The following is a 57,671-nucleotide window of genomic DNA, read 5'->3' on the forward strand; positions in this document are numbered from 1 at the left end:
CCGTGCCGGCCTACTTCAACGACAGCCAGCGTCAGGCTACCAAAGACGCCGGCCGTATTGCTGGTCTGGATGTAAAGCGCATCATCAACGAGCCTACTGCGGCTGCTCTGGCTTACGGTATGGACAAGGCCAAGGGCGATCACACCGTGATCGTTTATGACCTGGGTGGCGGTACCTTCGACGTATCCGTGATCGAAATTGCTGAAGTTGACGGCGAGCACCAGTTCGAAGTGTTGGCCACCAACGGTGACACCTTCCTCGGTGGTGAAGACTTCGACATTCGTCTGATCGACTACCTCGTTGACGAATTCAAGAAAGAAAGCGGCATGAACCTCAAGGGTGACCCGCTGGCCATGCAGCGCCTGAAAGAAGCCGCTGAGAAAGCCAAGATCGAACTGTCCTCGAGCCAGTCGACCGACGTGAACCTGCCGTACATTACTGCAGACGCCACCGGTCCTAAGCACCTGAACGTGAAGATCTCCCGCGCCAAGCTGGAATCGCTGGTGGAAGACCTGGTACAGCGCACCATCGAGCCGTGCCGTATTGCGCTGAAAGACGCTGGTATCGACATCGGTGCGATCAACGACGTGATTCTGGTCGGCGGTCAGACCCGTATGCCGCTGGTGCAGAAGCTGGTTACTGATTTCTTTGGTAAAGAAGCGCGTAAAGACGTTAACCCGGACGAAGCCGTGGCCATGGGTGCTGCTATCCAGGGCGCGGTACTGTCGGGCGACGTGAAAGACGTGCTGCTGCTCGACGTCAGCCCGCTGACTCTGGGTATCGAAACCATGGGCGGCGTGATGACTGCGCTGATCGAGAAAAACACCACGATTCCGACCAAGAAATCGCAAGTGTTCTCGACTGCTGACGACAACCAAGGCGCCGTGACCATTCACGTGCTGCAGGGCGAGCGCAAGCAAGCCAGCGGTAACAAGTCGCTGGGCAAATTTGACCTGGCCGAGATTCCACCGGCTCCGCGTGGCGTACCGCAGATCGAAGTAACCTTCGATATCGATGCCAACGGCATCCTGCACGTCGGCGCGAAAGACAAGGCCACCGGCAAGACTCAGTCGATCGTGATCAAGGCCAACTCCGGTCTGTCTGAAGAAGAAATTCAGCAGATGGTCCGTGATGCCGAAGTCAACGCCGAGGAAGATCGCAAGTTCGAAGAGCTGGCGACCGCGCGTAACCAAGGCGATCAGCTGGTGCACGCCACCCGCAAGATGATCACCGAGGCCGGCGACAAGGCTACTGCCGACGAGAAGACTGCTATCGAAACCGCATTGAGCGCGCTGGAAGTGGCGATCAAGGGTGACGACAAAACTGAAATCGACGCCAAGATGACCGCGCTGTCCGAAGTGACCGCACCGCTTGCGCAGAAGATGTACGCCGAGCAGCCGCAGCCAGGTGCACAAGCCCCGGGTGCTGAGCAAGCCAAGGACGCAGGCGACGACGTGGTCGACGCTGAGTTCGAAGAGGTCAAAGACAACAAATAAATAGGCGCAAGCTTATGCCGCTCTGGCCGGGCGTGACGCGAGTCGCGTTCGGCATGATCCGCCGCGCGGGAGCTTGCTCCCGCGTTGGCGTGTCTGGAGTAGACGATTTAAAGGTGTTGAAGACTTATGGCTAAACGCGATTTTTATGAGGTGCTCGGTGTCGAGCGCGGCGCCAGCGAAGCGGAGCTGAAAAAAGCCTACCGCCGTCTGGCCATGAAGTATCACCCCGACCGTAACCCGGACGATAAAGCCGCCGAAGAGAAGTTCAAGGAAGCCAACGAGGCTTACGAAGTGCTTTCCGATGCGGCCAAACGTTCGGCTTACGATCAGTACGGCCACGCCGGTGTCGACCCGCAAATGGGTGGCGGCGGTGGCGGCCCAGGCGGGGCGAACTTCTCCGATATCTTCGGTGATGTATTCAGCGATTTCTTCGGTGGCGGTGGTCGTGGCGGTCAACGTGGCGGCGCACAGCGCGGCAGTGACCTGCGCTACACCCTGGAGCTGGACCTGGAAGAAGCGGTGCGCGGCACTACGGTGACCATTCGCGTGCCGACGCTGGTCAATTGCAAACCTTGCGATGGCTCGGGCGCGAAAAAGGGCACTACGCCGGTGACCTGTACCACCTGTGGTGGTATCGGTCAGGTGCGTATGCAGCAAGGCTTCTTCTCGGTGCAGCAGACCTGTCCGCGTTGTCACGGCAGCGGCAAGATGATCACCGATCCTTGCGGCTCCTGCCACGGTCACGGCCGGGTCGAAGAGCACAAGACTTTGTCGGTTAAGGTGCCGGCTGGCGTCGATACCGGCGACCGCATTCGTCTGTCTGGCGAAGGCGAGGCGGGTGCCATGGGTGGCCCGGCGGGCGACCTGTATGTGGTGGTGAATGTGCGCGAGCACGCGATCTTCCAGCGCGACGGCAAGCACCTGTACTGCGAAGTGCCGATCAGCTTTGCCGATGCGGCCCTGGGCGGCGAGTTGGAAGTGCCGACTCTGGATGGTCGGGTCAAGCTGAAAATCCCGGAAGGTACGCAGACCGGCAAGATGTTCCGTTTGCGTGGCAAGGGCGTTGCCCCAGTGCGTGGCGGTGGTGCCGGCGACTTGATGTGCAAGGTGGCGGTGGAAACCCCGGTCAATCTGGATAAGCGTCAGCGCGAACTGCTTGATGAGTTCCGCAAAACCCTGGAAGGCGACAGCTCGCATTCGCCGAAGGCCAATGGCTGGTTCGAGGGCGTTAAGCGCTTCTTTGGCGACCTGTAAATCCCGCTGACAGGCTGCGCGGTCGTTAAGCGGCTGCTGCAGTCTGGGGCGACAGCTTGGAGCTGATAGCTATGCAACGTATTGCTGTGATGGGCGCCGCCGGGCGCATGGGCAAGACCCTGATCGAAGCCGTGCAGCTGGTCGATGGCGCAAGCCTGAGCGCGGCGATTGATCGTGCAGACAGCAGCCTGGTTGGTGCGGATGTCGGTGAGCTGGTGGCGCAGGGCAAGATTGGCGTCAATCTGTCCGGCGATCTGAATGCGGTGCTTGATCAGTTCGATGTGCTGATCGACTTCACTCATCCATCGGTCACCCTGAAGAACCTGGAAATCTGCCGTCAGGCCGGTAAATCCATGGTGATCGGCACCACCGGTTTTTCCCCGGAAGAAAAGCAGCAGCTGGCTGAGGCCGGCAAGCAGATTTCCATCGTGTTTGCCGCCAACTTCAGTGTTGGAGTCAATCTGTGCCTGAAATTGCTCGATACTGCGGCGCGGGTGCTTGGCGATGACGTGGATATCGAAATCATCGAAGCCCATCACCGCCACAAGGTCGATGCACCGTCCGGCACCGCTTTGCGCATGGGTGAAGTAGTGGCCAATGCCCTAGGGCGTGATCTGCAGAAAGTCGCGGTGTATGGCCGCGAAGGTCAGACCGGTGCGCGCGAACGCGAAACCATCGGTTTTGCCACGGTGCGCGCCGGTGATGTGGTCGGTGATCACACCGTCTTGTTCGCTGCTGATGGTGAGCGCGTGGAAATCACCCACAAGGCATCGAGCCGCATGACCTTTGCCAAAGGTGCTGTTCGTGCGGCGCTATGGCTGCAAAAACGTCAGCCTGGTCTGTATGACATGCAGGACGTTCTGGGGCTTAACTGAGGCATTCTGTCGCAGGAATGTGTTTTACCTGGGTCTGAGTCGCAACTGGCGGTGGACCCAAAAGGCAGTTTCCTGTAAGCTTTCTGCTTTAGTGTGTCCACTAAAGTTGCGCAGAATGAATCAGATAAAAAAGCGGGGTGACGGTCGATACGTCATCCCGCTTTTTTACAATCTGCGTTTGCTTCACGTTTTGATTTTCGGAGGTTTTCTTGAGTAAGCCAGCCCTTAAACCTGCCATTTTGGCTCTTGCTGATGGCAGTATTTTTCGCGGCGAGGCCATCGGTGCCGATGGCCAAACTATTGGAGAGGTGGTTTTTAACACCGCCATGACCGGCTATCAGGAAATCCTTACCGATCCTTCCTATGCCCAGCAGATCGTCACTCTGACCTATCCGCACATCGGCAACACCGGCACCACGCCGGAAGACGCCGAATCCAACCGCGTATGGGCAGCTGGCCTGATTATCCGTGACCTGCCGCTGACCTCCAGTAACTGGCGCAACAAGCAGCCGCTGGATGAATACCTCAAGGAAAACGGCACCGTCGCCATTGCTGGTATCGACACCCGTCGCCTGACCCGCATCCTGCGTGAGAAAGGCTCGCAGAACGGCTGCATTTTGGTTGGCGATGACGCCACTGAAGAAAAAGCCCTGGAATTGGCACGTAGCTTCCCCGGCCTGAAAGGCATGGACCTGGCCAAAGTGGTGAGCTGCACTGAGCGCTATGAGTGGCGCTCCAGCGTGTGGAACCTGAAAGACGACAGTCACCCCGAAATTCCAGCCAGTGAGCTGAAATACCACGTGGTGGCTTACGACTACGGGGTTAAGTGGAACATCCTGCGCATGCTGGTTGAGCGCGGCTGCCGCCTGACGGTAGTGCCGGCGCAAACACCGGCCGCTGACGTGCTGGCGCTGAATCCTGATGGCGTGTTCTTGTCTAACGGCCCTGGCGACCCCGAGCCTTGTGACTACGCGATCCAGGCAATCAAGGATGTACTGGAAACCGATATTCCGGTGTTCGGTATTTGCCTCGGTCATCAGCTGCTGGCTCTGGCCTCAGGCGCCAAAACCCTGAAGATGGGTCACGGTCACCATGGCGCTAACCACCCTGTGCAAGACCTCGACACTGGTGTGGTGATGATCACCAGCCAGAACCACGGTTTTGCTGTGGATGAGGCCACGCTGCCGAGCAATCTGCGCGCTATCCACAAGTCGCTGTTTGACGGTTCTCTGCAAGGTATTGAGCGTACTGACAAAGATGCCTTTAGCTTCCAGGGTCACCCTGAAGCGAGCCCCGGTCCAGCCGATGTGGCCCCGCTGTTCGACCGCTTTATCGAAACCATGGCCAAGCGCCGCTAAACCTCGCCGACTGACCCAAGGATTCGAGTAACCGCTATGCCAAAACGTACAGACATTAAAAGCATCCTGATCCTCGGCGCTGGCCCGATCGTTATCGGCCAGGCCTGCGAGTTCGACTATTCCGGTGCCCAGGCGTGTAAAGCGCTGAAAGAAGAGGGTTACCGCGTCATTCTGGTGAACTCCAACCCGGCCACCATCATGACCGACCCGGCCATGGCGGACGCCACCTATATCGAGCCGATCAAGTGGTCCACCGTGGCCAAGATCATCGAGAAGGAGCGCCCAGACGCGCTGTTGCCAACCATGGGTGGCCAGACCGCGCTGAACTGCGCGCTGGACCTGGAGAAGCACGGTGTACTGGAAAAGTTCGGCGTCGAGATGATAGGTGCCAACGCCGACACCATCGACAAGGCTGAAGACCGTTCACGCTTCGACAAGGCGATGAAAGACATCGGCCTGGCCTGCCCGGTTTCCGGCATCGCGCACAACATGGAAGAAGCTTACGGCGTGCTGGAGAAGGTGGGCTTCCCGTGCATCATCCGTCCGTCCTTCACCATGGGCGGCACGGGCGGCGGTATTGCTTACAACCGTGAAGAGTTCGAAGAAATCTGCGCCCGCGGTATCGACCTGTCGCCAACCAGCGAACTGCTGATCGACGAGTCGTTGATCGGCTGGAAAGAGTATGAGATGGAAGTGGTCCGCGATAAAAAGGACAACTGCATCATCGTCTGCGCCATTGAAAACTTCGACCCGATGGGCGTGCACACCGGTGACTCGATCACCGTGGCTCCAGCGCAAACCCTGACTGACAAGGAATACCAGATCCTGCGTAACGCCTCTTTGGCGGTACTGCGTGAGATCGGCGTGGAAACCGGCGGCTCCAACGTGCAGTTCGGCATCTGCCCGAACACCGGCCGTATGGTGGTGATCGAGATGAACCCGCGCGTGTCGCGTTCCTCGGCGCTGGCCTCCAAGGCCACCGGCTTCCCGATCGCCAAGATCGCCGCCAAGCTGGCCGTGGGTTACACCCTTGATGAGCTGTCCAACGACATCACTGGCGGTCGCACCCCGGCCTCGTTCGAGCCAGCCATTGACTATGTCGTGACCAAGATCCCGCGTTTTGCCTTCGAGAAATTCCCGAAAGCCGACGCCCGCCTGACCACCCAGATGAAGTCCGTCGGTGAGGTCATGGCCATCGGCCGTACCTTCCAGGAATCCCTGCAGAAAGCCCTGCGCGGTCTGGAAGTAGGCGTTTCAGGCCTCGATCCGATGCTCGATCTGGCCGATCCTGAAGCTGAAAGCACCCTGCGTCGCGAACTGACCGTGCCAAGCGCTGATCGTATCTGGTATATCGGCGATGCCTTCCGTGCCGGCAAGACCGTGGCCGAAGTCTTCGAGCTGACCAACATTGATGAATGGTTCCTGGTGCAGATTGAAGATCTGATCAAGGACGAAGAGCGCATCAAGACCCTGGCGTTGTCGAGCATTGATCGTGACTCGATGTACAAACTCAAGCGTAAAGGCTTCTCCGATATTCGCCTGGCCAAGCTGCTGGGTGTGACTGAGAAGACCCTGCGCAGCCAGCGCCACAAGTTGAAAGTGCTGCCGGTGTACAAGCGCGTCGACACTTGCGCCGCCGAGTTCGCCACCGACACCGCTTACATGTATTCGACCTACGAGGAAGAGTGCGAAGCCAATCCGTCGACCCGCGACAAGATCATGATCCTTGGTGGCGGGCCGAACCGTATCGGCCAGGGCATCGAGTTCGACTACTGCTGCGTACACGCGGCACTGGCGCTGCGTGAAGACGGTTACGAGACCATCATGGTCAACTGCAACCCGGAGACCGTCTCCACCGACTACGACACCTCCGACCGTCTGTACTTCGAGCCGGTAACCCTGGAAGACGTGCTGGAAATCGTCCGCGTAGAGCAGCCGAAAGGTGTGATCGTGCAGTACGGCGGCCAAACTCCGCTGAAAATCTGCCGCGCCCTTGAAGAAGCCGGCGTACCGATCATCGGTACCTCGCCTGATGCCATCGACCGCGCCGAAGACCGCGAGCGCTTCCAGCAGATGGTTCAGCGTCTCGGTCTGCGTCAGCCGGCTAACGCCACCGCGCGCAGCGAAGACGAGGCCTTGGCCCACTCTAAGACCATCGGTTATCCGCTGGTGGTGCGTCCTTCCTATGTACTAGGCGGCCGTGCGATGGAAATTGTCTACCAGGAAGACGAGCTCAAGCGTTATATGCGCGAAGCGGTAAAAGTCTCCAACGACAGCCCGGTGCTGCTCGATCACTTCCTCAACTGCGCCATCGAAGTGGACGTGGATGCGGTGTGCGACGGCGAAACTGTGGTGATCGGCGCGATCATGCAGCACATTGAACAGGCTGGTGTGCACTCGGGCGACTCCGCCTGTTCGCTGCCGCCGTACTCACTGCCAATGCACATCCAGGACGAGATCCGTGAGCAGGTCAAGAAAATGGCCTTGGAGCTCGACGTGGTTGGCCTGATGAACGTGCAGATGGCCGTGCAGGGTGAGGACATCTTCGTCATTGAAGTGAACCCGCGCGCCTCGCGTACCGTACCGTTTGTCTCCAAGTGCGTCGGCGTTTCGCTGGCCAAGGTGGCTGCGCGCGTGATGGCCGGCAAGACTCTGGCTGAAGCAGGCTACACCGCCGAGATCATTCCGCCGTACTTCAGCGTCAAGGAAGCGGTGTTCCCGTTCGCCAAGTTCCCAGGTGTCGACCCGATACTCGGCCCAGAAATGAAGTCCACCGGTGAAGTGATGGGCGTCGGCGATACCTTCGGTGAAGCCTTCGCCAAGGCACAGTCGGGGGCCAGTGAGATTCTGCCAAATGCCGGCGTGGCCTTTATCAGCGTGCGCGACGATGACAAGCCGCTGGTGGCTGGCGTGGCGCGTGACCTGATTGAACTGGGCTTTGAAGTGGTGGCCACTGCCGGTACCGCCAAGCTGATCGAGGCAGCGGGTTTGCCCGTGCGTCGCGTCAACAAGGTAACCGAGGGTCGCCCGCACGTGGTCGACATGATCAAGAATGATGAAGTCACTCTGATTATCAACACCACCGAAGGTCGTCAGTCGATTGCTGACTCCTACTCCATTCGTCGTAACGCTCTGCAGCACAAGATCTACTGCACCACCACCATTGCGGCGGGGCAGGCTATCTGTGAGGCGCTGAAGTTCGGTCCCGAGAAGACTGTGCGCCGTCTGCAGGATCTGCATGCAGGAATCAACGCATGATCAAATACCCAATGACTGTCCAGGGCGCGCGCGCCCTGGAAGAGGAGCACGCTCACCTGACCAAGGTGGTGCGTCCCAAGCTGAGCCAGGATATCGGCACTGCGCGCGAGCTCGGTGACCTCAAAGAGAACGCTGAATACCATGCCGCGCGCGAGCAGCAGGGCATGGTCGAGGCGCGTATCCGTGATATCGAGGGCCGCCTGCAGAATGCGGTGATCATCGACGTCACCACGATTGAGCACACGGGTAAGGTGATTTTCGGCACCACCGTGGAAATCGCCAATTGCGAAACCGATGAAAGCGTCACTTACCAGATCGTGGGTGAGGACGAAGCTGACATCAAGCAGCGCAAGATTTCTGTAGGCTCACCTATCGCCCGCGCCTTGATCGGCAAGAGTGAGGGGGATGTGGTCGTGGTGCAGACGCCGAGCGGTGCGCTGGAGTATGAGATTGTCGAGGTTCGCCATCTCTAAGCCGCTGGTGCGTGACGCTGGCGCAATCAGCTGGCTGCTGGCTCAGGCGCTCTGGGTTGGCGGCCTCTGGTTGCTGCATTTTTTGCTGCTGCCTGCAATTGCCAAGATCGGCCTGGCCTCATTGCTGGTGGAAGAAATCGGCAATACCTTGCGGCCATTGCTGGTTGGCCTGGCGGCGGTTTGCGCCGGACTCCAGGTGCTGGTACTGATTCGTGCCGAACGCCTGGCAAGCCTGTGGCGTGATACCCGCGGGCAATTGCTATTGGTTGTAGTAGCGATGGCGGGCAGTTACTTTGCTGTGCGCCAACTGCTGCCAGAGGCTGAACTGTGGTTGATGTTCAGTTACTTGGTCATGGCCTTTTGTGGCCTGTTGCTGGTGTTGCAGCTGCTGCCGCAAAGCTCAGGCACAAGCTCTAAGCAGTAAGATTGGGTAGGCTAGGTGGGTTGCAAAGGCGCTGAGCGCGCCTTGCAACGGCTGATAGATCAGCCGTGATGACGGTGAACGTTGGACAGGTTTTTGTTCACTTTCGGATTCTTGCGGTAGATCAACGCCATTTTGCCAATCACCTGCACCAGCTCGGCTTTGCCGGCTTTGCACAGTTCATTGATGGCCGTAAGGCGATCTTCGCGCTCAGTGATGCGTAATTGCACTTTAATCAGTTCATGATCGCTCAGTGCGCGTTCCAGTTCAGTCAGCACACCTTCGGTCAGACCGTTGTCAGCCACGATCAATACAGGCTTCAAATGGTGACCGATAGATTTGAATTGTTTCTTCTGCTCTTGAGTGAGCGGCATAATCTGATTCCTGCATTTAATCTGGTAAAAAACGGCGGTTAGTTTACCCGAGCGCCTTCGGAGCCGCCCAGATATTCATGCGTTGCACATTCGAGGTATTGCGTGGCCCGTTCCAAGACCAGTCAAGGTTGGCTGAAAGAGCATTTCAACGACCCCTACGTCAAAATGGCGCAGAAGGATGGCTATCGTTCGCGCGCCAGCTACAAGCTGCTGGAGATTCAGGAGAAGGATCGTATCCTGCGGCCTGGCATCACTGTAGTCGATCTGGGCGCAGCGCCGGGCGGCTGGTCGCAGGTCACCAGTCGGGTGATCGGTGACAAGGGGCGTTTGATCGCGTCAGATATCTTGGAGATGGACAGCATCCCGGATGTCACCTTTATCAAGGGTGACTTTACCGACGATGAGGTGTTCGCGCAGATTCTCGAAGCCATCGGTGATCATCCGGTAGACCTTGTGATTTCCGATATGGCCCCCAATATGAGTGGGGTAAGGGAATCGGATCAGCCGCGCGCGATGTACTTGTGCGAGCTGGCGCTGGATTTGTCGACTCGTGTATTGCGTCCGGGTGGTGATTTCCTGATCAAGATCTTCCAGGGTGAAGGTTTTGATCTTTATCACAAGCAGGTGCGTCAGCTGTTCGACAAGGTGCAGATGCGTAAGCCGTTGTCCTCACGTGACCGCTCCCGCGAGCAATATCTGCTGGCGCGAGGCTTTCGCGGTCTCTGATGCAGCAAGGTGTTCGGCGAATTGTGCTGAGCTCTTGTGGTCTCACAACAAATAAAGGGTTACAGACGGAGCCTGCCAGGGGTGGGCGTTGTGTAGTAAGTTAGATCGGTACATAACTGGTCGTCATGCGAAGTGCGCTTCGACACGGGGCCTGCTTCAGAGGGTAGCTAATTGAACGACATGGCAAAGAATCTGGTCCTGTGGCTGATCATCGCCGCCGTCTTGGTGACGGTGATGAACAATTTTTCCAGCCCAACTGAGTCGAACAAACTCAATTATTCGCAGTTTATCCAGCAGGTTCAGGATGGCGGCGTTAAGCGAGTGACAGTTGATGGCTTCATCATTAGCGGTACCCGTACCGATGGTTCCTCGTTCGAGACCGTGCGTCCGGCGATTCAGGACAATGGCCTGATTAAGGACCTGATGGACAACAACGTCGAGATCGTCGGCAAGCAGCCTGAGCAGCAGAGCATCTGGACTCAGCTGCTGGTCGCCAGCTTCCCGATTCTGGTGATCATCGCCGTGTTCATGTTCTTTATGCGCCAGATGCAAGGGGGCGCGGGCGGTAAAGGCGGGCCGATGAGTTTCGGTAAGAGCAAGGCGCGCCTGCTCTCGGAAGATCAGGTCAAAACCACCTTCGCTGACGTCGCCGGTTGCGACGAGGCCAAGGAGGAAGTCAGCGAGCTGGTTGAATTCCTGCGTGATCCGGGCAAGTTCCAGCGCCTCGGTGGGCGTATCCCGCGCGGCGTGCTGATGGTTGGCTCGCCTGGTACCGGTAAGACCTTGCTGGCCAAGGCGGTTGCTGGCGAAGCCAAAGTGCCGTTCTTCACCATTTCTGGTTCGGACTTCGTGGAAATGTTCGTTGGTGTCGGCGCATCCCGTGTCCGTGACATGTTCGAGCAAGCCAAGAAGCACGCGCCATGCATCATCTTTATCGATGAGATCGACGCTGTGGGTCGCCATCGTGGCGCTGGTATGGGTGGTGGTCACGACGAGCGTGAGCAGACTCTCAACCAGTTGCTGGTAGAGATGGATGGCTTCGAAATGAACGACGGCATCATCGTCATTGCTGCCACCAACCGCCCTGACGTGCTCGACCCTGCGCTGCTGCGCCCGGGCCGTTTCGACCGTCAGGTTGTGGTGGGTCTGCCGGACATACGTGGCCGCGAGCAGATTCTCAAAGTGCATATGCGCAAAGTGCCAATGGGCGAAGACGTTGCTCCAGCAGTGATTGCGCGTGGTACGCCGGGCTTCTCCGGTGCCGACCTGGCCAACCTGGTCAACGAGGCATCGCTGTTCGCTGCCCGTGCCGGTAAGCGTGTGGTCGAGATGAAAGAGTTCGAGCTGGCCAAAGACAAGATCATGATGGGCGCCGAGCGCAAGACCATGGTCATGTCGGACAAGGAAAAGCTCAACACCGCATTCCACGAAGCCGGCCACGCGATTGTCGGGCGCCTTGTGCCTGAGCATGACCCGGTTTACAAGGTGTCGATCATTCCGCGCGGTCGTGCGTTGGGCGTGACCATGTTCCTGCCTGAGGAAGATCGTTACAGCCTGAGCAAGCGTGCACTGACCAGTCAGATCTGCTCGCTGTTCGGTGGCCGTATCGCCGAAGAAATGACCCTGGGCTTTGATGGCGTCACCACTGGTGCGTCTAACGACATCATGCGTGCTACCCAGTTGGCCAAGAACATGGTCACCAAATGGGGCTTGTCGGAAAAACTAGGCCCGCTGATGTATGCCGAAGAAGAGGGTGAGGTTTTCCTTGGTCGTAGCATGGGCAGTAATCAGAGCAACGTCTCTGCCGACACCGCCAAATTGATCGATCAGGAAGTACGCAGCATCATTGATGAGTGCTACGGCACCGCCAAGCGCCTGTTACAGGAAAACCGCGACAAGCTCGATGCGATGGCTGAAGCGCTGATGAAGTACGAAACCATTGATGCTGAGCAGATTGAAGACATCATGAATGGCCTCGCGCCGCGTGAGCCGAAAGGCTGGCAGGGCGGTGACGACAACAACGGCACGCCGACTGCGCCAGTTGAAGTCGCTGAGTCCACAGAGAAGCCAATTGGTGGTCCAGCCGCCGAGCTATAAGGTTTTCCATGTCTGTTGCGCCAACCTTCGACCGGCTGCCCTGTGGCAGCCGGTTTCTTGATTTAAGCCGTCCGCAAGTGATGGGCATCCTAAACGTCACTCCTGACTCCTTCTCCGATGGTGGGCGCTACGGCCAGCGTGATGCTGCTTTGCGTCATGCCGAGGCTATGCTTAAGGCGGGGGCGACACTGATTGATGTGGGTGGTGAGTCGACGCGCCCTGGTGCTCGTGCGGTTTCTCCCGTTGAGGAGCTGGAGCGGGTTGCGCCCGTCGTTGAGGCCATTGCCCGCGAGCTGGATGTGATCATTTCGGTGGACACTTCAACGCCAGCAGTCATTCGCGAAACTGCGCGGCTGGGTGCTGGGTTGATCAATGACGTGCGTTCGCTGCAGCGTGATGGTGCGCTGGACGCTGCGGCTGACAGTGGTCTGCCGGTATGCCTGATGCATATGCGCGGTGAGCCCACCACCATGCAGCAGAATCCAAAATACCCAGACGTCGTCGCAGAAGTGCGCGAGTTTCTGCTTGAGCGGCTGGCTGCCTGTTCGGCGGCTGGGATTGGCGCTGAGCGAGTCATTCTTGATCCTGGTTTTGGTTTTGCGAAAACCTTGGAGCACAACCTGTCGCTGTTCAAGCATTTGCAGGCGCTGCATGCGCTAGGGCGGCCGCTGCTGGTCGGGGTGTCGCGCAAGAGTATGATCGGCAAGGTGCTAGGGCATGAGGTGGGCGAGCGCCTATATGGCAGTCTGGCCTTGGCTGCGTTGGCGCTGAGCAAGGGTGCACACATCCTGCGAGTGCACGATGTGGCGCAAACAGTTGATGTGGTAAGGATGATCGCCGCGGTTGAAGCGGCCGAATAAGTTAGAAGGAATTGTGGGATGGGTAGAAAATATTTTGGTACTGACGGTATTCGTGGGCGTGTCGGTGACTTCCCTATAACCCCGGAATTCATGCTCAAGCTCGGCTGGGCAGCCGGGATGGCATTTCGCAAGCAGGGCAAGTGCCGCATTTTGATCGGCAAGGACACGCGCATCTCCGGTTATATGTTCGAGTCTGCCTTGGAGGCTGGTTTGTCCGCGGCCGGCGCGGATGTGATGCTGCTCGGCCCGATGCCGACGCCAGCAATTGCCTACCTGACCCGTACCTTCCATGCCGAGGCCGGAATCGTTATCAGTGCCTCGCACAATCCCCATCATGACAACGGCATCAAGTTCTTCTCCGGGCAGGGCACCAAGCTGCCGGACGAAATTGAGCTGATGATCGAAGAGTTGCTTGATCAACCGATGACGGTGGTCGAGTCCGAGCAGCTGGGCAAGGTCTCGCGAATTAACGATGCCGCCGGGCGCTATATCGAATTCTGTAAGAGCAGTGTGCCGAGCAGCACCGACTTTGCTGGCTTGAAGATCGTCGTCGATTGCGCTCATGGCGCGGCGTACAAGGTTGCACCTAGCGTATTCCGTGAGTTGGGCGCGCAGGTAACTGTGCTTTCAGCCCAGCCCAATGGTTTGAATATCAATGATAACTGCGGCTCGACCCACGTCGAGGCCTTGCAGGCCGAAGTGCTGGCACAGCAGGCTGATCTGGGTATCGCCTTTGATGGTGATGCGGATCGGGTGTTGATGGTCGATCATTCAGGCGCTGTAGTTGATGGGGATGAGCTGCTGTTTATCATCGCTCGCGATCTGCTGGAGCGCGGCAAGCTGCAGGGCGGGGTCGTCGGTACGCTGATGAGTAACCTTGGGTTGGAGCTGGCTCTGGCTGATCTGGGCATACCGTTTGTGCGGGCCAAGGTTGGCGACCGTTACGTTATTGCCGAGTTGCTGTCGCGCAACTGGCAGTTGGGTGGTGAGAATTCTGGGCATTTGGTGTGTTTCCAGCACACCACTACCGGTGATGCAATTATCGCCGCGCTGCAGGTGCTGATGGCGCTCAAGCGTCGTGAGCAGACCCTGGGTGAGGCTCGTCTGGGGATGCAGAAGTGTCCGCAGGTGCTGGTGAACGTAAGCTTTGCCGGTGGTGTTGATCCGTTGGAGCACCCGGCAGTGCAGCAGGCCAGCGCGCGGGTAACCGAGCAAATGGCCGGTCGTGGGCGGGTGCTGCTGCGCAAATCCGGCACCGAGCCGTTGGTGCGGGTTATGGTTGAAGGTGATGACGAAGGCCAGGTGCGCGGCTATGCCGATGAATTGGCTAAAGTTGTTGCGGATGTATGTGCTTGATTCGGCTTGCCAGTCGGGTAGCTGTTGGGTAACATCTGCGCCCTCTTTGACCGACGAGGTAAAGCATGCGTCGCCCAATGGTTGCTGGTAACTGGAAAATGCACGGTACCCGCGCCAGCGTCGTAGAGCTGATCAACGGTCTCAATCAGCAGGCGTTGCCTGCTGGTGTAGATGTAGCGGTTTTTCCGTCTTGTTTGCATCTTGACCAAGTTGTTGATGGTTTGGCAGGCAAGGCTGTTGCGGTAGGCGCGCAAGATTGCGCAACCGAAGCGCAGGAAGGTGCTTTGACTGGTGAAGTGGCGGCAAGTCAGTTGCATGACGCGCGCTGTTCGCTGGTGCTGGTCGGTCACTCCGAGCGTAGGTTGCTGCTGGGTGAGAGTGATGAAGTTGTGACGCGCAAATTTGCTGCTGCGCAGTCTTCGGGTTTGCTCCCAGTGCTGTGTGTCGGTGAGACCCTTGCTCAGCGTGAGGCGGGGCAGACACTTGAAGTGGTTGCGGCGCAGTTGTCTGCCGTGACTGATGCTTTGGGTGTGGAGGTGTTTTCCGCTGCGGTCATCGCTTATGAGCCGGTTTGGGCTATTGGCACTGGTTTGACTGCATCGCCTGCGCAAGCGCAGGAAGTGCATGCGGCGATTCGTGCGCAGTTGGCGGCGAAAAGTCCTGAGTTGGCTGGCAAGGTAAGAATTCTTTATGGTGGCAGCGTCAAGGCCGCCAGTGCTGCCGAGTTGTTCGGTATGCCGGATATCGATGGGGGGCTTGTAGGTGGAGCCTCTCTGAATGCGGATGAGTTCGGTGCGATTTGTCGCGCCGCAGGAAGCTAAAGAAATGCTGGAAACAGTTATCGTTGTTCTTCATCTGCTGGGCGCCATCGGTGTTGTTGCGCTGGTTTTGTTGCAGCAGGGTAAAGGCGCAGATGCAGGTGCCTCGTTCGGTGCGGGTGCTTCTTCTACCGTATTCGGTAGCCAAGGAAGTACTACCTTTCTGAGTCGAGTTACTGCTATACTTGCCGCCGGTTTTTTCATGACTAGCTTGGGTTTAGCGTTCTTTGCTAAAGACAAAGCTGATGGTATGGCTCAGGTTGGTTTGCCTGATCCAGCAGTCCTGGAAGTGCAGCAGGCTAAGCCGGCTGCTGAAGATGTACCTGTTCTTGATGCAGCTAAGCCGGCAGTCGAAGCGGCGGACGTACCTCAGGCTCCAGAGCAGCAGTAATAGGTTGTATGCAGTAAACGATTTTGCCGAGGTGGTGGAATTGGTAGACACGCTACCTTGAGGTGGTAGTGGCCATAGGCTGTAGGGGTTCGAGTCCCCTTCTCGGTACCATTTTTCAGGAAGGCCCGCTTGATGCGGGCCTTTTTGTTGCTGGAGTGTCGATTGACCCTGTGCAGGGTTAGGTCGTATAATCCGGCCCCAGCTTTGATGTGGGAATGAGCAGCAAAGTCGCTCCTCGGATGTTAAGTCCGAAGCTGGCTGGGTTAAACCAGCCCCCGCATTGAGTTGCAGAGGAGCCCCTTTCAAGGGGCTTTTTGCTAGCTGGATGACAGCTTTGCCGGCCTTTAGAGGGCGGTTCGATGATGGGCGATTCGCCCATTTTTTATTTCTACAGCATGCGCGAGGGGTTCAGGTGTCGAGCAAGCTAGAACAGTTGCAGGCCTTGGTGGCCCCGGTAGTCGAGGCCCTTGGCTACCAATGTTGGGGTATCGAGTTCCTGTCACAAGGGCGGCATTCTCTGCTGCGAATTTATATTGATAAACAGCCTGACGGCGTGTTGATCGAGGACTGTGAAATTGTCAGTCGGCAGATCAGTGGCGTGCTCGATGTCGAGGACCCGATCAGCGCTGAGTACACCCTTGAGGTGTCCTCGCCAGGTATGGATCGGCCGCTGTTCACCCTTGAACAGTTCGCCAGCCATGCCGGTGAGCAAGTAAAGATCAAGCTGCGGTCACCTTTTGAAGGTCGACGCAATTTTCAGGGCCTTCTACGCGGTGTGGAAGAGCAGGACGTGGTAGTGCAGGTGGATGACCATGAATTCCTGTTGCCGATCGACATGATCGACAAGGCCAACATTATCCCCAGGTTTGATTGAGACGCGGATCCCGCGCAAGTGGCGCGGATAGCGCGGATCCAATGGATTGCGAAAGGCGAGGCGTACGATGAGCAAAGAAGTACTGCTGGTTGTTGAGTCGGTATCCAACGAAAAGGGTGTACCGGCGAGCGTAATTTTTGAAGCGCTGGAGCTGGCTTTAGCCACTGCTACTAAAAAGCGTTTTGAAGACGAAGTGGAGTTGCGTGTGGCGATCAATCGTCAGACTGGCAACTACGAAACATTCCGCTGCTGGACAGTGGTTGAAGAAAGTGACTTTGATGACCCTGCACACCAGGTCACCACGGACATGCCGCGTGCAGTCGAAGCCAATGCCAAAGTTGGTGACGTGCTGGAAGAGAAGATCGAATCCATTGAGTTCGGTCGTATTGCCGCGCAAACCGCTAAACAAGTGATTGTGCAGAAAGTCCGTGAAGCCGAGCGCGCTCAGGTGGTCGAGGCTTACCGCGAACGTCTGGGTGAAATCATCTCAGGCACCGTGAAGAAAGTGACCCGCGACAGCGTGATCGTTGATCTGGGTAACAACGCGGAAGCCATGTTAGCGCGCGAAGACATCATCTCCCGCGAGACTTTCCGTGTTGGTGTGCGCCTGCGTGCTCTGCTCAAGGAAATTCGCACCGAGAACCGCGGTCCGCAGTTGATCCTTTCGCGTACCGCCCCGGAAATGCTCATCGAGCTGTTCCGCATTGAAGTGCCGGAAATTGCCGAAGAGCTGATCGAAGTCATGGGCGCGTCCCGTGATCCGGGTTCGCGCGCCAAGTTGGCTGTGCGTTCCAAAGACAAGCGCATCGACCCGCAGGGTGCCTGTATCGGCATGCGCGGTTCGCGCGTGCAGGCGGTTTCCGGCGAGTTGGCTGGCGAGCGTGTAGACATCGTGCTGTGGGATGACAATCCCGCGCAGTTCGTGATCAACGCCATGTCGCCGGCCGAGGTTGCAGCCATCATCGTCGACGAAGATGCCCATGCCATGGACATCGCCGTTGGCGCAGACAACCTTGCTCAGGCCATTGGCCGTGGCGGTCAAAACGTGCGTTTGGCCAGTCAGTTGACTGGCTGGACCCTGAACGTGATGACCGAGGCGGACATTCAGGCCAAGCAGCAAGCAGAAACAGGCGACATCCTGCAGCGCTTTATCGATGAGCTGGAAGTCGACGAAGAACTGGCCCAGGTGTTGGTCGAAGAGGGCTTCACCAGCCTTGAAGAAATTGCCTATGTGCCGATGGAAGAGATGCTCAGCATCGATGGTTTTGACGAGGATATCGTCAATGAGCTCCGTGCTCGCGCCAAAGATCGCCTGCTGACCAAAGCCATCGCCAACGAGGAAAAGCTGGCAGATGCCCACCCAGCCGAAGACTTGCTCTCGCTTGAGGGGATGGATAAGGCGCTTGCGCATGAACTGGCAGTGCGCGGCGTTGTTAACCGCGAAGACCTGGCCGAGCAGTCTATTGATGACCTGCTCGACATCGACGGTATCGACGCTGAGCGAGCCGGCAAGTTGATCATGGCCGCCCGAGCCCATTGGTTCGAGTAAGCAGTTGCGGCCTGAGGAGAGAAATGCATGACGCAAGTCACGGTTAAAGAACTGGCCCAAGTGGTCAATACACCGGTTGAACGCCTGCTGCAGCAGATGAGTGAGGCCGGTTTGCCGCACAAAAGTGCTGATCAAGCAGTCACTGACAGTGAGAAGCAGGCCCTGTTGGCCCATCTCAAGAGCAGTCACGGCGACAGCAAAACAGAAGAGCCGCGCAAAATTACTTTGCAGCGCAAGACTACCAGCACCCTGCGGGTTGCTGGCAGTAAGACCATCAGTGTTGAAGTGCGCAAGAAGAAGACCTTCGTTAAGCGCAGCGCTGAAGAGATCGAAGCTGAGAAGCAGCGTGAGCTGGCTGAACAGCGTGCTGTCGCTGAAGCTGCCAAAGCAAAAGCTGACGAAGAAGCTAAGCGCCGCGCCGCAGAAGAAGCACAGCGTCCTGCACCTGTAGCGGGTGAGGCCGTGGTTGAAGCCGCTCCGGTTGTAGCAGTTGAGCTACCGGTATTGGCTGCTCCGGTGGCTGATGAGCGTAAGAAAGACGAGCCTCGTCGTCCCGATAAGGCGCGCAATGATGACGCCGACCGTCGTGGTGGCGAGCGCAAGACCACTCAGCATCGCCCGACCGTCAAGGAAAAGGCCCCGGCACCACGTGTTGCGCCGCGCACCATCGACGAAGAAAGCGACAGCTTCCGTCGCGGCGGTCGTGGCAAGGCCAAACTGAAGAAGCGTAATGCTCACGGCTTCCAGAGCCCGACAGGCCCGATCGTGCGTGAAGTGAAGATTGGCGAGACCATCACTGTGGGCGATCTGGCTCAGCAGATGTCGGTCAAAGCCGCTGAAATCATCAAGTTCATGTTCAAGCTGGGTACCCCTGCGACCATCAACCAGGTGCTGGATCAGGAAACTGCCCAGTTGGTTGCTGAAGAGCTGGGCCACAAAGTTACCCTGGTCAGCGACACCGCCCTGGAAGACTCCCTGGCTGAGTCGCTGAAGTTCGAAGGCGAGACCTTTGCTCGTGCGCCGGTTGTTACCGTAATGGGTCACGTTGACCACGGTAAAACCTCGCTGCTCGACTACATTCGTCGCGCCAAGGTGGCGGCTGGCGAAGCTGGCGGTATCACCCAGCACATCGGTGCCTACCACGTAGAAACCGAGCGCGGCATGGTCACATTCCTCGACACCCCGGGCCACGCCGCGTTTACCGCAATGCGTGCCCGTGGTGCCAAGGCGACCGACATCGTCATCCTCGTGGTGGCTGCGGACGACGGCGTGATGCCGCAAACCATTGAAGCCGTTCAGCATGCTCAGGCAGCTGGCGTTCCGCTGGTGGTTGCAGTGAACAAGATCGACAAGCCGGGCGCTGACCTTGATCGCATTCGTAGCGAGCTGTCGGTGCACGGTGTGACCTCGGAAGAGTGGGGCGGTGATACGCCGTTCGTTCCTGTGTCGGCGAAAGTCGGTACCGGTGTCGACGAACTGCTCGAAGCCGTACTGCTGCAAGCCGAGATTCTCGAGCTGAAAGCCACTCCGTCGGCCCCAGGCCGTGGTGTTGTGGTTGAATCGCGTCTGGATAAAGGCCGCGGTCCGGTTGCGACCGTACTGGTTCAGGACGGTACTCTGCGCCAAGGCGACATGGTGCTGATCGGTTCCAACTACGGCCGTATCCGCGCCATGCTCGACGAGAACGGCAAGCCGATCAAAGAAGCGGGCCCGTCGATTCCAGTCGAGATTCTCGGTTTGGACGGCACCCCGGATGCTGGCGACGACATGAGCGTGCTGGCTGACGAGAAGAAGGCACGCGAAGTCGCCCTGTTCCGTCAAGGCAAGTTCCGCGAAGTGAAACTGGCCCGTGCTCACGCCGGCAAGCTGGAAAACATCTTCGAGAATATGGGCCAGGAAGAGAAGAAGACGCTTAACATCGTCCTCAAATCTGACGTCCGTGGTTCGTTGGAAGCGCTGCAAGGCTCGCTCAGCGGCCTGGGCAACGATGAAGTGCAAGTGCGTGTGGTCGGTGGCGGCGTCGGTGGTATCACCGAGTCCGATGCTAACCTGGCGCTGGCCTCCAACGCTGTACTGTTCGGTTTCAACGTGCGTGCTGATGCCGGCGCGCGCAAGATCGTCGAGCAGGAAGGTCTGGATATGCGTTACTACAACGTGATCTACGACATCATCGAAGACGTTAAGAAGGCCCTGACCGGCATGCTCGGCAGCGATGTTCGCGAGAACATCCTGGGTATTGCCGAAGTGCGTGACGTGTTCCGTTCGCCGAAATTCGGTGCGATTGCCGGTTGTATGGTGGTTGAAGGTACGGTCTACCGTAACCGTCCAATCCGCGTACTGCGCGACGACGTGGTGATCTTCGAAGGCGAGTTGGAATCCCTGCGTCGCTTCAAAGACGATGCCTCCGAAGTGCGTAATGGCATGGAGTGCGGTATTGGCGTGAAGAGCTACAACGACGTTAAGGTCGGCGACAAGATCGAAGTGTTCGAGAAAGTCCAAGTGGCTCGTAGCCTGTAAGCACGAGTCGCAATACGCAGCGCCCGGCCCCGCATTTGCGCGGCCGGGCGTTTGCCGCTTTTAGGTCCGCTGCTTTCAGGCAGCGCGACGAGTGAAGGTAGTAAGAAATGGCCAAAGAATTTAGCCGGGCTCAGCGCATCGGCGACCAGATACAGCGCGAATTGGCGCAGTTGATCCGCCTGGAAGTCAAAGACCCGCGTCTTGGCGGCCTGGTGACCATCACTGCGGTGGAAGTTAGCCGCGACTCCAGCCACGCCAAGGTGTTTGTCACCATCATGGGCGTTGAGCCTGAAGAGGGTGTCGATCCCGTCGTGCAGAGCATCAAGGTGCTCAACGATGCCAGCGGCTTCCTACGCATGCAGCTGGGCAAGGCAATGAAGCTGCGCAGCGTGCCGAATCTGCGTTTCCATTACGACGAAAGCGTGATTCGCGGTGCGCAGTTGTCGGCATTGATCGAGCGCGCGGTCAGTGAAGACCGCCAGCACGAAGATGAACCCGAGGCCAAGGAGTAAGCGCGTGGCCCAGGTCAAACGTATTCGTCGCGCCGTCGATGGCATCATCCTGCTGGATAAGCCCAAAGGCTTTAGCTCCAACGCCGCCTTGCAGAAGGTGCGCTGGTTGCTGAATGCCGAAAAGGCTGGGCACACCGGCAGCCTTGATCCCCTGGCCACTGGCGTACTGCCGTTGTGCTTCGGTGAGGCGACCAAGTTCTCCCAGTACCTGTTGGATGCCGACAAAGGCTACGAAACCCTTATGCAGCTGGGGGTCACCACCACCACGGCTGATGCCGAAGGTGAAGTGCTGGAGCGTCGCCCAGTGACCGTTGGTCGCGCCGATATTGAAGCGGCGCTGCCCGGTTTTCGTGGTGAAATCAGCCAGATACCGCCGATGTACTCGGCACTCAAGCGTGACGGGCAGCCCCTTTATAAGTTGGCCCGTGCCGGTGAAGTAGTGGAGCGTGAGCCACGTTCTGTTACTATTGCGCGCCTGGAATTACTGGACTGCGAAGCGGAGCAAGCGCGCCTGGCGGTCGATTGCAGCAAAGGCACTTATATCCGCACGCTGGTCGAAGACATTGGCCACCTGCTGGGTTGCGGTGCACACGTTGCAGAGCTGCGCAGAACCAAAGCCGGCCCCTTCGATTTGAGCCGCACCGTAACGCTCGAAGAGCTGGAACGGGTGCATGGCGACGGTGGCAATGAGGCTGTTGACCAGTTCCTGCAACCGGTCGACAGCGGTTTGCAGCACTGGCCGCTGCTGCAGTTCTCCGAGCACAGTTCGTTCTACTGGCTGCAAGGGCAGCCGGTACGCGCCCCGGAAGCGCCGAAGTTCGGCATGGTTCGGGTGCAAGATCACAACGGTCGCTTTATCGGTATCGGTGAAGTGAGCGAAGACGGGCGCATTGCGCCGCGTCGTTTGATTCGGTCAGCATGACCGTAGCGCAGGCCTGGGGTTTCGGCTCTGGTGTGCGTGTATCGAGGGTGGCTGTTAATAGGCACGGTCATACCTCACTTTAAAACACGGGAAGCGATTCCCGGCCTATTGAAATGGTTGCTTTGCAGCCGTTTCTTAACTGAGAGGATTGCCCCATGGCACTCAGCGTTGAAGAAAAAGCCCAGATCGTAACTGACTACCAGCAAGCTGCTGGCGACACCGGTAGCCCGGAAGTGCAAGTAGCACTGCTGTCCGCCAACATCAACAAGCTGCAAGGCCACTTCAAGGCCAATGGTAAAGATCACCACAGCCGTCGTGGTCTGATCCGTATGGTTAACCAGCGTCGTAAGCTGCTGGACTACCTGAAGGGTAAGGACACCAGTCGTTACAGCGCCCTGATCGGTCGCCTGGGTCTGCGTCGCTAAGCAATGCTTACGCGTAGCTGACTGCCGAAGCTGGAAGTGGGGTTTACCCTGCTTCCAGCTTTTGCTTTTCTGCTTTGGCTGTTTTGGACGATAGCGGGTCCGATTCCCGTAACCGCCCACTCATTCTGTAAGACCCGTCTGTTCACATGCTGAACAACGGCTGCAAGAAACGCTTTCCCCAAGGGCAACAAAGAGAAGGAAAACACCGTGAACCCGGTAATCAAGAAGTTTCAGTTCGGTCAATCGACCGTTACCCTCGAGACAGGCCGTATCGCCCGTCAAGCCTCCGGCGCAGTGCTGGTCACCGTTGACGACGACGTCGCCGTACTGGTCGCCGTAACCGGCGCCAAGACTGCTGACCCAAGCAAAGGCTTTTTCCCGCTGTCCGTGCACTACCAGGAAAAAACCTACGCTGCCGGCAAGATCCCAGGCGGTTTCTTCAAGCGTGAAGCCCGTCCTTCCGAGAAGGAAACCCTGACTTCGCGCCTGATCGACCGTCCGATCCGTCCGCTGTTCCCAGAAGGTTTCCAGAACGAAGTGCAGGTTATCTGCACCGTGATCTCCACCAGCAAGAAGACCGATCCGGACATCGCTGCGATGATCGGTACCTCGGCTGCGCTGGCCATTTCCGGCATCCCGTTTAACGGCCCAATCGGTGCCGCGCGCGTAGCCTTCCACCCGGAAACCGGCTACCTGCTGAACCCGACTTACGAGCAACTCAAGGCCTCGAGCCTGGACATGGTTGTAGCCGGTACCAAAGACGCCGTGCTGATGGTTGAATCGGAAGCTAAAGAGCTGACCGAAGACCAGATGCTGGGCGCCGTACTGTTCGCCCATGACGAATTCCAGGTAGTGATCAACGCTGTAGCCGAGCTGGCTGCTGAAGCCGCCAAGCCGACGTGGGACTGGCAGCCAAAAGCTGAGAACACTGCACTGCTGAACGCTATCCGTAGCGAGTTCGGCGAGGCGATCTCCCAGGCTTACACCATCACCGTCAAGCACGAGCGTTATGCTCGTCTGGGTGAGCTGCGCAATGAAATCGTTGCCAAGTTCTCCGGTGAAGAAGGCCAGCCTTCTGCTGGTGAAGTCAAAGACGCTTTCGGCGAAATCGAATACCGCACCGTTCGCGAGAACATCGTTAACGGCAAGCCGCGTATCGATGGCCGTGACACCCGCACTGTACGCGGCCTGAACATCGAAGTAGGTGTTCTGGACAAGACCCACGGTTCGGCGCTGTTCACCCGTGGTGAGACTCAGGCTCTGGTGGTTGCCACCCTCGGTACCGCACGCGACGCACAGCTGCTCGACACCCTGGAAGGCGAGAAGAAAGACCCCTTCATGCTGCACTACAACTTCCCGCCTTACTCGGTGGGCGAGTGTGGTCGCATGGGCGCTACCGGTCGCCGCGAAATCGGTCACGGCCGTCTGGCGCGTCGTTCGGTTCAGGCCATGTTGCCTGCTGCTGACGTGTTCCCGTACACCATTCGTGTGGTTTCGGAAATCACCGAGTCCAACGGTTCCAGCTCCATGGCTTCGGTTTGCGGTGCATCCCTGGCGCTGATGGATGCCGGTGTGCCGATGAAGGCGCCGGTTGCTGGTATCGCCATGGGTCTGGTTAAAGAAGGCGAGAAATTCGCCGTTCTGACCGACATCCTCGGCGACGAAGATCATCTGGGCGACATGGACTTCAAAGTAGCCGGTACCGCCAATGGCGTTACCGCGCTGCAGATGGACATCAAGATCCAGGGCATCACCGAAGAGATCATGGAAATCGCCCTGAATCAGGCACTGGAAGCACGCCTGAACATTCTCGGTCAGATGAACAAGATCATCGCAACCTCGCGCACCGAGTTGTCGGCTAACGCCCCAACCATGATCGCGATGAAGATCGACCAGGACAAGATTCGCGACGTGATCGGCAAAGGTGGTGCAACCATCCGCGCGATCTGCGAAGAAACCAAGGCGTCGATCGATATCGAAGACGACGGTTCGATCAAGATCTTCGGCGAAACCAAGGAAGCGGCTGAGGCTGCGCGTCAGCGCGTACTGGGCATCACCGCAGAAGCCGAGATCGGCAAGATCTACGTCGGTAAGGTTGAGCGTATCGTCGACTTCGGTGCCTTCGTCAACATCCTGCCGGGCAAAGACGGCCTGGTACACATCTCCATGCTGAGCGATGCTCGCGTTGAGAAAGTGACTGACATTCTGAAAGAAGGTCAGGAAGTTGAAGTACTGGTACTGGACGTGGACAACCGCGGCCGTATCAAGCTGTCGATCAAAGATGTAGCTGCTGCCAAGGCTTCGGGCGTTTAATCGCCTCGTTGCTAAACAGCAGAAAAGAGGGCCCTTCGGGGCCCTCTTTTTTTGTCTGTAGATAAAGCGTTTACCCTCGTCGCCTATAGAGGCCGCAGCTGTCGTGCAATATGCCTTGCTCGTTTGGCCCTAACATGCAGATTGCACGAGGCAGGCTGATCTCATTTGTTTTTAAGTTATTGATATTTATAGATTATTTTATTTTAAGAGGGTTGGCATAGCGCTTGCGATAGTACTGAGGAGACTGCAGCTCGTAGTGGCTTGCAGATTGTTCAGTACACGCAGGAGGCATTATTTATGAAAAAGCCAATCAAGCATTTCGCAGTAACCGCCATGACCGCTACCGCGCTGGGTCTGTTGCTCGCCGGGCCGGTTATGGCTGCGGACACCCCGACCGTGCAACCAACCCTGCTGGCCGCCAGTGAGACGATGGATAAAGCAGAAGATGCGGTTTCCGACACCTGGATCACCAGTAAGGTGAAGTCGACCTTCCTGGCCGACAGCAGCTTGAGCGGTATCGACATCAAGGTCGAAACCAATAAGGGCGTTGTCACGCTTTCCGGTGTTGTTGCCAGCTCCGCCGAACGTGACCTGGCCATTGCCAAGGCAGGCGAGATCAAAGGTGTGAGCGCTGTATCCGCTGAAGCGCTGAAAACCGCTCAGTAACCAATGGAAGCGTGCCAGGCGCTGCGATGGGCCTGGCAGCCACTCAACGACGAGGACAAGCAGATGAATGCTGACGTAATCAAAGGCAAGTGGAAGCAAATCAATGGTCGCATCAAGGAGCGTTGGGGCAACCTGACCGATGATGACCTGAATGTCGCCGAAGGTCATAGCGAGTACCTGGCCGGCAAGCTGCAAGAGCGTTACGGTTGGACCAAGGAAAAGGCTCAGGATGAGCTGCGCGATTTCAGCAGCAAGCTGTAATCAGGCGTAAAAAAGCCCCGCAGGCATAACCTGCGTGGCTTTTTGTGCACGACTATGGGAGCTGTTGTTATCTACCTCGCTTGCTCTCGATCTTTATCAGGCGATTGCCTTCGAAACGCAGAAACTGATACATGCCGTTGCGCGGACCATAGGCCCATTCTTCCACGACCACTTCATGGCGAAAGCCGTATTCATCGAGCACTTCGCGGTAGCCAACAAACTCGCGGCTGATCGGTTCGCCGCATTTACTGCTGACGACGCTGGACGAGTCCTCCAGGCTGATAACCGCGCTACCACAGCGCAGGGTGGATGAGGCGTACGCGCCGAGAGGGAGCAGTATCAGTAGGCTGCAGATTAGTCGTTTCATCAAATTTTCCGGGGCAGATGCTAGCGGCTACGACGGCGTTCGATGGCACGCAGGCGCGTGCCTTCGAAGGTGAGAATACTGAGCATGCCGTTATCGGGGCCGTAGACCCATTCCTCGATCTGGTATTCGCGCCGTTCATTTGGCCCGAGTGAATAGCCGACCAGATCGCGGAAGGCTGGTTCGCCGCATTTCTGCAGCACCTCGAAGCGTCGGTCATCCAGGCTGACCAGTTGGCTGCCGCAGCGCAAGGTCTCAGCCTGAGCCATAGACGATGCGCCCATCAGGGCAAGGAGCAGCGTTGTAGCCAATGCACGCATATGACGGAGACCTTACTCGCTGCCGAGATGCAGGGTAGTGGCGACGCGGCCATTGGCGTCAGCCTGTGCCATGTTGACATCCAGCAGGTAAATACGTTCGTCGGCCAGGCCGCCGCGCTCGACCAGATAGCTCTTTATTTCTGCAGCTCGCGCCTGTGCCAGCTGACGCTGTAGCAGTTCACTTTGTGCCCAGGATTGCAGCACACCTTCGCGCATCTTCACGCTGCGCTCTTCGTCGGGCAGTTCGGCCCACTCGGCTGGCGGCTGCTGTTTGAGGCGGGTGCGGTAGATGCCTTCGAGCAGTACGGCTTTGTCGTCCTCATCCACCACCAGCTCACTGGCTTCGGCAGGTACATCCTCCCCACGGCGTTGCAGCATCTTGTACCAGGTGTTCTGGTATTCGCGCTCCAGGCGCGCAGCAGCCAGTGGTGGGCCGTCGCTGCTCTGCGCGCTCATGCCTTCGACTTCCAGGCGCAGTGTCGGACGCTCCTTCAGGGCGCTGGCCAGCGTATCCAGCGCTTTCTGCGCGTCGCCGTCGAGTTCGCTGTCACCGGCATTGAAACGCACGGTGCTGAGGTCAACATCACTGCCGCCGCTGACCAGGCCGCCGATAAATTTGAACGGTGCCTGCGCGGCGCGCAGCACCAGATTGCGCAGGGTTTGCCAGACGATGGGCATAACGCTGAACTGCGGGCTGTTGAGGTCGCCCTGCACGGGCAGCTGGATGCTGATATTGCCGTCGGTGTCTTTGAGCAGGGCAATGGCTAGGCGGATTGGCAGGTCCATGGCGTCTTTGCTGTCGACTTTCTCGCCCAGCTGCAGGTCTTCCAGCAGCAGTTTGTTCTCGGCGTTGAGCTGGCCTTTCTCGATCTGGTAATGCAGGTCGAGGTTGAGGCGGCCCTTGCGTATGCGGAAACCGGCGAACTTGCCGGAGTAGGGCGTGAGGGTGGTCAGTTCGACATTCTTGAAGCTGGTGGCGATATCCAGGCTGTTCATCGGGTCGAACGGCGTCAGCTTGCCTTTGATGCTGACGGGTGCGTACTTATCGACCTTGCCCTTAATATCGACGCTGGCGGTTTTCGGGCTCTGGTTGTCGAGTGTGCCGATCTGGCCGTTGAGTTGCTGAATAGCCGTGGCGAAGTTAGGCGTCAGACTGAAGTCGGCAAAGTTCGCCGAACCGTCCTTGATGCTGATACCGCCGATGCGCATCGGCAGCGGTTTACTTGCCGCTGCGGGCTTGGCGTTGGCCTCTGCCGGCTGTGGAATCATCAGATCGCTGATATTGGTGGTCAGGTCTTCATTGATGATAAAGCGCACATAAGGCTGCTGCAGTTTGACTTGGCCGATCACCAAGCCCTTGCCGTGTTGATAGTCGATTCCTTCCACCAGCACTTGCTGCCATTTGAGGAAGTCGCGGTCCTTTAGCGTGTCGAGAGTATGCAGCTGGTTGATCTCGGCTTGCCCGCCAATACTGAAGGCCAGCGGTTCCACGCTCTGCAGATCAACCGCCAGGTCGCTACCGAGCTTACCGCTGCGCAGTTCCAGACGCACGAAGGGGCTCAGGTAGGTCTGCGCCAGGCGCAGGTCGATATCGCGGGTGGCAACCTGCAGCTTGGCCGTGGTCGGGGTCAGTTGCACCTGGCCGTCGGCCTTGATCTGCCCGGTCTTGTTCACTCCTGTGTCGAGCTTGAGGCCGAAGGGCGACGTGCCCAGGCTGTCAAAGTCGCTTAGGTCGAGATTAAGCGGGGCCAGGTCTATTTTGACTTCCGCGCCGCCGGCGCGGTCGGCCAGATGCACCTGATAGTCGCGCAGTTGCACGTCACGCAGGATTACCTGCCAGGGTTTGCTGGGCTCTTCCGGCTGGTCGGCAGTGGCGGTTTCCAGGTCAGCGGATTGCTCTGCGGTGGTCGGTTTGCTTGGCTCTTTTGCCGGTTCGGCTTCCGTGGCTGCGGAGCCTGAGCCACCCTCATTTGGAGCTGGAGCTGGAGCTGGAATCGGAGCCGGTTTGGCGGGTTGGCTGGCGAGCAGCTTCTGCCAGTCGAGCTGGCCATCGGCCTCGCGCGCGGCCCAGGTTTCCAGCTTCTGGCTACGAATCTTGCCGACGACGACCTGCTGCTTGGCCAGATCCACGCTGGTTTCGCTGATATCCAGGCTTTCCAGGCGCAGCAACGCTTTATCCGCCGGGCTCTTGATGGCAAAGCTGCTGACGCTGAGTTGGGTATTGCTCAGTAGCAGTTCGGTGCCTTTGGCCAGGTTCAGGCTGTAGTCGCTGCTCAGATTGACGGTGCCGTCCTCCAGGACCAGCGGCACCGCATCGCGCACATAGGGCCAGATGGCTTTAAGTTTGCCGTCAGTGACTTTCAGACTGCCGCTGGAGCTGATTGGCACCAGGCTGATGCGCCCGGTCCAGTCGATGCGCCCGCCGGTGGGGCCTGTGGCGATCAGGCTCATGTCGGCATTGTCGTCAGGCAGGGTGCTGAGGTTGAACAACTCGAAATTGAGGTCGTCGTAAATAAACTCGATCGGCTCGCTGGGGCGCAGGTCCTGAAAATGCACGTTGCCGCCACTCAGCTTGATCCGCGAAATACGCAGCGGGAACGGCTCGCCGGCCGGCTCTTCAACCGCAGGCTCGGTGCTAGGCGGGACGTTAAACAGTTGCGTTAGATTGAGTCTGCCATCCTTGCCGAACAGCACTTCGCTGTGCGGCTTGTCCAACTCGATATCAGCCAGGTGCAATACGCCGCTCCACAGGCTATCGAGTTGCAGATTGGCATACAGGCGTTCGAAGGCGATCTGCTGCTGGTCGGCTTCGCCAATCTGCAGGCCCCAGAGGCTGAGTTCCAGGCTGAACGGGTTGAGTTGCAGGCGTTGCAGCGTGGCGGGTACTTCGGCGTATTGCGCCAGCTGCTGGTTGGCGATTCGCAAACCGATACCGGGCAGAATCAGAAAGCCCAGCAGGCTGTAGAGGGCAACGGCGATGGCAATGGCGCTGGCAGCGCGCTTTATTCCTTTAAGCATAAAAACGTCATCTATCCCGACGAGAAGTGCCTTGGAGTATGGCACGCGTGTGCAGTTCCGCAGAGGCTCTGCGCGGGGATTTTCTGCGAACTTGCGCGTGGATCAGAACTGCAGGATTAGGGTTTTCAGCGGTGGCTGGCCATCTTGTGAGGGGAAGTCGCTGGCCGGCGCCAGCACCTGCCAATCGCGCACCGGGCGGCCGAGCTTTTCTGCGCAGCGCAGCACCTGCTCGCGCCAATCGGCCATGGCGACTTTTGCCAAGTTGTTGCAGCAGATCAGCACACCATCATCGGCGGTGGCGAGGATCGCCGGCTTGAGCAGGCTCTGGTAATCACGCAGCAGGTCGACGGTGCCGAAAGCGCTCTTGGCCCAGGCGGGTGGGTCGAGCAGTACCAGATCAAACTGACGTTGCTCAAGGCGCGGATAGTGCGGCAGCTTCTGCCCGCGACGGGCGTTGATCGGCAACCCGGCCAGCTGGCGAATCGCCGGAAAGTAGTCTGATTGCACAAACTGCATGGCTTGCAGCTGCGGATTGAGTTGACCATTCTCGCGACCAACCGCCAGGTTGCCCTCGGCAAAATCCAGATTGAGCACCTCGCTGGCCCCGCCTGCAGCTGCACTCAGGCCGACGCCACAGGTGTAGGCGAACAGGTTAAGCACCGATTTACCGGCGCTGTGCGTTTTGACCCAACCACGGGCATTGCGCAGGTCAAGAAACAGCAGCGGGTCCTGCCCAGCATGGCGGCCACGTACGCGGTAGTTGAGGCCCCATTCATGGCCGATCAGGTCTTCCAGTGCGGCCGGTTCGGCTTGGTAGACCGCATCAGTGCGGTCGATCCGCGAGTTGCCCTGGGAGCGGTCGTTGTAGACCAGTAGCAGTTGTGTGCCGAGGCTGGTCTGGCACTGCTCGGCCAGTTGCAGCAGTTCGTCGCGACTCAGGCTCTGGTGGAAGCTCTGTACCAGTAATTGCGGGCCGTAACGGTCGACGGTCAGGCCGCCGGCGCCTTCCTGGCTGCCATGAAACAGGCGATAGCAGTCGGTGCCTTGCTGATGCAACTCGGCCAGCAGGTCTTGACGGTTATGCAGTGCGGCGCGCAGCGCCTGATCGAGAGAGGGCATGCGCGGCGACTCGAAAAAGGAGGGCGCGCAGTTTATCAAGATTCACCTGCCGGGACGCAGGCTCGGCAAAAACAGCAAGGGCACCCGAAGGTGCCCTTTAATTTGCGAGTGTTATTTGATCAGGCGATACGGTTGCCGCCGGTGCGGTCAGCGCCATCAGCAGCGATGCGGTTACCGCCAGTACGGTCTGCACCATCAGCAGCGATGCGGTTACCGCCGGTACGGTCTGCACCATCAGCAGCGACACGGTTGCCACCAGTACGATCTGCACCATCTTCGGCGATACGGTTGATGCTGGTACGGTCAAAGCCGTCGGCTGCGATACGGTTAGCGCCAGTACGGTCAGCGCCGTCAGCAGCTACGCGGTTGCCGCCAGTTCGATCGGCACCATCTTCGGCGATGCGGTTGATGCTGGTACGGTCAAAACCATCAGCGGCGATACGGTTGCTCAAGGTGCGTTCTGCGCCGTCTGCGGCGAAAACATTGCTGGTCAGGCTTGCGGCAAGCAGGGAGGCGATCAGGTACTTGTTCATCGGGGTGTCCTCGGAAGAGTGGGGTAAGTGGCTACAGGGCTAATGTTGCGCCGCAGCCTGACTCTTGAGAAACGCAGGCGGTCAATAGCAATCATCATTGCTGTCGATGGTAAATAAAAAAGCCGGCCCTCTGATTGATGGGAGCCGGCTGTTCTGTCGCTATAACTGAGCGGTGTTATCAGGCCCGTTCGATCGCAAGTGCCACGCCCTGGCCGCCGCCGATGCACAAGGTGGCGAGGCCTTTCTTGGCGTCGCGCTTGATCATCTCGTGCAGCAGGGTGACCAGCACGCGGCAGCCGGAGCCGCCAATCGGGTGGCCGAGGGCGATGGCGCCGCCGTTGACGTTTACCTTACTGGCATCCCAGCCCAGCTCCTTGCCGACTGCCAGGGCCTGCGCGGCAAAGGCTTCGTTGGCTTCAATCAAATCCAAGTCACTCAGCTGCCAGCCGGCCTTGGCCAGGCAGCGCTGGGTGGCGCCGACCGGGCCGATACCCATGATCGCCGGATCGACACCGGCATTGGCGTAGCTGGCGATCTTCGCCAGTACCGGCAGGCCGAGGGACTGGGCTTTGGCGGCGCTCATCAGCAGCACGGCGGAGGCACCGTCATTCAGGCTGGAGGCGTTGCCGGCGGTGACACTGCCGTCCTTCTTGAATGCGGGCTTAAGTTTGCCCAGGGATTCAGCAGTGGTGCCGGCGCGCGGCTGCTCGTCAGTGGCGAAGGCTACTGGGTCGCCTTTGCGCTGGGGAATCATGATCGGGGTGATTTCATCGACGAAGCGACCGGCCTCAATGGCAGCAACGGCTTTTTGCTGCGAGGCGGCGGCGAAGGCATCCTGGGCTTCGCGGCTGATGTCGTATTTCTCCACCAAATTCTCGGCGGTGATGCCCATGTGGTAGTCGTTGAAGGCATCCCACAGGCCGTCGGTGATCATGCTGTCGATCAGTTTGGCATGACCCATGCGCAGGCCGGTGCGCGCACCAGGCATGACGTAGGGGGCCAGGCTCATGTTTTCCATGCCGCCGGCGATGATCACTTCGGCGTCGCCGCAGCGGATCGCTTGCGCGCCCAGGTGCAGGGCTTTAAGGCCCGAACCGCAAACCTTGTTCAGGGTCAGCGCTGGCACGGCGTGGGGCAGGCCGGCGAGGATCACCGCCTGACGCGCGGGGTTCTGCCCGCTGCCTGCGGTCAGCACTTGGCCAAGGATTACTTCGTCGACCTGCGCGCCGTCCAGGCCGGTTTGTTCCAGCAGGCGGCGGATTACCGCTGCGCCCAGTTCCGGTGCCGGGATATTCGCCAGCGCACCCTGAAAGCTGCCGATGGCGGTGCGGGTGGCGGCAACGATGACGACGTCTTGCATAACGCGATCCTCACAAGTGACAGGCGCGGCGGGCCGCGAAAGGTCGCTATGGTGGCACAACGGCTTTGTTTACGGCCAGCGTGCGAACCGATCGGTCAGCCGCGTGGCGGCAGGTTCAGACGCCGACGTGCACGGTGAATGGCGCCGCCGCGTACCGCCCAGCGCAGCACGGGGGCCAGGCTGTGTACACCGGCGTGGATCATCCGGCTGCGCGCCGGGCTGATCTGCTGGCCGAGCATCTCCTGCGCCCAAGCCGGCAGCAGGTCGATACCGGCCTGCATCAGCAGCTTGGCCGCCGGGGCGGCGAGGGCGCTGGGTGCCGGGGCGTTGAGCAGGATGCGCAAGATTTCCAGCGAGCGTTCATCACAGAGCAGCTCGGGACGCACAGCTGCCAGGTAGGCGGCGACCTCGGCGCGCGAGCGCGGCACCTGGGTGGCGCCCAGACGCTCTGCGATCAGGGCGATTTCCGCGTAGTAGCGGTCTTGGTCCGCCTCGCTCAGCTGTGGGTTGCGGTAACGCAGGTGGGCCTGGAGAAAACTGTACACCTCGGCTACATGCACCCAGGTCAGCAGCGCTGGATCACTGGCGGCATAGGTGCGGCCATCCGGGGCGGTGCCTGTGACTTTGAGGTGAATGGTCTTGACCTTGTCGATCAGCCAGTCGGCATCGGCGCGCGAGCCGTAGGTGGTGCCAGATATAAACTGGCCGGTGCGACGCAGGCGGCCGAGCAGGTCCTGACGAAAATTTGAGTGATCCCACACCCCGGCTAATGCCAGTGGATGCAGAGCTTGCAAGAGCAGGGCGCTGATACCGCCGATCAGCATGCTGGTGAAGTCGCCATGCACCTGCCAACTCACCGAGTCGGGGCCGAACAGACCGGGGTCGTCCTGGGGCTTTTCAAAGTCGATTTGCCCCAAAGCGATACCGCTGAGACTAAGGACTTGGCTTTCGATACGGCGGCGAAGAAATTCCATGGAATGGTGGGTTCGTTTGCTGGTGTAGGATGGATCGCGCTTCATCGCTCCATCGGTTGGCGATCCACCCGATGGGGCTCCGCCGCGCGGGGCCCTTGGCGGATGAACAGAGCATCAGCTACGTGCCTCGATACACCCTACATCCTAGCGTGCGGTTATCGGTTCAGGCGCTGCTCGATCAAACCGTCGACCACCGTCGGGTCGGCCAGAGTCGAAGTGTCGCCCATGTTTTCTAGCTCGTTGCAGGCGATCTTGCGCAGGATACGCCGCATGATCTTGCCCGAGCGGGTCTTCGGCAGACCCGGCGCCCACTGAATCAGCTCGGGCTTGGCGAAGCTGCCGATTTCCTTGCCGACCAGGGCCAGCAGTTCTTGCTTCAGCGCATCGTTGATTTCCACGCCGTTCATCGGTGTGACGAAGGCGTAGATGCCCTGGCCTTTGAGGTCATGCGGGTAACCGACCACGGCGGCTTCGGCGACGGCGTCATGCAGCACCAGGGCGCTTTCTACTTCGGCGGTGCCGATGCGGTGGCCGGAGACGTTGATCACGTCATCTACCCGGCCGGTGATCCAGTAGTAACCGTCCTCGTCGCGGCGCGCGCCGTCGCCGCTGAAGTAGTAACCGGGGTAGGGCTTGAGGTAGGTGTCGATCATCCGCTGATGGTCGCCGTAAACGCTGCGAATCTGGCTTGGCCAGCTGTCCTTGATCGCCAGTACGCCGCTGCCAGGGCCGTCGATCTCCTTGCCCTGTTCATCCAGCAGCACCGGCTGCACGCCAAAGAACGGCCGGGTCGCCGAGCCGGGTTTGAGGTCGGTGGCGCCGGGCAGTGGAGTGATCAGAATGGCGCCGGTTTCGGTCTGCCACCAGGTGTCGACGATCGGGCAGCGGCGTTCGCCGACCACGTTGTAATACCACTCCCAGGCTTCCGGGTTGATCGGCTCGCCGACGCTGCCGAGCAGGCGCAGGCTGGTGCGTTCGGTGCATTCGACCGGACCAGTGCCCTCACGCATCAGCGCACGCAGGGCGGTGGGCGCAGTGTAGAAAATGTTCACCTGGTGCTTGTCGATCACCTGCCAGAAGCGCGAAGCCGTCGGGTAGTTGGGCACGCCTTCGAAGATCAGGCTGGTTGCGCCGTTGGCCAACGGACCGTAGACGATGTAGCTGTGCCCAGTGACCCAGCCGACGTCGGCGGTGCACCAGTAGATGTCGCCTTCGTGGTAGTCGAACACGTACTTGTGGGTCATCGCCGCCATCAGCAGATAGCCGCCAGTGCTGTGCAATACACCCTTGGGTTTGCCGGTGGAGCCGGAGGTGTAGAGGATAAACAGCGGGTCTTCGGCGTCCATCGGCTCTGGTGGGCAGTTGCCGTCGGCGTCGCGCAGGGCTTCGTGGTACCAGATGTCGCGGCCTTCCACCCAATCGATCTCGCCCTGGGTGCGTTCGACCACCACTACCGTGGACACTGCTGGACAGCTCTGCAGCGCCTTGTCGACGTTGGCCTTGAGCGCCACGTACTTGCCACCGCGCACGCCTTCATCGGCAGTAATCACGGTGCGGCAATCGGCATCGAGAATGCGATCACGCAAGGCATCCGGGGAAAAGCCGCCAAACACCACCGAATGCACCGCTCCGATACGCGTGCAGGCGAGCATGGCGTAGGTGGCCTCGGGGATCATCGGCATATAGATGCATACCCGGTCGCCCTTTTTCACCCCACGGCTTTTCAGCACGTTGGCCAGGCGGCTGACGTTGTGGTGCAGCTTCTTGTAGGTGATGTGAGCCGATTCGCTGGGGTTGTCGCCTTCCCAGATCAGTGCAATTTGCTCGCTGCGTTTTTCCAGGTGACGGTCGATGCAGTTGTAGCTGACGTTGAGTTGCCCGCCCTTGAACCACGAGCCCGAACCGCTTAGCAGGTCGCCTTGTTGCACGCTGGTCCAGGGCTTGCTCCAGTCAAGAAAGGCCTTGGCCTGCTCGGCCCAGAAAATTTCCGGTTGCTCCACCGATTGCTGGTACAGGCGCAGGTAGTCGTCGTTGTCCAGGTGGGCGCGTTGGCGCACGGCATCGGGCACAGGGTGGCGGGTGATTTCGAACATGGCGGGTCCTTGTTGTTGTGTTCCGCGATGTTCGTAGGGTGAACCAAGCGGGTGCTTGGTTCAAGTGCTGGCCTTGTGCTCGGTCGCTGTGGATCAGCCGCGATGCCGTTCGCGGAAGTGCTGGATCAAGCCTTGTGTAGAGGCGTCACTGGCGGGCTCGTCGAGTTGGCCGGTGAGACGCTGATAAACGCCCTGGCCAAGGTCCTTGCCCAGTTCGACGCCCCACTGATCAAAGGCGTTGATGCCCCAGATGGCGCTCTGTACGAAGACTTTGTGCTCATACAGCGCGACCAGCGCGCCGAGGTTGAACGGGTCGACGCGGTTGAGCGCGAGGATATTGCTCGGGCGGTTACCGGGGATCACCTTGTGCGGTGCCAGACGTTGCACTTCGGCCTCGTCCAGACCCTTGGCGCGCAGCTCGGCTTCGGCTTCCTCGCGGGTTTTGCCGTGCATCAAGGCTTGGCTCTGCGACAGGCAGTTGGCAAACAGCCACTGGTGGTGGTCAGCCAGCGGGCTGAAGCTATTAACCGGGACGATAAAGTCCGCTGGGATCAGCTCGGTACCCTGGTGCAGCAACTGGTGATACGCGTGTTGGCCGTTACAGCCCACGCCGCCCCAGATCACGGGGCCGGTGCTGAAGTCCACAGGGCTGCCGTCCTGGCGCACGCTTTTGCCGTTGGATTCCATGTCCAACTGCTGCAGGTGTTTGGTGAAGTTACGCAGGTAGTGGTCGTAAGGCAGGATTGCCTGGCTTTTCGCACCCCAGAAGTTGCCGTACCAGATCCCCAGCAGGGCCATCAGGACGGGCATGTTTTCCGCCAGTGGCGCCTGGGTGAAATGCTGGTCCATGGCGTAGGCTCCGGCCAGCAGTTCTTTGAAGTTGGAGATGCCGATGGCCAGGGCAATCGGCAGGCCGATGGCCGACCACAGTGAGTAACGCCCGCCGACCCAGTCCCACATCGGGAAGATGTTTTCTGCCTTGATACCAAATTCGATCGCAGCCTTCTGGTTGCTGGTCACCGCAATAAAGTGTTTGTGCAGCTCGGCTTCCGGGCCGCCCAGTGCCAGGTACCAGTCGCGTGCGGCCAGGGCGTTCTTCAGGGTTTCCAACGTACCGAAGGATTTGGACGAGACAATAAACAGCGTGGTCTGTGGGTTCAGGCGTGCCGTCAGTTCACGGAACTCGCTACCGTCGATATTCGCCAGGTAATGACAGCGCACGCCGCGCTGGGTAAAGGGCCGCAGTGCTTCGGACACCAACTGCGGGCCGAGGAATGAACCGCCAATACCAATGTTCACCACTTCGGTGATCGGTTTGTCGCTGTAGCCGCGCCACAGGCCGCTGTGCACGCGGCTGACCAATTCGGTCATCTGATGCAGTACGCGGTGCACTTGCGGAATCAGGTCGACGCCGTCGAGTTTCAGGGTGCGGCCAATCGGGCTGCGCAGGGCTGTGTGCAGAGCTGCACGCCCTTCAGAGGCATTGACCTTATCGCCGCTGAACAGGGCGTGAATGGACGCTGGCAGCTGGGCTTGTTCAGCCAGCTGCACCAATAGTTCCAGGGTTTTTTCGTCGATCAGGTTCTTTGAGTAGTCCAGCAGCAGACCGCTGCTGCTCAGGGAAAAACGGGTAAACCGTTGCGGGTCACGGGCAAAGGCCTCGCGCATGCTGAAGTCGTTCATCTGCTCGCGCTGCTCTCGCAGCGCCTGCCAGGCGGGCAGGCTGGTGACGTCATGCGTTTGCTGGAAGTAGGCCATTGGTGCGTGTTCCTTGTTTTGGGTGCGGCGAATCATGCAAAAAAGCCCGGAGTTATCCGGGCCTTGAGTGTAACTGGCGGGCGTGGGGACAGCATCTACGCCGTGAATCAGCCAGGAGTATCGAGGTCGAACGCCAGGTTGTCGATCAACCGGGTGCTGCCAATAAACGCGGCCAGCAGTATGACCAGGCGGCGATCATCAGCGGTGGCCGGACGTAGGCTGTTGGCTTCGCGTACTTCCAGGTAATCCGGGCTAAAGCCTGCGGCGCTGTGTTGCTGCTGTGCAGCGGCGACCAGTTTGGCGTAATCACGCTCACCGGCGCGAATCGCTGTGGCCATCTCTTGCAGGGTACGGTACAGCACCGGCGCAACTTCACGCTGTGCCGTATTCAGATAACCGTTGCGCGAGGACAGCGCCAGGCCATCGTCGGCCCGCACCGTCGGCTCGCCGATAATCTGGATCGGCATATTGAGGTCACGCACTAAGGTGCGGATCACCGCCAGCTGCTGGAAATCCTTCTGGCCAAAAATCGCCAGATCCGGCTGCACCATGTTGAACAACTTGCTGACGACGGTCGCAACGCCTTCGAAGTGGCCTGGGCGGCTGGCGCCGCAGAGGCCTTCAGACACGCCCGGTACGCTGACGCGGGTCTGGCCGTCCATGCCGTGCGGGTACATTTCCTCGACATCCGGAGTGAACAGCAGATGGCAGCCGGCTTCGACCAGCTTTTCCTGATCGGCGAGCAGGGTGCGCGGGTATTTGTCGAGGTCTTCGCTGGGGCCGAACTGCAAGGGATTGACGAAGATGCTGGCGACCACGAAATCGGCACGCTGGGCGGCTTTCTCCACCAGTGCGGCGTGACCGGCATGCAGGTTGCCCATGGTCGGGACGAAGGCGATCTGTTTGCCTTCGGCACGGGCCTGGGCGACAGCGGCGCGCAACTCGCGCACGCTTTTAACTGTGTTCATGCAGAAAATCCGTGTTCGGCTGCTGGGAAACTCTGGTCTTTGACCGCTTTGACGTACGCACTGATGGCGTTCTGGATGCTGCTCTGGCCAGCCATAAAGTTTTTCACGAACTTTGGCGTGCGACCGCTCAGTGAAAGCCCAAGCATGTCATGCAGGACCAACACCTGACCGTCGGTAGCAACGCCGGCGCCAATGCCGATAACTGGGATCTTCACGGCTTGGCTGATTTCAGCGGCCAGTTCGCTGGGCACGCATTCCAGCAGCAGCATCGCCGCGCCGGCTTGTTCCAGCGCCATGGCATCAGCGCGCATCTGCCGCGCTTGGGCTTCCTGGCGGCCTTGCACCTTATAACCACCGAGGATATTCACCGCCTGCGGGGTGAGGCCGAGGTGGGCGCATACGGGTACGCCGCGCTCAGCCAGTTGGCGAATTGGCTCGGCGAGCCAGGCTGCACCTTCCAGCTTGACCATGTGGGCGCCGGCCTGCATCAGTGCCGCGCTGTTGTTCAGGGCTTGCTCAAGGGTGGCGTAGGCCATAAAGGGCAGATCGGCGAGAATCAGCGCGCCCTGGTTGCCACGTTTGACGCTGGCGGTGTGGTACGCCATTTCGGCGACAGTGACGGGCAGCGTGCTGTCATGGCCTTGCAAGACCATGCCGAGGGAATCGCCCACCAGCAGCACATCGACACCGGCCTGGCAGGCTGTCTGGGCGAACGTGGCGTCATAGCAGGTCAGCATGGCGATTTTCTCGCCGCTCTGCTTGAGGCTTTGCAGGGTGGTCAGGGTTACATCAGGCATGAAAACTGTCCTCACTCAGGCGTTCAGTCAGCAGTTGTGCTGCTTCAAGTTGGCCTGCATTGGCCTCGAATTGCACCGGTGCGGGGCAACGGGACGCCTATAGTCCTGATGGGGGGGCTCGAAGTCAATTGCAGGTGTTACCGGCTTGTTACTGCCGTTACCGCCAATGTGCCAGCTCGCAGGTAGGGTTATTACTGCTGCGGATGCATGACCCAGCAGTCGAAGTTGTCCGGAATTCAGGTCAACGCTGTTTCGCTGAGGCGTTCCAGCCCTGCATAAGGACAAGCCCCAAGCAGTTCTGTCAGGGCGCGGCCATCCGGCAGCTTTAGGTCTGGGGCGATCTCAGCCAGCGGGTAGAGGACAAAGGCGCGGGCGTGCATGTGGTAGTGCGGCACGGTCAGGCGCGGCTCATCCAGTAAGCGTTCGCCGAACAGCAAAATATCTAGGTCGAGGGTGCGTGGCCCCCAGCGTTCTGCCTTGCGTGTACGGCCTTGCTCGAGTTCGATCGTCTGCAAGGCCTCCAGCAGGGCCAATGGACTGAGTTCAGTGTCCAGTGCCGCCACGGCATTTACATAGCGCGGTTGATCCGCAGGACCCAGTGGGTCGCTGCTATAGAAGGATGACTGGGCGATCAGGTGAGTGTGCGGCAGCGCGGCCAGGGCGGCCAGGGCGCTGCGCAGTTGCTCGAGCGGTGTGGCCAGGTTGCTGCCCAGGCCGATATAGACGCGTTCCATTATTCGCTGGCAGGGCTGCTTGAGCTATCGCTCGCCGGGCCGCGTTTACGCTTGCTGTTATTGCGTTTGCGCTTACGGGGGGCACCTGGGCCATCGTCCTTGTTGCTGAGGTCGCGGATCATATTGCGCCGCTCGCTGTCGCTGACATCCTGATAGCGGGTCCACCAGTCGCCCAGGCCACCGGTTTCCTCGCCTGCGCTTTCGCGCAGCAGCAGGAAGTCGTAGCCAGCGCGGAAGCGTGGGTTTTCCAGCAGCATATCGGCGCGTTTGCCGCTGCGGCGTGGCAGGCGTTCCTGCATATCCCAGATTTCGCGGATCGGCATGGTGAAGCGCTTGGGCACCGCGATGCGCTGGCACTGTTCGCTGATAAGTTCGTGAGCGGCTTCCTGCATGGCCGGGATCGGCGGCATACCGCGATCCTGCAGCTTGATCACGCGGGCTGGCAGGGCTGGCCACAGCAGTGCTGCTAGGAGGAACGCAGGGGTGACTGTCTTGCCCTGATGAATGCGTAGGTCAGTGTTGTCCAACGCATTACGGATCAACTGGTCGGTGTAATCCGGGTTGAGTTTCAGCGCCTCGGCGCTGGCCGGGAACAGCTGGCCGAACAGGCCGTAATCCACCAGCAGCTCGTAGGTGTACACCGCGTAGCCGGCGAGAAACAGCTTGAGTACTTCATCGAATAGGCGCGCAGCGGGGATGCCGCCGAGCAGCGGGGCCAGTTTGTAGATCGGCGCGGCGCTGTGTTTCTCGATGTCGAAATCCAACTTGGCGGCAAAACGCACCGCACGCAGCATGCGCACCGGGTCTTCCTGGTAGCGCTGAGTCGGGTCACCGATCAGGCGGATCAGGTGGTTGCGAATGTCGTGCACGCCATTGGCGTAATCGAGGATGCGCTCGGTGCTCGGGTCGTAATACAGCGCATTGATAGTGAAGTCGCGGCGCTGGGCGTCGTCTTCCAGGCTGCCATACACGTTGTCACGCAGAATGCGCCCGCTCTCGTTACGCGAGGACAGATTGCTGTTCTCTTCTTCCTCGCCTTCCGGATGATTGGCGCGGAAGGTGGCGACCTCGATGATCTCGCGGCCGAAGTGCACGTGAACCAGCTTGAAGCGGCGGCCAATGACCCGGGCGTTGCGAAATTCGGCGCGCACTTGCTCGGGCGTGGCGCTGGTGGCCACGTCGAAATCTTTGGGGTCAATGTCCAGCAGCAGATCGCGTACGCAACCGCCGACCAGATACGCCTGGTAGCCAGCCTGCTGCAGGCGTTCGACCACGCTGATGGCATAGCGGCTGATTTCACCGCGTTCGATCGGGTGCTGGCTGCTGCTCAGCACTTCAGGCGTGCTGTGTGAATGGTTGCCACGGCGGGCAGGAGTACGAAAGGACTTGAACAGCTTTTTCAGCATGGGAGGCACTGTTTGACTAAATGACTGGCCAGAGTATATGCCGGCCGCAGGGATGGCGCGGATTCTAGCATTGAGTCGACGATTGATGGAGGAAACGACAGGAAAGGGCGGCAGGCGGGGGATTTGAAGCTACTGGGGGAGCCGAAGCTCCCCCCCAAATTGGTGCGTGCTCTGTTTTTATTATTATGGAGGGCTTGTTGTTTTTGTTGATTTACCCGTTCCATCCAGTCAAGGACTTTTGGAAAACTTCCCAAGCTGGGAATCAAGAGCAAACGGATTGCTTTGGATGCTGACGCTGCAATGATCACGGTGTGACCTAACCAGTATTGGCGCTGCCTTGGGGCAGTTTTATTATTCTCAGCCTGGTTATGGGGCGTACCCCAACGGCAATTCCTTTCCAAAAGAATCAGTTAGCTGCGCCTCCGCGTTGTTGTTTTTATTGTGCTGGAGTCGGTACGTCTTATTTTTATTAGGGTTGGAACGTTTTGTTATTGTTGTTGTACAGGCTGTAAAGCAGAACCCGTGCCAGTTTTTTAAATCCCTTTAAAATCAACGGCTTGATTGTTTGTGTGAGGCGCGGTGTGGCACAAAAAAGCCGGGTTCTCGTTACCGTAAGACCCGGCTTTTGTTACTAAGTGTTGAAGGGGTAACAGGTGAGGGAACCTCTTGCGGGCGCATCTGTCACCTTGGCGCGCCGCTCTAGCCCGCGGTTGCCCCTGAAGATTTGCGCCGTGGGATACCGAGGCGCTGGCGGCGCTCCCACAAACATTTGCGGCTGATGCCGAGTTTGCGTGCCAGTTCGGTCTCGGTCATATGGTCCTGGTGCTCGAGAACGAAGTGCTGGAAGTAATCCTCCAACGACAGGTCTTCAGTGGGTTCGCTCGGCTCATGCCCCAGGCCGCCGCTTTGTGCGGGCAGGCCGGTGAAGTCGTCTTCCAGGTCATCCAGTTCAATATCGATGCCCAGTAGTTCGGCCGAGATGCTGTTGCCTTCACAGAGAATCACTGCGCGTTCGATGGCGTTTTCCAGTTCACGCACGTTACCCGGCCAGGGGTAATGGCGAATCGCCTGTTCAGCATCGGCAGCAAAGCTCAATTCCGGGCGGCCTTGGCGGGTACTTTGGCGCACCAGGAAGGCGCGGGCGATTTCACTTACGTCAGCGCCGCGCTCACGCAGTGCGGGCAGTTTGAGGGCAATCACATGCAGGCGGTAATACAGGTCTTCGCGAAATTGGCCAATCTTCGACAGGCTTTTCAAGTCACGGTGAGTCGCGGCGATCAAGCGCACATCGACCTTCTGTGATTGCACCGAGCCGACCCGGCGGATTTCGCCTTCCTGCAGTACGCGCAGTAGGCGTGCCTGGGCCTCCAGAGGCAGTTCACCAATTTCATCAAGGAACAAGGTGCCGCCGTCAGCGGCTTCGACCAAACCCGCTCGGCCGGCGCTGGCACCGGTAAAGGCGCCTTTCTCATGGCCGAATAGCTCGGACTCGATCAGCGATTCGGGGATGGCGGCGCAGTTCACTGAAATCAGCGGCGCTTTGGCGCGGCGCGAGAGGTTATGCAAGGCGCGGGCGACCAGTTCTTTACCGGTGCCGGACTCGCCTTGAATCAGTACGTTGGAATCAGTGGGCGCGACCTTGCGGATCTTGCTGTACATCTCCTGCATAGCCGCGCAGGAGCCGATGATGCCGATTTCGCCGTTGCTGTTGTCCACCACCTTATCGGCGCTGGCTTTTGTTGTGCCGGTGGCGGGGGCTGGAGCGCTCTTGGCCTGCTGGTGATCGCGCAGGATGCGCGCGACGGCCTGGAGCATTTCGTCGTGGTCGAAGGGTTTGGCGATGTAATCCACCGCGCCCATTTTCATCGAGTCGACCGCCGAACGCAGGCTGGCGTAGCTGGTCATGATCAACACCGGCGTGCCCTGGCCAAGTTTGATCAGCTCGGTGCCGGGCGCGCCCGGTAGGCGCAGGTCGCTGACGATCAGGTCGAAGCTGGGGATGCTGAAGCGTTCTTGCGCTTCCTGCACCGAGCCGGCCTCGCTGACTTCGTATTGGTTACGTTCCAGCAGGCGACGCAAGGCAGAGCGGATAATGGTTTCGTCTTCGACGATCAAAATATGAGGCATCAATTCGGTCTCTCGACGGTCTCGGGGCATGCCGCTGGGCTAAAGGGGCTGGCAGGCATGCTCGCTGGTAGCTGGTTTAAGTCGCTATGGACGTCGCCTCGACATGCCTCGGCAGGCTGACCCTAATGCGGGTGCCGCGTTGAAGCTCGGGGTCGGCCGGGCTGTCGATTGTTATCTGTCCATAATGCTCTTCCACGATCGAATAGACCAGTGCAAGGCCCAGTCCCGTACCTTTGCCCGGGTCCTTGGTGGTGAAGAAAGGTTCGAACAAGCGGTCGATGATTGCCTTGGGAATACCGCTGCCTTCGTCCTCGACGATCAGGTCGACGGTGTGCTCGAAACGTTCGCTCTTGACCCGGATCGCACTGCCCGGCGGTGAGGCATCGCGGGCGTTGGACAGCAGGTTGATCAGCACCTGAGCCAGGCGTTGCGGGTCACCCACCACCCAATGATCGGAGTCGCAAAGATTGAAAAACTGCACTTCGACGCTGCGCCGGTTGAGCGCTAGCAGGGCAATGGCGTCTTGCGCCACCTGTGCTAGACACACTGGCTCCTCGCTGTGCTGGTGGCTGCCGGAATGGGCAAAGCTCATCAGCGATTGAACGATGCGCGACACGCGCTTGGTCTGCTCGATGATCTGCTCGCTGATCTCGGTCAGCTCGGGGTCACCTTCGCGTTCTTCGCGCAGGTTCTGCGCTAGACAGGCGATGCCGGTGATCGGGTTGCCGATCTCATGCGCCACGCCGGCAGCCAGACGACCAATGGAGGCGAGTCGCTCGGAGTGCACCAGCTTGTCTTCAAGCATCTGCGTTTCCGTGAGGTCTTCAACCAGCAGCACCAGGCCGCTGTTACCCGGCGCCAGTGGCTCGTCGATGGCCGCTTTGTGCAGGTTGAGCCAGCGCGTTTGGCCGTCCAAGGCCAGGCGCTGTTTGTGCAAGTGTTCGTCGGGCAGTTCGATAAACCGCTCAAGCAGCCCACGCCAGGGCTCGGCCAAAGTGTTCAGGCGTGAGCCGACCACACGCTGCGCGGGAATTTCGGTGAGTTCTTCCATGGCCTTGTTCCACATCAGAATCTCCTGATCCTTGGCCAACGAGCAAACGCCCATCGGCAGTTCCTGCAGGGTCTGGCGGTGATAGCGGCGCAGGGTGTCGAGTTCGGCGGCGAGACCGGTGAGGCGTGAGTGGTAGTCCTCGAGGCGGTTCTCGATAAAGTGGATGTCCTCGGTGACGTAGGTTTCGCTGCCGGCTTTGTAGGGCAGGAAGGTTTCGACGATGTCCTGGGCCACGCTGGGGCCCATCAGCCCGGACAGGTTGGCCTCGATGCGGTCGCGCAGGCGGCGCAGGGCATAAGGGCGACCTTCATCGAACGGTAAATGCAGGTCGCGCAGGGCTTGCTCCACCTCGTGCTGGGCGGTCTTGGCGCCCAGGGGTTTGGCCAGTTGCGCAGCGAATTCTTGCGGTGAGGCCGCCAGCAGTTCGCGGCGTTGCGGGCGGCGCACGTTATCCACCGCGCAGGCTTCAGCGGCGCTCTTTTCTTCCGGGCTGGCTTCGGTAAACAGTGAAACCAGGGTGAACACCAGCACGTTAGCGGCCAATGAGCCGATGGCGGCCAGGTGCCAACTGCTGTCATCCAGCACATAAATGACGTTGAACCAGGGCAGGTACAGGCCCTGCAGGTTGCCGAGCATCGGCAACAGCATGCTCACCACCCATACGGCGATCCCCGCCAGCAGCCCGGCAATAAAGCCTTTACGGTTGGCGGCAGGCCAGTACAGCACCGACAAAACGCCGGGGAGGAATTGCAGGGTGGCGACGAAGGCGACGATGCCGAGGTTGGCCAGGTCCTGTTCGGCACCGAGCAGTAAATAGAAGCCGTAGCCGGCCATGATCACCAGCAGGATCAGTGCGCGCCGTGTCCACTTCAACCAGCGGTAGATATTGCCTTCCGACGGTGGTTGGTAGAGCGGCAACACCACATGGTTGAGCACCATGCCGGACAGCGCCAGGGTGGTGACGATGATTAACCCGCTGGAAGCCGACAGGCCGCCGACATAGGCGATCAGTGCCAGGGTCTGGCTATTCACCGCGATGCCGACGCCGAGGGTGAAGTATTCCGGGTTGGTGGTCGCACCCAGCTTGAGTCCGGCCCAGAGAATCAGCGGCACCGCCAGGCTCATCAGCAGCAGAAACAGCGGTAGGCCCCAGCTGGCGCTGACCATGGCGCGCGGGTTGAGGTTCTCGGTAAAGGTCATGTGGTACATGTGCGGCATGACGATGGCCGAGGCGAAGAACACCAGCAGCAGGGTGCGCCAGGGGCCTTCCTGCAGCGGCGTGTGCAGGCTGGTCAGCGAGGACTGGTTCTGCACCAGCCAGGATTGCAGGTCCTGCGGACCGTCGAACACACCGTACAGGGCATACAGGCCGATGGCGCTGATCGCCACCAGTTTGACCACCGACTCAAAGGCGATGGCAAATACCAGCCCTTCATGCTTTTCGCGGGTGGCGATATGCCGAGCGCCGAACAAAATGGTGAACAGAATGATCAGCCCGCAATAGGCCAGCGCCACGCGCTCCTGCACCGGCTCGCGGGTGAGGATGCCGATGGAATCGGCCACTGCCTGGATTTGCAGGGCCAGTAACGGCAACACGCCGACCAGCATAAAGACTGTGGTCAGGGCACCGGCCCAGGTGCTGCGAAAACGGAAGGCAAACAGGTCGGCCAGCGATGACAGCTGGTAAGTTCGGGTGATGCGCAGAATCGGGTAGAGCAATACCGGCGCCAGTAAAAATGCCCCGGACACCCCCAGATAACTGGCGAGGAAGCCATACCCGTACTGATAGGCCAGCCCCACTGTGCCGTAGAAGGCCCAGGCGCTGGCATAGACGCCGAGCGACAGGGTGTAGGTCAGTGGGTGGCGAATTATCCAGCGCGGAATCAGGCCGTGCTCACTGATCCAGGCCACGCCGAACAGGATAAGAAGGTAAGCGGCGCTGATCAGAATCAGCTGGCTCAGGCTAAAGCTCGTTAGCATCACGTTGGCTCTGAAGCGAAGAAGGTTAAGACGCGGTCACGCAGGTTGCGCCGCAGCCGGTCAGAGTTCATCGGCATCACGCTGACTCTGCAGGATGAAGGTCACGACGATGAGGATCAGCCACAGCAGGTAGGGGCGGTACCAAGCCCCATTGGGGTCGATCCACCAGTCCATGATGGCCGGGGAGAACAGGTAGATTCCCACCACCAGGATCAGCACCAATCGGTAGATATACATGCCGCATCTCTTCGCTTAATTGCCGGCGATGGTAACGGATGCATGATGCTCTGGGCTATTGGTCGGCCGGCGTGTGCAGGACTTGGCTTTTCCTTATTAATTGGTACTATCGTTCCACTTAATAAGAATAACGCTGGAGATTGCCATGCGCCTTGCCCCGCTTTCCTTGCTTGCCCTGTCCGTGCTGCTTGCCGCGTGCGGCGAAGAACCGGCCCCGGTGGCCAATCTGGATTTCCAGAAAGACCTGCAGACTCAGTTGATCAAGGCCAAGCCCGGCAGCGTGATCGAAATCCCTGCCGGCACCTACCAGCTCGACCGCAGCCTGAGCCTGAAAGTCAGCGGCGTGACCATCAAGGGCGCAGGCATGGACAAAACCATCTTGAGCTTCAAGGGGCAGAAGTCTGGCGCCGAAGGCCTGCTGGTGGATGCTTCGGACTTCACCATCGAAGACATCGCTTTTGAGGACACCAAAGGCGATTCGCTGAAAGTGGTGGGCGGCAAGAACATCATCATCCGCCGCGTGCGCACCGAGTGGACCAACGGTCCGGCCACCGAGAACGGCGCCTACGGCATTTACCCGGTGCAGACCGAGAACACCCTGATTGATGGCGCTGTGGCCATCGGCGCATCGGATGCCGGTATCTATGTCGGCCAGTCGCGCAACGTGGTGGTGCGCAACAGCCGTGCCGAGCGCAACGTCGCCGGGATTGAGATCGAGAACACCATCGACGCCGACGTGTATGACAACGTCGCCACCGGTAACACCGGCGGCATTCTGGTGTTCAACATGCCCAACCTGCCGCAGGCTGGGCGGGTGACGCGGGTGTTCCGCAACAAGATCGAAGGCAACAACCACAAGAACTTCGGCCACAAGGGCACGCCGGTGGCCAGCGTGCCGGCAGGTTCCGGGGTGGTGATCAACTCCAATGATGATGTTGAGGTGTTCGACAACGACATTGGCGACCACAAGACCGCCAACGTGATCATCAGCAGCTACTTCAGTACCGGCTATACCGACCTCTCCACAGCGGAGAGTTTCGACCCCTATCCGGAAGGCATCCATATCCATGGCAACCGATTCGGCCCTGCCGGCGACAGCCCTGATCACCTTGAACTGAAAGCGCTCAAAGTCAGCCAGTTTGGCTTGAATGGCCGCCTGCCGGATATTCTCTGGGACGGCTACGTCAACCTCGACATCCTGGTGGACGGCAAGCTGCCGGCGGACCGGGCGATCTGCATCAACAACGGCGAGGCGGGGATGATCAACGTCGACGGGCCGAACAACTACAAAAACATCAGCACCGATATGACCGACTACCGTTGCAGCCTGCCGCCATTGCCTGCCGTCAAACTGGCCTCGGCTGATGCCGACCAGGGGGCCTGATGCATCGTCTGTTGCTGGGAGCGCTGTTGCTCCTCGCCGGCTGCGAGCAGCAGCCGGCGCCGCTGTACTTGCCGCAAGGTGACAATTACCCAGAAAAACTCAGCGAGTGGGGCATGCTGCAACGCGCAGACGGCTTTATCGCGCCGGTTGCCGAGGCCTTGCCCTATGACCTGAATACCCCGCTGTTTACCGACTACGCACACAAGCTGCGCAGCGTGTGGATGCCAGCAGGTACGGCGGCGAGTTATGGCGAGGCGCACTTCTACTACCCGGTTGGCACAGTACTGAGCAAGACCTTCTACTACCCCAAGGACGCCCAGGGCCGCCTGCTGCTTAACGAGCGGGATGACCGCGACCCGCAGCGCGGTCTGGAGCTGGCACGGGTGCAGTTGATCGAGACACGCATCCTGCTGAAACAGCAGGACGGCTGGGTGGCGTTGCCCTATGTGTGGGATGAGCAGCAACAAGAGGCCCATCTGGAATGGGCGGGTGACAGCCTCGAGTTGAGCCTGCTGAATGCCGAGGGCAAGACTCAGGCCGTGGCCTATCAGGTGCCGGATGCCAATCAGTGTGCCGGTTGCCATGAAGAAACTGCAGGGCAGGGCGTCAATCCGCTGGGTCCCAAGGCGCGCCATCTGAACAAGGATCTTGCCTACGCTGATGGCACGCACAATCAGTTGCAGCACTGGCAGCAGCAGGGCCGTTTGCAGGGTGTGCCGGCCGAGTTGCAGGGCGTGCCGCAGAACGCGTTATGGCCGACCCCGCGCGCTGGCGAAAGCCTGGAGAAGCAGGCACGCAGTTATCTGGATGCCAACTGCAGCCACTGTCACAACCCCAAGGGCCCAGGGCGTACCTCGGGCCTGCTGCTCGACCCGGCCACGGCCATCGGCATCAGTTATGGCTTGTGCAAGCAGCCGGTGGCGGCGGGCAAAGGTTCCGGTGATCGGCTGGTGGATATTCACCCGGGCCAGCCGGATAAGTCGGTGCTGCTGTTTCGCGTGGAAAGTGTCGACCCGAGCATCATGATGCCGGAGCTGGGACGTTCCACTGTGCATGCCGAAGGCGTGGACGTACTGCAACGCTGGATTGCCAGCCTGCAAGGGGATTGCTGAGCGGCGCGACCTGTTTTCGTGCGCTGCGGCAGGTGTGGGGCATGCCTGGCCCTGTTGTGGTGCGCGTCATTGGTGGGTGAATGCGCGAGGCCGCGCCAGTGCTGGCTTGGATCACTGGCATAAGTCTTGCGCTGCCTGGTTATCGCCCAGGCTCGCAGGAGGCCCGCTGTGTCGATTCATATCGCCTTGCACCATGTCAGCCACTATCGCTACGACCGCGCGGTCAATCTTGGCCCGCAGGTCGTGCGCCTGCGTCCTGCACCGCACAGCCGTACCCGGGTTCTGTCCTACGCGTTGAAGGTCGAGCCAGGCGAGCACTTTATCAACTGGCAGCAGGACCCCCAGGGCAACTACCTGGCACGCTTGGTGTTTCCGGAAAAGACCCGCGAGCTGAAGATCGAGGTCGATCTGGTCGCCGAAATGGCGGTGTTCAACCCCTTCGATTTCTTCCTTGAGCCCTACGCCGAGAAAATCCCTTTCGCCTATACCGAGGGCGAGCAGCTGGAGCTGGCGCCTTATCTGGTCAAGCTGCCGGCCGGCAAGCTGTTTGCCAAGTACCTGGCCAGCATCGAGCGCACGCCGCTGCCGAGCGTGGATTTTCTAGTGGCGCTGAATCAGCGCCTTTCCACCGATATCAGCTACCTGATTCGACTTGAGCCCGGTGTGCAGACCCCGGAAGAAAGCCTGGAGAAAGGCTCCGGCTCCTGCCGCGACTCGGCTTGGCTGCTGGTGCAGCTGTTCCGCCACCTGGGCCTGGCGGCGCGCTTTGTTTCCGGCTACCTGATTCAGCTGAAAGCCGATGTTAAATCCCTCGACGGCCCGTCCGGCACCGAGGTGGATTTCACCGACCTGCATGCCTGGTGCGAGGTTTATCTGCCGGGCGCCGGCTGGATTGGTCTGGACCCGACCAGCGGCCTGTTCGCCGGTGAAGGCCATATTCCGCTGGCCTGCAGCCCCGAACCGTCCTCGGCGGCGCCGATCAGCGGCGGCGTGGATGAGAGCGAATGCGAGTTCAGCCACGAGATGTGGGTCGAGCGCATCTGGGAAGCGCCGCGGGTCAGCAAGCCTTACAGCGAGGCGCAGTGGCAGGCGATTGTCGGCCTTGGGCAGAAGATCGATGAGGACCTGCAAGCGCAGGATGTGCGCCTGACCATGGGCGGCGAGCCGACCTTTGTTGCCTTGGACTACCCCGACGATGCGGAGTGGAACACCGCCGCCCTGGGGCCCAATAAGCGCCGCCTGGCCACCGACCTGTTCCATCGCCTGCGCGAGCATTACGCAGCGCAAGCACTGGTGCACTTCGGCCAGGGCAAGTGGTACCCCGGCGAGCAGCTGCCGCGCTGGTCGTTGAATGCCTACTGGCGGCGCGATGGCGAGCCGATCTGGCACAACCCGGCGCTGTATGCCGATGAGCAAAAAGACTACGGCGTCGATGCGGCCAAGGCCGCCGACTTTCTCACCCTGCTCGCCGAACGCCTGGGCGTGGACGCTAAATACTGCGTGCCAGCCTATGAGGACCGCTTCTACTACCTGTGGCGCGAGCGCAAGCTGCCAATGAACGTCACCGCCGAAGACCCACGCCTGGCTGACCCGCTGGAGCGCGAACGGCTGCGTAAGGTGTTCGAGCAGGGGCTGGATAAAGTAGTCGGGCATATCCTGCCGTTGGCCCGGCAGGCTAAGCAGCTTGGCTGGCAGAGTGGCAGCTGGTTCTTGCGTGATGAGCACTGCCGGCTGATACCGGGCGATTCGGCGATGGGCTACCGCCTGCCGCTTGATTCGCAACCCTGGGTCAGTGACGCCGATTACCCCTACATCACTCCGGAAGATCCGAGCCAGCGTTTCGCTCCGTTGCCGGTAGCGGCGCAGATCAAGCCGCAGTCGCGCGGTGTCTGGTCGGGCAGTCAGACCAGTACGAGCAAGCGTCCGCTGCTGGGCCAGTCGGCTGCCGCTGTGGTGCGCACCGCGCTGTGCGCCGAGCCGCGTGACGGCAAGCTCTATCTGTTTATGCCGCCGCTGGTGCGCCTGGAAGACTATCTGGAACTGGTGGCGGCCATCGAAGCCACTGCTGCCGAGATGAAGTGCCCGGTGCTGCTGGAGGGGTACGAACCGCCACTGGACCCGCGCCTGCAGTTCTTCCGTGTAACTCCGGACCCCGGCGTGATCGAGGTGAATATCCACCCGGCCGCCAGTTGGGATGAGCTGGTCGAGCGCACCGAGTTTCTCTACGCGCAGGCCCGCGAATGCCGCCTCTCCAGCGAGAAATTTATGATCGACGGCCGCCACACGGGCACCGGCGGTGGTAACCACTTTGTCCTTGGCGGCGCGACGCCGGCGGACTCGCCGTTTCTGCGCCGGCCGGACCTGCTGCGCAGCCTGATCAGCTACTGGCACAACCACCCGTCGCTGTCCTACCTGTTTAGCGGTCTGTTTATCGGCCCGACGTCCCAGGCGCCGCGTATCGATGAGGCGCGTAACGATGCGCTGTACGAGCTGGAAATCGCCTTCGCGCAGATGCCTGAAGTGGGTCGCGACTGCCAGCCCTGGCTGGTCGACCGCCTGCTGCGCAACCTGCTGGTGGACGTGACCGGTAACACCCACCGCTCCGAATTCTGTATCGACAAGCTGTACTCGCCGGACTCGGCCTCTGGGCGCCTTGGTCTGCTGGAGCTGCGCGCCTTTGAGATGCCGCCCCATGCGCAGATGAGCCTGGCCCAGCAGCTGTTGATTCGCGCATTGATCGCGCGTTTCTGGCGTGAACCCTACAAACCGGCGCGACTGGTGCGCTGGGGCACCGAGCTGCATGACCGCTACCTGCTGCCGCACTTTATCGAGCAGGATTTTGCCGACGTGCTGCAGGAGCTGGACGGCTGCGGCTATCGCCTGCACAGCGAGTGGTTTGCCCCGCATTTCGAGTTCCGCTTTCCAAAATCCGGCGATTTCAACGTCAAGGGCATCGAGCTGGAACTGCGTCAGGCCCTGGAGCCCTGGCATGTGCTGGGCGAGGAGGGCGGGGGCGGCGGTACGGTGCGCTATGTCGATTCCTCGCTGGAGCGCATGCAGGTCAAGCTCAGCGGCCTGCCGAGTGACCGCTATGTGCTGACCTGCAACGGCGTACCGGTGCCGCTGCGGCCAACTGGCAAAGTTGGCGAATTTGTCGGCGGCGTGCGTTTCCGCGCTTGGCAGCCGGCCAACTGTCTACACCCGACCATTGAGGTGCACGCGCCGCTGGTCTTCGACCTGGTGGACAGTTGGATGAGCCGCTCCCTCGGCGGTTGCCAGTATCATGTCGCTCATCCCGGTGGACGCAACTACGACAGCCTGCCGGTAAACGCCTACGAGGCCGAGAGTCGGCGTCTGGCGCGCTTCTTCCGCCTAGGCCATAGCCCAGGCAAGCGTCCAACACTGGCGCCAATCAACAATAATGAACTGCCCATGACCCTGGATCTGCGCCTCGTTTAACCCCCTCACCCATAACGGGGCGAGGGGCGCGCTGCCTGTGATCGTCTTATTGAGCCTGCCATGCCCGACCTGCTTGCCGACTACCCCCTGACACCAGGGGCTTACCATGAACTGTTCGACGCCGACGGTCAGGTGCGTCCGCACTGGCGCCTGTTGCTGGAGCGTTTGCAGCGCAGCAGCCCAGCGCAGCTGGCGCAGCGTCAGGCCTTGCTGGCCCGACAGATTCAGGAAAATGGTGTGACCTACAACGTCTACGCCGACCCCGATGGCGCCGACCGGCCGTGGGAGCTGGACCTGCTGCCCAATCTGATTCCAGCCGAAGAATGGCAGCAGATCGCCGCCGGCGTGGCGCAGCGGGCCGGTTTACTGAATGCCGTGCTGGCCGACCTGTATGGCCCACAGCAACTGCTGGCCGACGGCCTGTTACCGGCTGAGCTGGTGTTTGGCCACAACAACTACCTGTGGCCCTGTCAGGGTGTGCAGCCGCCCGGCGGCACTTATCTGCACCTGTATGCGGTGGACCTGGCCCGTGCCCCGGATGGTCGCTGGTGGGTCACCGCCGACCGCACCCAGGCGCCGTCTGGCGCCGGTTATGCCCTGGAAAACCGGCAGATTGTTTCGCGCGCCTTTCCCGAGCTGTACCGCGACCTGCGCGTGCAATACCTGGCCGGCTTCTTCCGCACCCTGCAGGACACCCTGGCGCGCCAGGCCCCGGCCGGCAGTGAAACACCGCTGGTGGTGCTGCTGACCCCTGGGCGTTTCAACGAGAGTTATTTTGAGCACCTGTACCTGGCGCGTCAGCTCGGTTATCCGCTGGTGGAAGGCAGCGACCTGACCGTGCGTGATGCCAAGGTCTATCTGAAGACCCTGGCTGGCCTGCGCCGCGTGCATGCGGTGTTGCGCCGCCTGGATGATGACTTCTGCGACCCGCTTGAGCTGCGCACCGACTCGGCCCTCGGCGTCCCCGGCCTGCTCGAAGCGGTGCGCCAGGGCCATGTGCTGGTGGCCAATGCCCTCGGCAGCGGTGTGCTGGAATCCCCAGGTTTGCCGGGCTTTCTGCCGGCCATTGCGGAAAAGCTATTGGGCGAAGAACTGCTGCTGCCGAGTGTCGCCAGTTGGTGGTGCGGCGAGCCGCCGGTGCTGGACAAGGCCCTGGAACAGCTCGACGAGCTGCTGGTGCGCGCCAGCTTTCCCTCGCAGAGTTTTGCCCCGGTGTTTGGCCGTGATCTGGATGAAGCGCAGCGCGCCGAGTTGGCCGAACGCCTCAAGGCGCGGCCTTATGCCTATGTAGCCCAGGCGCTGGCGCAACTGTCACAGGCACCGGTCTGGCAGCCTGAAGAAGGCCAACTGGCGCCGCGCGCCATCGGCATGCGGGTATTCGCCGTGGCGAGTGCCGACGGTTACCGGGTCATGCCCGGCGGCCTGACCCGGGTAGCCGCCGAAGCCGACGCCGAAGTGGTGTCGATGCAGCGCGGCGGTGCCAGCAAGGACACCTGGGTGCTCGGCGAACGGCATGCCGGCGGCGAACCCTGGCAATGGCTGCGCCCGCTGGGCGTGGCCGATCTGGTGCGCAGTGACCCTTATCTGCCTTCGCGGGTGGTGGAAAACCTCTACTGGTTTGGCCGCTACAGCGAGCGCTGCGAGGACGGTGCGCGGCTGCTGCGCATCATGCTGGCGCGTTATGTGGATGACGACGATGACCCCCAGGCGCTGCAAACCGCCCTGAGCCTGGCTGAAAGCTTGGGTCTGCTGCCGGATGCCGACAGCGGCGAACTGCAGCAGCGTCTGCTTGAAGCGCTGCTGGGTGAGGACTGGCCGGGCAGCCTACGTGGCAATCTGCAGCGTTTGCAGTGGGTGGCCGGCAGCGTGCGCGGCAAGCTGTCCCAGGCCAACTGGCAGGCCCTGCTCGAATTACAGCGCGAGGCCCAGGGGTTGAGCAGCGAGCAGGCCGATTTCGGCGAGTTACTGGATTTTCTTGACCGCCTGCTGCTGTCGCTGGCGGCGCTCTCAGGCTTTGCTTTGGATGACATGACCCGTGACGACGGCTGGCGTTTTCTGATGATCGGCCGCTGCATCGAGCGTCTGCAGTTTCTCTGCGACAGCCTGGCCAACTTCCTCACCAGTAGCGCGGCGCAGGATCAGTCGGCTCTGGAGTGGCTGCTGGAACTGGGTAACAGCAGCATCACCTACCGCACCCGTTACCTGGCTTCCGCGCAGCTGATTCCGGTGCTCGACCTGTTGCTGCTGGATGAGCAGAACCCGCATGCCGTGCTGTTTCAGGTGCGCACCCTGCTGCGCTCGCTGGCGCGCCTGGGCGAGCGTTTCGAGCTGCCCAGCGAGCGCCGGCTGAAACACCTGGAAGGGCAGTTGGCGCGCTTTAGTCTGGCCAGCTTGGAGAATCCACTGTTTGGCGCGGCCAGCGTGCAGGAGGTGCTGGATGGTTTGTCTGGGCTGCTGGAAAGCATCAGCCAGGCCAGTGCGGACATCTCCGACCGTTTAGGCTTGCGCTTCTTTGTGCATGTCGACGCCAGCCAGCGGACGCAATCCTCATGAGCAGCGCCTTCTACCAGATACTTCACGACACCCATTACCGCTACGCCAGCCCGGTGTCGCTGGCCCAGCAGCTGGCGCACCTGTGGCCACGGGCTTGCCCTTGGCAGCGCAATCACAATCAACAGCTGCTGGTCAGCCCGCAGCCGTGTCAGCGCCAGGATGCTCTGGATGTGTTCGGCAACCCGCTGACCCGCCTGGTGTTCGAACGCCCGCATGACGAACTCAAAGTCAGTGCGCGGCTGCAGGTCGAAGTGCTGGCGCGCCCAGCGTTGGATCTGCAGGCGTCACCGCCCTGGGAAGACGCCTGCACGGCGCTGCGCTACAGCGGTCAGGCGTTGCTGCCTGGGGTGCTGGAGGCGACGCGTTTTCGTTTCGAGTCGCCCTATGTGCACCTCAAGCAGGTGTTTGCCGATTACGCGGCGGATTGCTTTAGCTCCAGGCGGCCGTTACTGGCTGCGGTGGACGGGCTGATGCAGAAGATCTTTGCCGAATTCAGCTTTGATGCCGCCGCCACTCAGGTGGCTACGCCGCTTTTGCAGGTGCTGGAGGAGCGCCGCGGCGTGTGCCAGGACTTCGCCCATCTGATGCTTGCCTGCCTGCGCTCCATGGGCCTTTCGGCGCGCTATGTCAGCGGCTACCTGCTGACCCAGCCACCTCCCGGCCAGCCCCGGCTGATCGGCGCCGATGCCTCGCATGCCTGGGTCTCGGTGTTCTGCCCGCAGCAGGGCTGGGTGGATTTCGACCCGACCAACAATATCCGACCGGCGCTGGAACATATCACCCTGGCCTGGGGCCGCGATTTTGCCGATGTTTCACCGCTGCGAGGGGTGATTCTCGGCGGCGGCAGCCATGACCCCGAGGTGCAGGTGACGGTGCTGCCGATCCCCGCGATCTAGCGCTTATGTAACGGCGTGCTAGCGTTTTTCCAGTGAACACTTACTGGAGCTGCGCCATGGAAGAAACCAACCTGATCAATCTCGGCACCGAAAAAGTTGCCGATCTCTACAACCTGGTCGCGCAGTACGGCGCGGCGTTTGCCATCAAGATCATCTCGGCAATTGCCTTCTGGGTGATCGGCCGCTGGCTGATCGGTTTTGCCGTCGGCATGGTGCAGCGTGCCCTGGGTCAGCAGCGGGTCGATCCGACGGTGCTGCGCTATGTCGGTAACTTTATCTCGGTGACCCTCAATATCATTCTGGTCATCGGCATTCTTGGCTACTTCGGCGTGCAAACCACCAGCCTGGCGGCGCTGATTGCGGCCGTCGGCCTGGCCATCGGCATGGCCTGGTCGGGGCTGTTGGCCAACCTCGCGGCGGGTGGTTTTATTATCGTGCTGCGGCCGTTCAAAGTCGGCGACTTTATCAGCGCGGGTGGGGTGACCGGCACCGTCACCGAGATCGGCCTGTTCGTCACCGCGATCAATACGCCGGATAACGTGATGACCCTGGTGGGTAACAACAAGATCTTCTCCGACAACATCCAGAACTTCAGCCATAACGCGTTTCGCCGGGTTGATCTGCAGGCGCAGCTGTCTGGCGCGGCGGACTACAAAGCCGCTGCGGCGCTGCTCAAGGAGCGTATCGCTGGCATTGCCAACGTGCTGAAAGAGCCGGCGGTGGATGTGGAGATTATCGAGTTCAATCTGGTCGGCCCGGTGCTGGCGGTGCGTCCGTATTGCCACACTGACCATTACTGGCAGGTGTATTTCGATAGTAACAAGATGATCAAGGATGCCCTCGGTGAAGGCGGCTTCCCGGCGCCGATGCCGGCACAGACGGTGATCATGCAGCAGGCTGGATAACAGAAGAGGCCGGCCGCCAGGGGATGGCGGCCGGCGCTGGATCAGGCGTGCGCCTTGCTTGGTTTCACGGCTTTCCAGACGCGAGTCGCCAGGCTGACCAGCAGCAGGGCAACGGCGCCGGCGATGATTCCGGCGACGGCATTCAGCAGGGTTGGCAGCAAGGCCGCGAGCAGGCCGCTGCTGGCCGCCACGCTCTGCGCCATTTGGTCGATCCACGCCTGCGCAGCATGAACGCCGTGGGTGAGGATGCCGCCACCGACCATAAACATCGCTGCGGTGCCTAGAATCGACAGGGTTTTCATCATATAGGGCGCGGTAAACAGAATGCCGCGACCGATGCTGCGTTGCAGGCGGCCGCCCAGGCCTTCACCACCACGCTGATTGAGATAGAGGCCGGCGTCATCCAGTTTGACGATACCCGCCACCAGGCCATAAACCCCGACTGTCATCAGCAGAGCGATACCCGAAAGCACCGCGACCTGCTTGCCGAAACTGGCCAGGGCCACGGTGCCAAGGGTGATGGCGATGATTTCCGCCGAGAGGATAAAGTCGGTGCGGATCGCGCCTTTGATCTTGTCCTTCTCGAACGCCAGCATGTCCACTTCGGGGTCGGCCACGGCCTGCAGCAGTTCTTGATGCTGCGCCTGATTATCGGCCTTGCTGTGGAGGAACTTGTGCGCGAGTTTCTCGAAGCCTTCGTAGCAGAGGAAGGCGCCACCAAACATCA

46 protein-coding genes and 1 tRNA gene (1 of these 47 running past the window's edge) are annotated in these 57,671 nt (G+C 60.0%); 29 read left to right on the plus strand and 18 right to left on the minus strand.

Going from position 1 to position 57,671, the window contains the following annotated elements; translation table 11 throughout:
* From dnaK to CUR33_RS20205, 7 genes are all read left to right on the plus strand, one after another.
* Positions 1-1,496, plus strand: a 1,496-nt coding sequence (dnaK, locus tag CUR33_RS20175; protein WP_289240752.1) for a molecular chaperone DnaK, incomplete at its 5' end; no start/stop codon positions are given.
* A gap of 126 nt (positions 1,497-1,622) precedes the next feature.
* Entirely contained in the window at positions 1,623-2,750 is a 1,128-nt protein-coding gene (dnaJ, locus tag CUR33_RS20180) for a molecular chaperone DnaJ (RefSeq protein ID WP_090255965.1), read from the plus strand.
* 71 nt (positions 2,751-2,821) lie between these two features.
* Positions 2,822-3,625: a 4-hydroxy-tetrahydrodipicolinate reductase gene (gene dapB, locus CUR33_RS20185; RefSeq protein WP_289240753.1), complete on the plus strand. Its 804-nt coding sequence runs from the start codon at positions 2,822-2,824 to the stop codon at positions 3,623-3,625.
* Positions 3,626-3,834: 209 nt separating this feature from the next.
* On the plus strand, positions 3,835-4,983 hold the full coding sequence (carA, locus tag CUR33_RS20190; RefSeq protein ID WP_160088702.1) for a glutamine-hydrolyzing carbamoyl-phosphate synthase small subunit: 1,149 nt from the start codon (positions 3,835-3,837) through the stop codon (positions 4,981-4,983).
* A gap of 36 nt (positions 4,984-5,019) precedes the next feature.
* Positions 5,020-8,241, plus strand: coding sequence for a carbamoyl-phosphate synthase large subunit (gene carB / locus CUR33_RS20195; RefSeq protein ID WP_090255969.1), 3,222 nt, complete (start codon positions 5,020-5,022; stop codon positions 8,239-8,241).
* Positions 8,238-8,714, plus strand: a complete 477-nt coding sequence (gene greA, locus CUR33_RS20200) for a transcription elongation factor GreA (RefSeq protein WP_160088698.1) — start codon at positions 8,238-8,240, stop codon at positions 8,712-8,714. Before carB ends, greA begins: the two co-directional genes overlap by 4 nt.
* Positions 8,686-9,138 (plus strand): DUF4149 domain-containing protein, encoded by a 453-nt coding sequence (locus CUR33_RS20205; protein WP_289240754.1) that lies wholly within the window; start codon positions 8,686-8,688, stop codon positions 9,136-9,138. The genes greA and CUR33_RS20205 overlap by 29 nt, the downstream gene beginning before the upstream one ends.
* A gap of 59 nt (positions 9,139-9,197) precedes the next feature.
* Here CUR33_RS20205 and yhbY read toward each other — a convergent pair whose 3' ends face one another.
* Positions 9,198-9,509, minus strand: a complete 312-nt coding sequence (yhbY, locus tag CUR33_RS20210; RefSeq protein WP_090255972.1) for a ribosome assembly RNA-binding protein YhbY — start codon at positions 9,507-9,509, stop codon at positions 9,198-9,200.
* Between the two features lie 102 nt (positions 9,510-9,611).
* Here yhbY and rlmE point away from each other — a divergent pair, with 102 nt between their 5' ends.
* The 16 genes from rlmE to CUR33_RS20290 all read left to right on the plus strand — a co-directional run bounded on the left by rlmE (position 9,612) and on the right by CUR33_RS20290 (position 25,796).
* Entirely contained in the window at positions 9,612-10,235 is a 624-nt protein-coding gene (gene rlmE / locus CUR33_RS20215; protein ID WP_289240755.1) for a 23S rRNA (uridine(2552)-2'-O)-methyltransferase RlmE, read from the plus strand.
* Between the two features lie 180 nt (positions 10,236-10,415).
* A complete protein-coding gene (gene ftsH / locus CUR33_RS20220; protein ID WP_090255974.1) occupies positions 10,416-12,332 on the plus strand; it encodes an ATP-dependent zinc metalloprotease FtsH in 1,917 nt (638 codons plus the stop codon).
* Positions 12,333-12,340: 8 nt separating this feature from the next.
* On the plus strand, positions 12,341-13,192 hold the full coding sequence (folP, locus tag CUR33_RS20225; protein WP_289240756.1) for a dihydropteroate synthase: 852 nt from the start codon (positions 12,341-12,343) through the stop codon (positions 13,190-13,192).
* A gap of 18 nt (positions 13,193-13,210) precedes the next feature.
* Entirely contained in the window at positions 13,211-14,548 is a 1,338-nt protein-coding gene (glmM, locus tag CUR33_RS20230) for a phosphoglucosamine mutase (protein ID WP_289240757.1), read from the plus strand.
* A gap of 65 nt (positions 14,549-14,613) precedes the next feature.
* Entirely contained in the window at positions 14,614-15,369 is a 756-nt protein-coding gene (gene tpiA, locus CUR33_RS20235) for a triose-phosphate isomerase (protein ID WP_289240758.1), read from the plus strand.
* Between the two features lie 4 nt (positions 15,370-15,373).
* The gene (secG, locus tag CUR33_RS20240) at positions 15,374-15,757 is read left to right on the plus strand and encodes a preprotein translocase subunit SecG (protein WP_289240759.1); all 384 of its coding nucleotides are present in this window, start codon (positions 15,374-15,376) and stop codon (positions 15,755-15,757) included.
* 25 nt (positions 15,758-15,782) lie between these two features.
* A tRNA-Leu gene (locus CUR33_RS20245) sits at positions 15,783-15,868 on the plus strand.
* 301 nt (positions 15,869-16,169) lie between these two features.
* Positions 16,170-16,631, plus strand: a complete 462-nt coding sequence (gene rimP, locus CUR33_RS20250) for a ribosome maturation factor RimP (protein ID WP_289240760.1) — start codon at positions 16,170-16,172, stop codon at positions 16,629-16,631.
* A gap of 67 nt (positions 16,632-16,698) precedes the next feature.
* Complete coding sequence (gene nusA, locus CUR33_RS20255) at positions 16,699-18,180, plus strand: transcription termination factor NusA (RefSeq protein WP_090255980.1); 1,482 nt, start codon at positions 16,699-16,701, stop codon at positions 18,178-18,180.
* 27 nt (positions 18,181-18,207) lie between these two features.
* A complete protein-coding gene (gene infB / locus CUR33_RS20260) occupies positions 18,208-20,697 on the plus strand; it encodes a translation initiation factor IF-2 (protein WP_289240761.1) in 2,490 nt (829 codons plus the stop codon).
* A 107-nt stretch (positions 20,698-20,804) separates the two neighbouring features.
* A complete protein-coding gene (gene rbfA, locus CUR33_RS20265; protein WP_289240762.1) occupies positions 20,805-21,209 on the plus strand; it encodes a 30S ribosome-binding factor RbfA in 405 nt (134 codons plus the stop codon).
* 4 nt (positions 21,210-21,213) lie between these two features.
* The gene (gene truB / locus CUR33_RS20270; protein WP_289240763.1) at positions 21,214-22,131 is read left to right on the plus strand and encodes a tRNA pseudouridine(55) synthase TruB; all 918 of its coding nucleotides are present in this window, start codon (positions 21,214-21,216) and stop codon (positions 22,129-22,131) included.
* Positions 22,132-22,286: 155 nt separating this feature from the next.
* Positions 22,287-22,556 carry a 30S ribosomal protein S15 gene (rpsO, locus tag CUR33_RS20275; RefSeq protein WP_090255984.1) on the plus strand — a complete coding sequence of 90 codons (270 nt, stop codon included), beginning with the start codon at positions 22,287-22,289 and terminating at the stop codon, positions 22,554-22,556.
* Positions 22,557-22,763: 207 nt separating this feature from the next.
* The gene (pnp, locus tag CUR33_RS20280) at positions 22,764-24,869 is read left to right on the plus strand and encodes a polyribonucleotide nucleotidyltransferase (RefSeq protein ID WP_167147750.1); all 2,106 of its coding nucleotides are present in this window, start codon (positions 22,764-22,766) and stop codon (positions 24,867-24,869) included.
* A 297-nt stretch (positions 24,870-25,166) separates the two neighbouring features.
* Positions 25,167-25,535, plus strand: a complete 369-nt coding sequence (locus CUR33_RS20285; protein WP_090255986.1) for a BON domain-containing protein — start codon at positions 25,167-25,169, stop codon at positions 25,533-25,535.
* A 63-nt stretch (positions 25,536-25,598) separates the two neighbouring features.
* Entirely contained in the window at positions 25,599-25,796 is a 198-nt protein-coding gene (locus CUR33_RS20290) for a CsbD family protein (RefSeq protein WP_090256042.1), read from the plus strand.
* Positions 25,797-25,863: 67 nt separating this feature from the next.
* On the opposite strand, the gene CUR33_RS20295 is transcribed toward CUR33_RS20290, so the two are convergent.
* The 16 genes from CUR33_RS20295 to CUR33_RS20370 all read right to left on the minus strand — a co-directional run bounded on the left by CUR33_RS20295 (position 25,864) and on the right by CUR33_RS20370 (position 46,635).
* The gene (locus CUR33_RS20295; protein WP_282876637.1) at positions 25,864-26,163 is read right to left on the minus strand and encodes a DUF2845 domain-containing protein; all 300 of its coding nucleotides are present in this window, start codon (positions 26,161-26,163) and stop codon (positions 25,864-25,866) included.
* A gap of 20 nt (positions 26,164-26,183) precedes the next feature.
* A complete protein-coding gene (locus tag CUR33_RS20300; RefSeq protein ID WP_289240764.1) occupies positions 26,184-26,480 on the minus strand; it encodes a DUF2845 domain-containing protein in 297 nt (98 codons plus the stop codon).
* A 12-nt stretch (positions 26,481-26,492) separates the two neighbouring features.
* The gene (locus CUR33_RS20305; protein ID WP_289240765.1) at positions 26,493-29,498 is read right to left on the minus strand and encodes a DUF748 domain-containing protein; all 3,006 of its coding nucleotides are present in this window, start codon (positions 29,496-29,498) and stop codon (positions 26,493-26,495) included.
* A gap of 102 nt (positions 29,499-29,600) precedes the next feature.
* Complete coding sequence (locus tag CUR33_RS20310) at positions 29,601-30,617, minus strand: class I SAM-dependent rRNA methyltransferase (protein ID WP_289240766.1); 1,017 nt, start codon at positions 30,615-30,617, stop codon at positions 29,601-29,603.
* Positions 30,618-30,736: 119 nt separating this feature from the next.
* Positions 30,737-31,150, minus strand: a complete 414-nt coding sequence (locus tag CUR33_RS20315; protein WP_289240767.1) for a phage infection protein — start codon at positions 31,148-31,150, stop codon at positions 30,737-30,739.
* Positions 31,151-31,328: 178 nt separating this feature from the next.
* Positions 31,329-32,510, minus strand: coding sequence for an acetyl-CoA C-acetyltransferase (locus CUR33_RS20320; protein WP_289240768.1), 1,182 nt, complete (start codon positions 32,508-32,510; stop codon positions 31,329-31,331).
* 95 nt (positions 32,511-32,605) lie between these two features.
* Positions 32,606-33,484 (minus strand): oxygenase MpaB family protein, encoded by an 879-nt coding sequence (locus tag CUR33_RS20325; RefSeq protein WP_289240769.1) that lies wholly within the window; start codon positions 33,482-33,484, stop codon positions 32,606-32,608.
* Between the two features lie 155 nt (positions 33,485-33,639).
* Positions 33,640-35,577 carry an acetate--CoA ligase gene (acs, locus tag CUR33_RS20330; protein ID WP_289240770.1) on the minus strand — a complete coding sequence of 646 codons (1,938 nt, stop codon included), beginning with the start codon at positions 35,575-35,577 and terminating at the stop codon, positions 33,640-33,642.
* 93 nt (positions 35,578-35,670) lie between these two features.
* Positions 35,671-37,335, minus strand: a complete 1,665-nt coding sequence (gene pgi / locus CUR33_RS20335) for a glucose-6-phosphate isomerase (RefSeq protein ID WP_289240799.1) — start codon at positions 37,333-37,335, stop codon at positions 35,671-35,673.
* Positions 37,336-37,442: 107 nt separating this feature from the next.
* Positions 37,443-38,303: a pantoate--beta-alanine ligase gene (gene panC / locus CUR33_RS20340; protein ID WP_170050394.1), complete on the minus strand. Its 861-nt coding sequence runs from the start codon at positions 38,301-38,303 to the stop codon at positions 37,443-37,445.
* Positions 38,300-39,100: a 3-methyl-2-oxobutanoate hydroxymethyltransferase gene (panB, locus tag CUR33_RS20345; protein ID WP_160088666.1), complete on the minus strand. Its 801-nt coding sequence runs from the start codon at positions 39,098-39,100 to the stop codon at positions 38,300-38,302. Before panB ends, panC begins: the two co-directional genes overlap by 4 nt.
* 236 nt (positions 39,101-39,336) lie before the next feature.
* Entirely contained in the window at positions 39,337-39,834 is a 498-nt protein-coding gene (gene folK, locus CUR33_RS20350) for a 2-amino-4-hydroxy-6-hydroxymethyldihydropteridine diphosphokinase (RefSeq protein ID WP_289240771.1), read from the minus strand.
* Entirely contained in the window at positions 39,834-41,240 is a 1,407-nt protein-coding gene (locus tag CUR33_RS20355) for a polynucleotide adenylyltransferase PcnB (protein WP_289240772.1), read from the minus strand. The genes folK and CUR33_RS20355 overlap by 1 nt, the downstream gene beginning before the upstream one ends.
* Before the next feature lie 699 nt (positions 41,241-41,939).
* Positions 41,940-43,367 carry a sigma-54-dependent transcriptional regulator gene (locus CUR33_RS20360; RefSeq protein WP_170050397.1) on the minus strand — a complete coding sequence of 476 codons (1,428 nt, stop codon included), beginning with the start codon at positions 43,365-43,367 and terminating at the stop codon, positions 41,940-41,942.
* Positions 43,368-43,443: 76 nt separating this feature from the next.
* Positions 43,444-46,398: a sensor histidine kinase gene (locus tag CUR33_RS20365; protein ID WP_160088662.1), complete on the minus strand. Its 2,955-nt coding sequence runs from the start codon at positions 46,396-46,398 to the stop codon at positions 43,444-43,446.
* A gap of 60 nt (positions 46,399-46,458) precedes the next feature.
* Complete coding sequence (locus tag CUR33_RS20370; RefSeq protein ID WP_003244646.1) at positions 46,459-46,635, minus strand: hypothetical protein; 177 nt, start codon at positions 46,633-46,635, stop codon at positions 46,459-46,461.
* Positions 46,636-46,780: 145 nt separating this feature from the next.
* Here CUR33_RS20370 and CUR33_RS20375 point away from each other — a divergent pair, with 145 nt between their 5' ends.
* The 6 genes from CUR33_RS20375 to CUR33_RS20400 all read left to right on the plus strand — a co-directional run bounded on the left by CUR33_RS20375 (position 46,781) and on the right by CUR33_RS20400 (position 56,944).
* Positions 46,781-48,019, plus strand: coding sequence for a parallel beta-helix domain-containing protein (locus tag CUR33_RS20375; RefSeq protein WP_289240773.1), 1,239 nt, complete (start codon positions 46,781-46,783; stop codon positions 48,017-48,019).
* Positions 48,019-49,131: an SO2930 family diheme c-type cytochrome gene (locus CUR33_RS20380; RefSeq protein WP_289240774.1), complete on the plus strand. Its 1,113-nt coding sequence runs from the start codon at positions 48,019-48,021 to the stop codon at positions 49,129-49,131. Before CUR33_RS20375 ends, CUR33_RS20380 begins: the two co-directional genes overlap by 1 nt.
* Before the next feature lie 168 nt (positions 49,132-49,299).
* A complete protein-coding gene (locus CUR33_RS20385; protein WP_289240775.1) occupies positions 49,300-52,590 on the plus strand; it encodes a transglutaminase family protein in 3,291 nt (1,096 codons plus the stop codon).
* 60 nt (positions 52,591-52,650) lie between these two features.
* A complete protein-coding gene (locus tag CUR33_RS20390) occupies positions 52,651-55,143 on the plus strand; it encodes a circularly permuted type 2 ATP-grasp protein (protein WP_289240776.1) in 2,493 nt (830 codons plus the stop codon).
* The gene (locus tag CUR33_RS20395) at positions 55,140-56,039 is read left to right on the plus strand and encodes a transglutaminase family protein (protein WP_289240777.1); all 900 of its coding nucleotides are present in this window, start codon (positions 55,140-55,142) and stop codon (positions 56,037-56,039) included. Before CUR33_RS20390 ends, CUR33_RS20395 begins: the two co-directional genes overlap by 4 nt.
* A 56-nt stretch (positions 56,040-56,095) precedes the next feature.
* Positions 56,096-56,944 carry a mechanosensitive ion channel family protein gene (locus CUR33_RS20400; protein ID WP_160088650.1) on the plus strand — a complete coding sequence of 283 codons (849 nt, stop codon included), beginning with the start codon at positions 56,096-56,098 and terminating at the stop codon, positions 56,942-56,944.
* A gap of 41 nt (positions 56,945-56,985) precedes the next feature.
* Here CUR33_RS20400 and CUR33_RS20405 read toward each other — a convergent pair whose 3' ends face one another.
* Positions 56,986-57,671, minus strand: the 3' portion of a protein-coding gene (locus CUR33_RS20405) for a DUF808 domain-containing protein (protein ID WP_289240778.1). 271 nt of this gene lie beyond the right edge of the window; the window shows 686 of its 957 coding nt (coding positions 272-957); the start codon falls outside the window, past its right edge; its stop codon occupies positions 56,986-56,988.

Source organism: Pseudomonas sp. FEMGT703P (assembly GCF_002786345.1).
GTDB lineage: Bacteria > Pseudomonadota > Gammaproteobacteria > Pseudomonadales > Pseudomonadaceae > Aquipseudomonas > Aquipseudomonas peli.

What these genes read in the sequence shown, in the direction of transcription:
- dnaJ (WP_090255965.1), top strand. Translation starts at nt 1,623, where the DNA reads ATGGCTAAACGCGATTTTTATGAGGTGCTCGGTGTCGAGCGCGGCGCC.
- dapB (WP_289240753.1), top strand. Translation starts at nt 2,822, where the DNA reads ATGCAACGTATTGCTGTGATGGGCGCCGCCGGGCGCATGGGCAAGACC.
- carB (WP_090255969.1), top strand. Translation starts at nt 5,020, where the DNA reads ATGCCAAAACGTACAGACATTAAAAGCATCCTGATCCTCGGCGCTGGC.
- greA (WP_160088698.1), top strand. Translation starts at nt 8,238, where the DNA reads ATGATCAAATACCCAATGACTGTCCAGGGCGCGCGCGCCCTGGAAGAG.
- CUR33_RS20205 (WP_289240754.1), top strand. Translation starts at nt 8,686, where the DNA reads ATGAGATTGTCGAGGTTCGCCATCTCTAAGCCGCTGGTGCGTGACGCT.
- yhbY (WP_090255972.1), bottom strand. Translation starts at nt 9,509, where the DNA reads ATGCCGCTCACTCAAGAGCAGAAGAAACAATTCAAATCTATCGGTCAC.
- ftsH (WP_090255974.1), top strand. Translation starts at nt 10,416, where the DNA reads ATGGCAAAGAATCTGGTCCTGTGGCTGATCATCGCCGCCGTCTTGGTG.
- folP (WP_289240756.1), top strand. Translation starts at nt 12,341, where the DNA reads ATGTCTGTTGCGCCAACCTTCGACCGGCTGCCCTGTGGCAGCCGGTTT.
- glmM (WP_289240757.1), top strand. Translation starts at nt 13,211, where the DNA reads ATGGGTAGAAAATATTTTGGTACTGACGGTATTCGTGGGCGTGTCGGT.
- tpiA (WP_289240758.1), top strand. Translation starts at nt 14,614, where the DNA reads ATGCGTCGCCCAATGGTTGCTGGTAACTGGAAAATGCACGGTACCCGC.
- secG (WP_289240759.1), top strand. Translation starts at nt 15,374, where the DNA reads ATGCTGGAAACAGTTATCGTTGTTCTTCATCTGCTGGGCGCCATCGGT.
- nusA (WP_090255980.1), top strand. Translation starts at nt 16,699, where the DNA reads ATGAGCAAAGAAGTACTGCTGGTTGTTGAGTCGGTATCCAACGAAAAG.
- infB (WP_289240761.1), top strand. Translation starts at nt 18,208, where the DNA reads ATGACGCAAGTCACGGTTAAAGAACTGGCCCAAGTGGTCAATACACCG.
- rbfA (WP_289240762.1), top strand. Translation starts at nt 20,805, where the DNA reads ATGGCCAAAGAATTTAGCCGGGCTCAGCGCATCGGCGACCAGATACAG.
- rpsO (WP_090255984.1), top strand. Translation starts at nt 22,287, where the DNA reads ATGGCACTCAGCGTTGAAGAAAAAGCCCAGATCGTAACTGACTACCAG.
- CUR33_RS20285 (WP_090255986.1), top strand. Translation starts at nt 25,167, where the DNA reads ATGAAAAAGCCAATCAAGCATTTCGCAGTAACCGCCATGACCGCTACC.
- CUR33_RS20290 (WP_090256042.1), top strand. Translation starts at nt 25,599, where the DNA reads ATGAATGCTGACGTAATCAAAGGCAAGTGGAAGCAAATCAATGGTCGC.
- CUR33_RS20295 (WP_282876637.1), bottom strand. Translation starts at nt 26,163, where the DNA reads ATGAAACGACTAATCTGCAGCCTACTGATACTGCTCCCTCTCGGCGCG.
- CUR33_RS20300 (WP_289240764.1), bottom strand. Translation starts at nt 26,480, where the DNA reads ATGCGTGCATTGGCTACAACGCTGCTCCTTGCCCTGATGGGCGCATCG.
- CUR33_RS20305 (WP_289240765.1), bottom strand. Translation starts at nt 29,498, where the DNA reads ATGCTTAAAGGAATAAAGCGCGCTGCCAGCGCCATTGCCATCGCCGTT.
- CUR33_RS20310 (WP_289240766.1), bottom strand. Translation starts at nt 30,617, where the DNA reads ATGCCCTCTCTCGATCAGGCGCTGCGCGCCGCACTGCATAACCGTCAA.
- CUR33_RS20315 (WP_289240767.1), bottom strand. Translation starts at nt 31,150, where the DNA reads ATGAACAAGTACCTGATCGCCTCCCTGCTTGCCGCAAGCCTGACCAGC.
- CUR33_RS20320 (WP_289240768.1), bottom strand. Translation starts at nt 32,510, where the DNA reads ATGCAAGACGTCGTCATCGTTGCCGCCACCCGCACCGCCATCGGCAGC.
- CUR33_RS20325 (WP_289240769.1), bottom strand. Translation starts at nt 33,484, where the DNA reads ATGGAATTTCTTCGCCGCCGTATCGAAAGCCAAGTCCTTAGTCTCAGC.
- acs (WP_289240770.1), bottom strand. Translation starts at nt 35,577, where the DNA reads ATGTTCGAAATCACCCGCCACCCTGTGCCCGATGCCGTGCGCCAACGC.
- pgi (WP_289240799.1), bottom strand. Translation starts at nt 37,335, where the DNA reads ATGGCCTACTTCCAGCAAACGCATGACGTCACCAGCCTGCCCGCCTGG.
- panC (WP_170050394.1), bottom strand. Translation starts at nt 38,303, where the DNA reads ATGAACACAGTTAAAAGCGTGCGCGAGTTGCGCGCCGCTGTCGCCCAG.
- panB (WP_160088666.1), bottom strand. Translation starts at nt 39,100, where the DNA reads ATGCCTGATGTAACCCTGACCACCCTGCAAAGCCTCAAGCAGAGCGGC.
- folK (WP_289240771.1), bottom strand. Translation starts at nt 39,834, where the DNA reads ATGGAACGCGTCTATATCGGCCTGGGCAGCAACCTGGCCACACCGCTC.
- CUR33_RS20355 (WP_289240772.1), bottom strand. Translation starts at nt 41,240, where the DNA reads ATGCTGAAAAAGCTGTTCAAGTCCTTTCGTACTCCTGCCCGCCGTGGC.
- CUR33_RS20360 (WP_170050397.1), bottom strand. Translation starts at nt 43,367, where the DNA reads ATGCCTCATATTTTGATCGTCGAAGACGAAACCATTATCCGCTCTGCC.
- CUR33_RS20365 (WP_160088662.1), bottom strand. Translation starts at nt 46,398, where the DNA reads ATGCTAACGAGCTTTAGCCTGAGCCAGCTGATTCTGATCAGCGCCGCT.
- CUR33_RS20370 (WP_003244646.1), bottom strand. Translation starts at nt 46,635, where the DNA reads ATGTATATCTACCGATTGGTGCTGATCCTGGTGGTGGGAATCTACCTG.
- CUR33_RS20375 (WP_289240773.1), top strand. Translation starts at nt 46,781, where the DNA reads ATGCGCCTTGCCCCGCTTTCCTTGCTTGCCCTGTCCGTGCTGCTTGCC.
- CUR33_RS20380 (WP_289240774.1), top strand. Translation starts at nt 48,019, where the DNA reads ATGCATCGTCTGTTGCTGGGAGCGCTGTTGCTCCTCGCCGGCTGCGAG.
- CUR33_RS20390 (WP_289240776.1), top strand. Translation starts at nt 52,651, where the DNA reads ATGCCCGACCTGCTTGCCGACTACCCCCTGACACCAGGGGCTTACCAT.
- CUR33_RS20395 (WP_289240777.1), top strand. Translation starts at nt 55,140, where the DNA reads ATGAGCAGCGCCTTCTACCAGATACTTCACGACACCCATTACCGCTAC.
- CUR33_RS20400 (WP_160088650.1), top strand. Translation starts at nt 56,096, where the DNA reads ATGGAAGAAACCAACCTGATCAATCTCGGCACCGAAAAAGTTGCCGAT.